Genomic DNA, 57,671 nt, shown 5'->3' on the forward strand with positions numbered 1-57,671 from the left:
GCAATTATTACTTGAATCTGGGAGGTTATTTAAATCGAAAATAAAACTAATACTTATGAAAAACACGCTACCCAAATTTCTGAGGAGATTTACATTGCTGATTGGGTTGCTTGGTGTCATGTTCTATTCTGAGGATGCTTTTGCTCAGAAAAAGAAAAAGAAAGATTCCAAAAACACCCCAGCAGCCACTACTCCGCCAGCTAGACCCCAAAATGGCGGAAATAACAAAGGTCCAAAACCCTACAAGGATGTCATCACTAAAGATGCAAAATCCAAAACCGGATTATTCAAAGTTCATGAAATAGACGATAAATATTTCTATGAAATTCCTGATTCCTTGTTTGGCAGAGATATGTTGATGGTGACCACCATTGCAAAAACTGCTGACGGAATTGGATATGGAGGAGAAAGAACCAACACCTTGATGCTTCGATGGGAGAAAGAAAAGGATGCAGTCCTTTTGAAAGTAGTTTCGGTAGATAATTATGCTGCTGATTCTTTGCCTATCGCAAAGGCTGTTCAAAACTCCAACTTGGAGCCTATACTTCAAAGATTTGATGTCAAATCCAAAGCAACAGATTCTACAGGAACTGTGATTGAGGCTACTGATTTGTTTGCAAAAGATGTGCAGGCACTTGGTCTTCAGAGAAACAGAAGAACACAGTACAGAGTGCAGCGACTGGATGGAGATCGTTCATACATCGTTCATATCAATACCTACCCTATCAATATTGAAGCCCGCTATGTTTTGACTTACGCGGCTGCTGAGCCACCATCAAACAGCTCAACAGGATTGATCACTTTGGAAATGAACTCCTCTATGGTTTTACTTCCAAAGGAGCCAATGATGCAGCGTCTTGCTGACCAGAGAGTGGGTTGGTTCGGTAGGTCCTATGTGGATTATGGTGCAGATGCACAAAAAGCCGAATCACGTAGATTCCTAGATCGTTGGAGACTGGAAGTGAAAGAGGAAGACATGGAGAAATTCAAGCGTGGAGAATTGGTAGAGCCTAAAAAACCTATCGTTTATTATATCGATCCTGCTACTCCTACCAAATGGGTTCCTTATCTAAAGCAAGGTGTGGAAGATTGGCAAAAAGCTTTTGAAGCGGCAGGTTTCAAAAATGCCATTATAGCAAAAGAAGCTCCTTCTCCTGAGGAAGATCCTACCTGGAGCCCGGAAGATGCTCGTTACTCGGTAATCCGCTACTTTGCATCTGACATTCAAAATGCCTACGGACCTCACGTATCTGACCCAAGATCCGGAGAAATCATCGAATCAGATATCGGCTGGTATCACAATGTGATGAACCTTTTGAGAAACTGGTACTTCATCCAAACAGCTGCTATCAATCCAGAAGCTAGAAGTGTGAAGTTCAAAGATGAAGTAATGGGACGATTGATCCGATTTGTATCAGCGCACGAAGTGGGTCACACCCTTGGTTTGCCACACAACTTCGCCTCTTCTCATGCTTATCCTGTGGAAAAACTACGTGATCCAAAGTTCACTGCAGAAATGGGAACAGCTCCATCTATTATGGACTATGCGAGATTTAATTATATCGCTCAGCCTGAAGACGAGGGCGTAAGTTTAATGCCAGATGTAGGACCTTATGATAAATATGCTATCGCTTGGGGCTATAGACCTATTCCAGATGCAAAAACTCCAGAAGAGGAGCTGCCAACTCTAGATCAGTGGATTCTGGCGAAAAAAGGTGATCCTGTATACAGATATGGACGTCAGGGAAATTCTTATGATCCGACCACCCAAAGTGAAGACTTGGGAGACAATTCCATGAAAGCTTCTGAGTATGGAATTAAGAACCTAAAGAGAATTATGCCTAATCTAATGGAGTGGACCGCTGAAGAGGACAAGCCTTACAAAAACTTCTCAGATTTGGAAGAAATGTACGGACAGGTTTTAGGTCAGTTCAATAGATATATGGGACACGTAAGAACCCATGTGGGCGGAGTAATGGAAGTTTATAAAGCGACCGGACAAGGCGAGCCAGTGTATTCACACAACCCTAAAAACCTTCAGAAATCAGCTGTAGCCTTCTTGAATGAGAATTTATTCCAAACTCCAACTTGGATGATGGAAGAAGAAATCATCGCGAGAACAGGCGACTTTGGAGCTTTGGAAAGAATCAGAGGCTTACAAGTAGGTACTCTAAACGGAATCCTGGATTGGGGCCGATTGGGTAGAGTCATCGAAAACGAAGCTCTAAACGGAAACGATGCTTATAAAATCACGGAATTATTCGATGATTTAAGAAAAGGCATTTGGACCGAACTGCCAGCAGGAAGAAGCATAGATGTGCACAGAAGAGCGCTTCAGAGAGCGCATATCGAAAGATTGGAGCTCTTATTGACAGGTGATGAGCCCAATGTGCCTGCAGCATTCAGAAGATTTGTAGGGCCTCAAATCAACGCTTCTCAGTCTGATATCAGACCGATGGCGAGAGGAGAGCTGAAAACCCTTCAAAGACAAATCAGATCAGCTATTCCGCGAACTTCTGATACCATGTCTAAGTTACACTTGGAGGATTTGGCAGAAAGAATAGCTCAAATTTTGGATCCAAAATAATTGGATTCCAGTTATATCAAGAAAGGCGTCCAATTCTGGGCGCCTTTTTTTGTAAAAGTTCAAATTCCTTAATTTGCAGAATAATTGAACGCATGTTGACACCGCTTTCCATATTAAAAAGACATAAGCTACGCATCACTGACTGCCGCTTGGATATTATTCAGGAGTTTTTGGATAGACAGGTAGCCTTGGCGCATAGTGACCTGGAAAATAAACTGGAGAATCAATTTGACCGGGTAACTATTTACAGAAGCCTCAACACTTTTTTGGAAAAGGATATCATTCATAAAGTCTTGGATGATAGCGGAGCCACTAAATATGCATTATGCTCTCATGAAGATGAGCATGAGCACGATCATGAGCATGTGCATTTCAAATGCGAAATCTGTGGTGAAACAACCTGCTTGGACAGCATCAGTCTACCTGACATCAAACTTCCTAAAGGCTTTAAGAAAAAAGAAATGAGCTTATTGGTACAGGGGGTTTGTGAAAAATGCCATTAAACATCTACTGGTTCAGGAGACTTTTTCGGGCTTTTTGGGCTAGTGGGCCAAATGACTCCAGGAGGCAAATCAATTTTAGGCGGGCTTTGATTTTCAATCCCACCATCTCCATCATCACCATTACTTTTTCCCTTTTTCAGCGAATTTTTTGTCATGGTGGCTACAAAGTAAATCACAATGACATAGGCAAAACCCGCTAAGAATAGGTTGATAACCAAACTGCTCATAAAGAAAAATTTTACTTAAGATAAATCAATACACTTTTTAAATCAATGACTTAGGCGAATTGTTTCTTAATTTCTAAAGTATCTATCATTTTATTCGGCTTGTTTTATCCCTAGGATACTTGGATATTTGCGGTCTGAAAATCGAAAAGTGATGATTGTTAAAACTAAAAAATACCAATTACCAACCGGAACATATATTAAGATGGGCCTTACCAGTGTTTTGAAAGAGCAATGGTGGGTGATTTTGATAGCCTTGGCAATTTGTTGCGGATATTTCTGGATTGCATCTATCTGGTGGATTATAGGAGCCTTGATAGCTTATGGATTATATGTGCTGTTTTGGGCGATTCAGTTTACCGGAGTAACTCAAATGGAACAAAACAAAGTGATCTTTGAAAAGATGGCTTATGAAATTGACTCCAGACAAATTCTGATGAAAATCAATGCCCGCCAGGGAATGCCTGTACAGTGGAATATGATCAAAAGGGCTGAGATGGGAAAGGACGCGTTTATCCTTTACATGTCCAAAGCCCAGTTTATTCACCTTCCATATAAAATTTTCAATTCGGAGAATGAGAAAAAATTCATGGAGACTATTCTGAAGAGAAAAGAACTGATAAAATAAATCTGATTTTCCGCAATCATACCAGTTGCCTTATTTTCCTTGCTTGACAGGCTGGATGACCGAAGACGGTAGCTTCCGGATTCTGATCCTTTCAGCAGACAACAAGCCATATTTTTGTAAATACTGGTAAGAAAGCGGATATCCAAAAAATAAAAATTTGATTCTCTTCAATTTCACAAGTTGCCATACTTTTCTGGCTTGACTGATTGGAAGATCGAAGAGTAAAGCTTACAAATTTTGATCTTATCCCCCAAGCTAATGGTAATCTGAACATACCAGCTGGCTTAAAAAAGGATCTTTAAAAATAAAAAAATGCCTGTCTTTCGACAGGCATTCGTTTTTCTTCGAGCTTAGATCTTACATCGGAGGCAAGATCACTTTATCGATCACGTGCACCACACCATTATCTGCTTCGATATCAGCAGCGGTAACAGTTGCATCATTGATCATAGCTTTTCCGTCTTTCAAAGTTACAGTCACAGCACTACCCTGCACCGTAGTAGCCTTCTGACCATTTTTCAAGTCTGACGACATGATTTTACCTGGTACGACATGGTAGGTCAATACTGCTACCAGTTTGTCTTTGTTTTCAGGCTTCAATAAATTCTCTACAGTACCAGCTGGCAATGCAGCAAAAGCATCATTGGTTGGTGCGAATACAGTAAAAGGTCCGTCACCTTTCAATACATCTACTAGGTCACCCGCTTTCACAGCTGCAACAAGCGTAGAAAGAAAATCTGTACTTACCGCCAAGTCAACAATATCTGCCTCTACCTCATGCACATTTTGAGTTCTTGGGGCAAAAGCTGAGGCAACAAAAAACATGGCCAGAATTAAAATACTTCCAATTTTTTTCATGATAGTTAAAGTTTTGGTTTAGGAATAGAAAACCTCCCCGCTAAAGGATTGTTTGTGAGGACTTTGTTAAGAAATTTTAAATGGCCCTGAGGAGTTTAGGACGGTAACAAAGTCCAATGAGTGGTAAAAAATTAGTCGAAAATCTAAAAAGTAAAACCTGAAGAAATTTGCATCTTTGACTATGCTGATCAAAATTATTGCCATAGGAAAGACAGATCATCCTGCTATTCAGGAATTAACAGAAATCTATTCCCAGCGAATAGGACATTATCTCAGGTTTGAATGGGAGATTATTCCTGATCTCAAAAACACCAAGTCTCTGTCCCAATCTGCCCAAAAAGAAAAAGAGGGAGAGTTAATTCTAAAGAAAATCAATTTATCCGATGAGTTAATATTATTGGATGAAAATGGAAAAAGCTTCGATTCTATTGGATTTTCAGACTTTTTGCAGAAAAAAATGAATGCTGGAATCAAGCAGTTGATTTTTGTAATCGGCGGCCCCTATGGCTTTTCGGATGTGGTATATCAAAGGGCCAATGGAAAAATATCTCTTTCCAAAATGACCTTTTCCCATCAGATGATCCGGCCATTCATTGCGGAGCAAATTTACCGAGCCATGACTATTTTAAGAGGAGAACCTTATCACCATCAATGATTTATCTAAAAAAAAGTATGTTAAGTTTTTCCAAATATTTTTTCCAATGTTACCAAATTGTTAACTTTATGATATATTTGGTAACATTGACATTACAAAATGAAGATCAAATCATTCCTAACCAGTCTCTTTTTCTTGCTGAGCATGCTTACTGCGTGGTCCCAGGAGAGCTCTGTGTTACCGAATGACCTTCCTTTTGAAACTGAAATCGAGAAATCTCTTTGGGAAAAAAGTCTAAGCGAATCAGATTATTTGGCACTTTTTAGAGCGGTACATGCCGAAAATGAAATGCATGCTCAGAAATGGGAAGAGCATATTTCAACATTAGACAAGAAATTTGAGAAAAAGGGAAAGAGCCTTAAGTTCATCCGCACCCTATTTGAAAAGAGTCATCAGAATTTATTCAAAACTTACGAGCAGCACGCTACTTTCAATCAAATGCTATCCGAAGGCAAGTTCGACTGCGTGAGTGGTACTGCGACACTTGGAATGATTTTGAATAAATATGGATTTGACTTCGAAATCGTAGAGACCGATTACCATGTATTTTTAATTGTCAATGTGGATCAGAATCCAATCATTTTGGAAAGCACTTTGAGAATTGGCGGCATGATAACTAATCCAGGAGAAGTAAAGAATTATCTAAAAGCCTATGCTCCGGAAGAGGCATCCAGCTATTTGGATCTGAGACAAAGAATCGGTAGTCCCAATCAATCTGAAAGTGAAAAAACCATTTTTAGAAAAATCAACTTGACCCAATTGGCAGGTTTGCAATATTACAATGATGCTATTTTGCATTTCAATGAGCAATCCTATCGAGTGGCGGCAGTTCAATTGGAAAAGGCTTATAAACTTTACGAGTCAGAAAGAATTGAAGGATTAAAAAATCTTGCCATTGATCAGGCCTACAAAAATCTGGGCATAGACTTAAGAAAATAAAAAATGGCCTCTTTCCCCCCGAAAAGAGACCTTGTTGACTGTTACCGATCACCCCGAATCATTCCAGTCTTCTAAAAATCACATCAAAAACATCAAAATAAACAAGATTAAGGCTATTCTTGCTACCCAAACTTTGACTGTATCCATTTCGATTGTGGGTTATAAAATCAAATTTATAGAGCAAATTAAATCTATACAATACGACAAATGCCCTATCTTGAGACAGGGCATTGATCATTTAATCGTGATGATGGCCTCCTGGGCCATGAACATGGCCATGTTCTATTTCTTCTTTTTCAGCCTCACGAATTGCAACAATCTTTCCTTCAAAGTATAAATCATATCCTGCCAGAGGTGGATTAAAATCCATATGAACTCCTCTATAGTCGACCTTGATGATTTCTCCGCGCATTTGATTTCCCTTATCATCTTGCATGGGAATTACTCTACCGACTTTCAGAATATCCTTATTCTTTTTTCCGTCTTCTTTGAAATTCGCCTTCGGGATAATGACTTTTTTATTTTCATCATAATCTCCATAGCCATTTTCAAAGTCAATGAAAACTGAGAAGGTATCCCCTGCTTTTTTCCCTGAAAGCACTTCCTCCAATTTGGGAAGTACATTTTGATGTCCAAACAAAAACGGAAATGCTTGAGCTTCTCCTACCTCTTCAAATAACTCCTGACCGGACTCTCCGTCGTCTACCTTTAAGGTGTAAGCGATCGAAACCACTTTATCTTTTTCAGCTATCATTATTAATTTGATTATTTGAATAAATAGGCAACTCCCAAATGTGCTACGGAATTCTTTCTGTCAAAACCAGGGACAAAATATTGATCCGGCTGGTTTTCGAGGAACCATTTGTAATTGAGGGTATTTACATATTGAAATTTCCCACTGACCAGAATATTTCCAAATCTCCAGTCTGCCACTAAGGAAGGCACTAAATCCACATATTTATTTCTAAAATCCTTAGAAGCTTCGTATCGGTAATAGTAGAAATCATTATTGTAGACAATTCGCTCCATCTGAAATCCGATTCGGTTCATTTGATCCACCCATGCGAATTCCACAAAAATCTGATTACTTCCCGGACCATTTCCTACTCCTAAAACCTGCCCCTGATGAGTATATCCATGTCGCACGTAATCATGGATGTACCAAGTGCGAAGTTGTCTGATTTCTTCCCGAATAGTCTGACCGGTTTGAGTCATTTCAGAACTAATCTGGAAATACCTTCCTTGCTTTTTCAAAGGCATCAAGTGGGAAAACCCAAAAGTAAATGCCCTGCCTTTTTCAGGTGTGATCATAAAATCCCCCGTTCGAAAGCTATTCCCTCGAGTCCCGTATTCTCCATAAAATTCAAAATGACCTTCGGCACTCAACCATCTGAAAAATCCTGAGCTAAATTGTTGCCTCTTGTCGCGGATAGGATCTTCTACATTTTCAGGCCCCTTTCGACCATTGAAAACAGGCAAGCCATCTGCAAAGCTTGTCATATCTTCTCTGTACATATGGTTCACAGAGCCATATCCTAAGAATAAACCAGGAACCCATTTAGGCTGATAAGTCAAAACTAAGCCTCCCAGGTAGCGGTCTCCATTTTCTCTTTTTGGAATGAGAACTGGATTTTGTTGGATAGAATAATCAGGATGAGGAGGTGAGAAATCCGTGGATTTCAAAAACCCGGAAATCAGTTGCCCTTCAAAAGAACCGATTTTGGATTGAACAGGCTTTCTGGTATTAAGAGTAAAATGGAGAAAACCCGGAGCATTATTTCCCAAAAGAAGGGAGTTTCTTCGACCGGGACCCCACCATAAATTTTCTGTAGAAACCCCAATAGAATATTCTTTGTAATTATACCTCAAGCTGGACTGTCCCAAAAAGAATTTATTGTAAGAACCAGTCCCAAATCGCTCAGGCATATCTATCCTATTCATGTATTCATAATAAAATAGGATGGTGGCTTGATGCTCGATCGGGAAACCTATGTAATCTTTGTTTTGCGCGAGCAAAAGCTCGGGTTGAAACTGCAAAGAAAGTCCCTCATATTCTAAATAGGTTCCAATGCTGAGTAAATGCTGTAAGCCTCTATTTGGTATAAAAGCTCCATCATTGGTTCCAAATGCATAAGTAGAGTTATACTGCATTCGGTAAGAAGCAGGAAGCAGTAAAAACTTACCTTTTTCTTCCGGACCAAATCTTTTATGAGTTCGACTTTGATCAAAATCTACTATCGAACTGTCCAAATCAAATCCGTCCTTAACTCCGAAAGCTTCAGTAGGATATAATGGACGTATCATCCAACTGGAGGTAGAATCAACTTTTCCCAGCAATTGAGCTCTTCTCAAATACTCATCTAATAAGGGAGTACCAAGTGGGATGGTTTGCGAAAAAGCTGGATAAAAGCTAATCGCAAAAAATACCAAAATCAATGACTGTTTGAATGTGTTTTTGTACCCCATATTAATTAACGATCAATGCTTCAACGGTAATTTTTGCCAAGGACCAAGACTCATCACATTTAGGGTCCGGACTATTCTCTTGGCGTAATTCAGAATTCCAAAAAATCTTCACATCTGAACTTTGATGTCTGATGATTTTGGAAACAGTATATCTACTGGTGTAATTAGGGAAAGCACCAAATATGCATAATCCAGGCATATTGGTTCTAGTACTACCAGATTTGGGTACATTCTGCCGAAAATATGAATTCGGAAATGACTGGTAAAGACAAAACGTAGATTCACAGGGTGAATTAGAAAATGTCGTTCTGAATATTTCCTCATCATCTATCCCGAAGAACCAGTAATCTGGCCCGGACAAACCATCATCCGCATTGCCATCCCAGCTGTCATGAATCAAGACTTCTGTGGTAATTTTCAACATATTGTGTGATGGAAGATTGTCCAATTTTACAGATACTTCCTCATTGTGGTAATGCCCTGCAATCGTATCATTTTGGAAAATAAACAGCCTTCCGTTTTCAAAGCCTTTTAAATCCAGCGTGGAAAAATCATTATCATAAACCACTACCGATGATTCCAAGGTATCTGTGCAGGCGCTGATGGCAAAAGTTAGTATTAAAAAAGAAAGCAAATTTCTACCCCGCTTCCAGGTCCAAATATTCATATGTCCGAATCTGATAAAACTCTAGCTACAAAGAAACAAAAAAGCAGCCAATTAGAAGACTGGAAAAGTGCCTAAATATCATAGAACTGAGTCATCATTTCTTATTTTTGCCCCAAACCAAAGTTATACTATGCCAACTTTTACTATTGTCGCAGGTGCACGGCCTAATTTTATGAAAATTGCTCCCATCATTCATGCTATCCTGAAACAGCAAGAGAATGGGAAAAACATCAATTTTCGATTGGTTCACACAGGACAACACTATGATAAAAAAATGTCCGGAGACTTTTTTGAGCAATTAAACATTCCTGAGCCCCATGCGAATCTGGGAGGCGGAGGCGGAACTCAGGCAGAGCAAACAGCCTCTATCATGGTGGCTTTTGAAAAAGAATTGATGGAAAACCCCACTGATTTGGTAATTGTCGTGGGAGATGTCACCAGCACCTTGGCCTGCTCTATTGCAGCTAAAAAACTTTGTATTGATGTAGCTCATGTAGAGGGCGGAATTCGCTCAGGCGATTTAAGTATGCCCGAAGAAATCAATAGGATGGTCACAGATTCTATCACTGACCACTTTTTTACCACCTCAGAAATAGCTAATGAGAATCTTAGGAAAAGCGGCTTCCCTGAAAGTAAAATTCACTTTGTGGGAAATACCATGATAGATACGCTAATGGCCCAGATGCCTAGATTCCAAAAGCCCGAAGGAGCTATTTTTGATGGGCTGGAAAAGGGAAAATACTTCGTAATGACCATGCACAGACCTGCCAATGTGGATCAGGAGCAAAAGCTAAAGGCGATGATTGATGCTATTTTGGAAGGAACTCAAGGCTTACCAATCATATTCCCTGTTCACCCAAGAACAGCCAAAAACCTTCAAGCCATAGGCATTGACGCTCCTAATCTTCACATGTGTGAGCCTTTGGGTTATTTGGAATTCAATTATTTGGTAAAAAATGCAAAAGGTGTCATTACCGATTCAGGAGGTATTACCGAGGAGGCATCTATCATGAATGTGCCTTGTGTAACCTTAAGAGATAATACTGAAAGACCAGAAACCATTTATTTGGGCACCAACGAATTGGTAGGTACAGACCCTGCCAAACTTCGACCATACCTGGAAAAAATCATGAATGGGGATTGGAAGCAATACCAGGGAATTCCAATGTGGGACGGAAAAACAGCGGATAGAATTGTCTCAATTTTGATGGAAACCTATCAATAAATGAATACTCAGGAAAGAGTAGAATTCTTAGTGAAAAGTCTTCAGATGCAAACGCACCCTGAAGGTGGTTTTTACAGGGAAATTTATAGATCTCCTGAAATCATAGAAACCCAACAGGGAAAAAGGAATTTAAGTACAGCTATTTATTTTCTATTGACCTCAGAAAATATCTCACGCTTCCATCGAATTCAAAGTGATGAGATATGGTTTTGGCATGAGGGCAGCCCACTTTCTGTTCATACACTTTCGGAAGAAGGACATCAAATCATGTCATTAGGTCCAGCGAATGAAGAAAGTTGTCAACCACAGCGGTTGGTTCAGGCTAAAACAATCTTTGGAAGCAGTGTTGATTCGCTGGGTTCTTATGCGCTGGTATCCTGCGTAGTATCACCGGGTTTTGATTTTGAAGACTTTGAGCTGTTTTCCACAGAAAGCCTTTTGGCACTTTATCCGGAAGAAAAAGAAATAATACATCGATTAACTTAGCTACGATGCAAAAAACAAAGGCTTCCAAATCTCTTCGGAAGCCTTTTTCATTGTGGTAATTAATCCTTAGAAAGAAAATGCTACTTTAAAGTTCATTCTCAAGCCTGGAGCAAGGCTAGTAAAGATCTGATCTTGCGCTGCGAAAGATCTAAACACCATTTCTCTTTTATCATTTAGGATATTCTGAACTCCAAATCCAGCCTGGATTCTCTCATCAGCTCCAAATGACTTATTGATATTCAAGTTTAAGCTATGGAAAGGTACTGTGTAAGTGTCTGTTCTGTTTCCAAAACCCACATAGTTCAAAGTAGAACCCTGCACATTGTAGAATACACCAGCTTCCCAGCCTTTGTTATAATCTTGGTATGCCAAACCTGTATTGATAATGTAAGGAGCCTGTCCAGCCATATCTCTTGTGTCTTCCACTACTTCTCCTTCTCTGGCAGTCAATGATCTGGATCTGAATTCAGATTCTGACATTTTGATCCGGGACTCGGTTACAGTTACGTTTGTATTCCAGTTGAATTTCTCCAAAGCAGGTGTGATAAAAGCCAAAGACTTTCTGAATTCAAATTCCAATCCTGCTACTGTACCGTTTCCTACGTTTCTTGGTTGGAAAGTACCCGGGTCAGCAAGAAACTGCACCATTTCGATAGGTCTGTCGAAAGTTTTGTAGAAGGCACTGACAGAAAGCATTTGACCTCTTTCTTGGAATGCTTCCCATCTGATATCAAAGTTGTTGATTCTTGTTGAAACCAAGTTTCCATCCCAAAGCACCTCTGTACCACCATTGGTAGTCTCAGGGTACAAGCCACCGATGAAAGTTCTACCGGTAATCGGATCTAGAATCTCAGCATAAGACAATTCTTTGAAAGATGGTCTTGCGATAGTTCTGGAAGCAGAAAGTCTTAGATTCTGATTGTCTTTCAAGTTGTAGATCAAGTTCACTGTCGGGAAGAAATCAATATCATCCAACATAGTCACCAAATCAAAGTTGATGGTTCCGGTTTGGTTAGTACCTGTATAGTACTGATTGAATTTCTCTACTCTCAAGCCAACAATTGCCTTTAATTTATCTGCTGGTTTCGCTTCAACAGAAGCATAACCCGCTACATTGGTAGCGATAGATTGATACTCATTAGGGTTGATTGGAATAAAATCCGCATTGTATCTTACTCCATTTCTGTTTGTCCCAGAGAATAAGTTCTCATCTCTTAGAATTTCGTTTGGATCTCCTACGAATTCAGTGTCACCAGTTGCAAATTGGAAGCTTTGGATATTGAAGTCACGGTATTTGAACACATAATTAGATCCAAACTTTACTTTTGATTCTCTTTGGAATAAAGAAAGGGATTTAGCTATATCTACTTTACCCACTACACTGTATTCTTCCAAATTTCTCCAGATTCTTGCAGGTAAACCTACTTCAGTAGAAATGGTATTGGTAGGAACTCTGAATCTTGTAAATCTGATGTCCGGATCTTCAATAGTAGATCTGGTCGGTGCCAATTTCCAGTTTACTTCCCAATCTCTGGCATTAAAGAAATGTGTACCTCCCAATAAAACACTGGTAAGTCCTCTTTGGCTATACTCCAAGTTATACTGCTTCGCTTCAAAGTTTGCTCCAAGGTTAGTATTGACGAAATCAAATTCACCAGCTTTGGATTCACCATTTTGAAGGTGCATGATATTCAATTTGTACTTGGAATTATCAGTTTTCAAAGCAATCCCTGCAAGTCCTCCCAACAAAACATTGTTTACACCGTAGTCACCTCTTTGTCTTTCCAGAGGTTCTAGCTCAGTGTCATTAGCCTGTCTTGGTTTTGCAAAAAGGTTGAATTCGGCATCCTGGTAAAACTCTGTTTCATTTTTGTAAGTCAGAGCAAAGTTATAACCCCAAGTTGCTTTGGTTCTTGCAACTTGATTTCCTAGAGAAAAGCTAACACCCAAATCCATCAAGCTGTTAGTTCTATATCCTCCTAACGTTCTGTTGAAGCTTCCCAAAATCTCCTGATATTCCATCCCTCTTGCTCCGTTAGGGTTACCTACCGCCTGTCCATATTGTGGAATGTTAGTTCTACCATCTGTAGGGATAGCTCTTGTACCATCGTCGAAACCTAGCCAATCTGTCTGACCACCGTCATACTTCAGGTAACTGGAATTAAAGTGCATGGAAGGAGTCAAGCCACCACTTAGGCTCAATCGCATATTTTTCTCCTCAGGAAAATCCTTGGTCTCAATATCTACCACTCCACCGGTAAAATCAGCTGGAAGTTCTGCTGTGAATGACTTTGAAACAATGATATTGTCAATCACATTCGTTGGGAAGATATCCATTTGGATAGAGTTTCTATCCGGATCCAAACCAGGAATATCAACACCATTCAATACAGTCTTGGTATATCTGTCTCCTAGGCCTCTTACGTAAATGTATTTTCCTCCTTCGATAGAAACACCGGTAACTCGTTTTACTGCAGAAGCTGCATCACCATCACCGATTTGACGGAAAGAGCTTGCAGAAATACCATCCATTAGATTGGCTGCATTTCTTTTCACAGACATCAAAGCAGATTCTGTAGTTCTGATTGCAGAAGCTGCAATTGTCACAGTTTCCAATTCAGAAGCTTCATCTGCCATCAAGATATCATTCAATACATTGACAGCTCCGGTCTTTACTTCTACTTCAGTCAACTGAATAGTAGCGTAAGAAATGTAGGAAATCTGTAGAGAGTAAGATCCTGGTTCAACCTGAATTTCAAATTTTCCATCAAAATCAGTTACCGCTCCAGTTCCTGTTTCTTTCACAAGCACTGAAACCCCGAAGAGAGGTTCACCGGTAGCCTGCTCATAAATAGCCCCCCGGATGGTACCCTTTTGCGCAAAGGCAAAACCGGCAATAACCTGGGTCAAAACCAGGATAATCAAGATCACCGTTTTTTTGGCGAAGAGATTTTTAGATTTATTTTTCATACAGCAATTTGTAATTGAATACTTTTTAGAAAAGGAAGAAAGGACCTTGCAAACCCTTTCTTCCTTTTATTTTTTGAGTTTAGAAATCAGCCAATTGACCAGAAACAGCGGCCCATGACCAAGTATTGAATGCGGCTTTGTTGGCTCCAACTGTGTTAGCTCCTGCAGCAACTGCAGTTGCATGAGTAGCAGTGCCAGCTCTGAATACAGTAGCTAAGGCCACGTTATTAGCTAGAGTGATTTGAAGATTAGCAAATTTTAGAGAGCCATCTGCAAAAGTGGCTAGGGTTTTATCTCCACTCAAAGAGAAATCGCCTCTTCCGTCTGTGGATGCCGGATCAGCAAACCCGAAGAAGTAAATGTTTTCGAAAGTACCTCTTGCTCCATCTCTGAAGTCAGCCAGCTCTGCTACATTGTTTCCTTTTACAGATCCGTTTTTAACTGTATGAGCTGCTAGGTAAGAACCTTCTGGTCCGTCAATTTCCAAACAGTGGTCAGTTTCGCTACCTGCGATGACAATGAAGTTATCTAAAGTACCAGCCCAAGCTTGGTCAGTATCCAAGGCATCATCACCTGCATTCCATACCAAAGCATTAGTCACGTTTACTGTTCCACCAAACCACTCGATTCCATCATCCTGATTAGCAACAACTTCTACATTTTCGATAACAGTGCCGGAACCTACACCACCAAGAGTCAAACCGTTGATTTCGTTTCCTTCACCAATGTTGGCGCCACCATGTCTAATGGATACATATTTTAAAACTCCTGAATTGTCAGCGTCATTAGTTCCTCCATAAAGTCCATTTGAATCTGAAGGTGGAATACCTTCTATTTGGATCTCCGCAACATCACCTGGGAAAGATCCTCTCGCATTACCAAGGATAATCAGACCACCCCACAAACCATTTAAATTTGGCTCAAGGTTAGGAGATTCGATTTGTCCAGGCTGAATTTCATCTGCAATAGTTGTAAAAATGATAGGCGAGCTAGCTGTACCTGCAGCATTGATTTTTGCACCTCTTGCAATGATCAAAGCAGTTGCATTTGAACCTGTACCAACTTCACCTTTGATGATTGTTCCTGGCTGAATAGTCAATGTATTCCCGGAAGTCACAGTAATTCTTCCTCCCAAAACATAAGTTTTGCCTGTTTCCCAGGTAGTATTTGAAGTGATATTAGAGGAAACTAGTACCTCATCATCCTGACCGTTATCATCGCCAAGATCTGGCCTTTCATTACCTTCAATACAGCTCGAGAACCCAATAAGGGCAGCTGCTAAAATCATTAAGAAAGAGTTGAATTTTTTCATTGGGTATAAATTGAATGTGGTTTTGTTCGTTTTCACGTTACAAAAGTGTATCAATTTTTACCTGCAAGAGAATTATTCGAATTATGCTTTTTTTAAAAATGAATACAGAATTTAATATTGTATTAACAAAAAATGCATAAAAAAAGGCTTTCCTCTCAGAAAGCCCTTTTAAAAGCTAAATTGTATTATTTCAATGTTACCGTCTTGTTAATCGGTACCTTTTCCAACAATATTTTAACTAGGTCACGAGTGTTGATATTATCAGCTTCTGCTTCGTAATTCAGTATAATTCTGTGATTTAGCACATCTTCTGCGATTTCTTTGATATCCTCAGGAAGCACATAATCACGGCCATCCATATAGGCAACAGCTTTCGAAGCGAGATTCAAATTGATACTTGCACGGGGAGAAACCCCAAATTGAATGTACTTCGCTTCGTTTTTTAAACCGTATTGTTCCGGGAATCTGGTTGCAAAAACCAACTCAATAATATATTGCTCCAACGGCTCGGCAATATTGATTGCATTGATCTCATTTCGGATGTCAAAAATATCTTGTTTGGACAAAACCGCATTTACCTCAGAAGAAAAAGACATATTGGCCATTCTTCTCATAACTTCCATTTCATCCGCCTTACTTGGATACTCGATATGAACCTTCATCATAAATCGATCGACCTGAGCTTCAGGAAGAGGGTAAGTACCTTCTTGATCCACCGGGTTTTGGGTAGCCAATACCAAAAATGGCCTATCTAATGGAAAAGTAGTCTCGCCGATGGTTACTTGCTTTTCCTGCATCGCCTCTAGCAAAGCCGACTGAACCTTGGCGGGAGATCGGTTTACCTCATCAGCCAAAATCAAATTGGCGAAAATTGGTCCTTTCTTTACTTCAAAATTAGCCGTTTGCTGATTGTAGATCATTGTACCAATCAAATCTGAAGGCAAGAGATCCGGAGTGAACTGAATTCGGTTAAAATCCAAGTGCAATACTTTGGCAAGAGTATTTACTGTCAGGGTCTTCGCAAGACCGGGAACACCTTCCAATAGAATATGGCCATTGGTAAAGAGCCCTATCAATAAGCGGTTGACCATTTTATCCTGACCGACAACTACTTTTCTTACTTCCTGTATGACTGCTGCTATTTTATCCTGATGCATGGATTTGGTTTTTTACTCAGATAACCTCAAAAATAGGACATTTTATCCCAGACGCAATCTTAATTCTTAGAAGTGGTAAAGTCAGAGTGCTAAGCGGGATTTTAGGATTTTTTAAGAAGTAAGGTTTTATCGTCACTGCGAGCGGAGCTTGCGGAGCGTGGCAGTCTTTGGGTAGTTTGGAAGTAGTTATTGGTTATTAGTTATTGGGTTCTCGTTCAGACAAAGGCTCTACTTTTACCTAAACTTCTGTGGCTATGTGGTGAAAAAAAATCTCGCGGTGGCGCAGCGACGCGGCGATGTTGTTTCCCGCAAAGAAGGGAAGTGGCAAAGTTATTTCCTTCACTGCGAGCGGAGCTTTCAGAGCGTGGCAGTCTTAGGGTACTTTGGAAGTAGTTATCGGTTATTAGTTATTGGGCATTGATGGTCTATACCGAAAAACCCCCTGTGAATCTCTTTGCGTACTTAGCGTCTTAGCGGTAAAAAATTCCATTATATCTTCTCCTATTTAGGAGAGTATTAATCATTTTCTACGGAAACCACTCAATCCCAAGGCACGATATACTTCATCTTGCCCCATTTCTCTTACCTCTCCCACTTGGAAGCCTTCAATGCTCAGCTTCTCCATAGACCATCTCACCAATCTCAAGGTGGGAAATCCAACCGCCGCAGTCATTTTTCTTACTTGTCTATTTTTACCTTCAATTAATGTTAAAGCAATCCAGGTATCCGGCACATTTTTGCGGTAACGAATCGGCGGATCTCTATCAGGCAAAGCTGGAATCTCATAGGGAATTTTAGCCAAAGCAGGTTTGGTATGGTACATCTTCCCATCCAAATTGATTTCTACTCCCTTTTCCAGTTGACGCAAAGATTCTGCATCTGGTATACCCTCCACCTGAGCCAGATAGGTTCGTTGATGAGCAAATCGGGGATTTAGCAATTGATGGTTAAGCTGCTTATCATCAGTAATCAGCAACAAACCCTCGCTATCCTTATCCAATCGACCTACAGGATAGACTGTTTTGGGAAAATGAAAAAGAGAGGCAAGTGTCTGCCCCTCTCCGCTAAATTGGCTCAAAACCCCAAAGGGCTTATAAATAATAAAGTATCGATTCAAAACTGATTAACTTCCGCAACCTACACAATCAATGTATTGACCACCCGGCTTGGTACCATTCAATACCATTTCCAGATTATGAATTTTGTCTCGAATCTCCATGTCTGCAAACATGTCACCAGTAAGCTTAGCTCTTAGAGCAGTGATTTGCTCTTCGATTTGTTTTTTTTCTATCTCGCTCATAAAAGTGTTTGGTTAAAGGTTGAAGTGATTGGATGAAAATAACAAGAAAGGAAGGTAAGTTCCCAACCGTTACTGAAAAAATTGAGACAAAAATGATTCCAATTGAAAACCAGGGAGATAAAAAATTAGAAGCTAGGTCTGTTGGGTTTCTGGAGGAGACGCAAGGAGAGGTCCTGAGTAACTGTGTAATTGATGCTCCAAGCTTTTGGATATCAATGATGATTTTTAAAGTTCAAATGTTCATAGTTCAGAGTTCAACTAGTTCTAGGACATAATCTTTCCCATTATGAATGAAAGGCGCGAAGAGATATTTGAGAGTAATGTAAATCCCGTAGGGATTTGAGCTAGGTAGTAATGATATATGCAGACATCATCACTATGCTGTAGGCATGGAAGAATTTGGAGTTTTTGACTCAGGAATAAAGTAATATAATTGAAATACGCTCCCAGAGGCGCGGGGAAGAGTTATTGGTTATTGAGTTATTAGTTATTTAGGTCTCAACTCAATTCCAAACGCAAAATATTTTTCCTGTCTCATGGACTGACTTTATTAGCGTCAAAAGAAAATAGTACAAAAGATTACTTTGCGATATTCTTTGCGACCTCCGCGGCTCTGCGTTGAAAAAGTATCTCGCAGAGACAAAAATTTATAAAACTATGTTTTCTATCCTCTCTATGTGGTTTTTAAAAAGCTCGCGGCGACGCAGCGGCGAATGATTTTATTCTCCCGCAAAGAAATGAAGAGGCAAAGAGATAATCTCATTGATAAGTAATTGTGTAATTGATTAATCGAGTAATTAAAGGGGATCGCTGTAGGGTGTTCACTACACTTCATTATTCATCATTCGATGTTCGATATTTTTTGAGCTCCCGAAAAGGATAAAAGAAGCAAAAGCTGAATGAAGCTATGTTTTCTATCCTCTCTATGTGGTTTTTAAAAAAAGCTCGCGGCGACAAAGCGAAGCAAAGGAAAACTTACTTTATTGATTTTTTATAAATCGCTTTAGCCTCATCTTCCAATGTAGGCTCTAACTTTTTCAACCGCTCCAATAAATTAATGGAAGTATGCCTTATGGTAAGAACGCAAATCGCATCATCGATGATATCACAAATTAAAAAATGCTTTTGAACTGGATACACCATAAATCTTGATGATATAATTTTATTTGATTTTAGTAGCCCTTCATTTTCCTGTAAAAGTTTTAGGCAATCTTCTATTCCCAACATATACTTTAGGGCTGTTGATTCACCCCATTCAGAAATGGAAAATTCATAGATTTCCTGAAGATCAGAAAGTGCTCTTGAAGTAAGAAGTATTCTTTTCACTTTTCAACATCCTTCTGATGTAATTTCAAATCCGCCATCAAATCTCCAGAAAACTCACGAGTTCGTCCATGCAACACGTCCTGATATCCGTCAACTATGGCTGCACGTAAAGACGCAGCTTCTATGCGATCACGCTCATGACGAATAAGGTCCCGAACATACTCACTAGGTGTAGCATATAAAGTACCCTTACCTGATTGACTAGTGATAAATTTTTTCATCTCATCAGTCAAAGCTATATTTAGTGATTCCGTTTTTGCCATGATCTATTCTAGAAATTGATAATTTAAATTTACCGAATACTTCATATAATGTCAATATTTGAAGTATTATACCAAGAGGTACTCTTGTTTTGAAAAGAAATCGAGGAAACTAGACATTAACATCATGAATTCACTAATCCAACTTCGGCATACGCTTCACAAACATCCAGAAATAGCTGGAGAAGAAAGCCAAACTGCCCAGAGAATTCTGGACTTTTTTAAGCCTTTGAATCCAGATGAGACAATTGAAGGCTTGGGAGGAACGGGCTTAGCTTTCATTTTCAAGGGTAAAAACCCAGGAAAACGCCTGCTCTTTCGTTGTGAATTGGACGCCTTGCCTATCGAGGAAAAAGGAAATCCAAGCTACCAAAGCACTGTCTCCGGAAAGGCCCACCTTTGTGGCCATGACGGACACATGGCAATTATCTGTGGATTGGGAGAAAAGTTGGCTCAAGAGAGGCCCGAAAGTGGAGAAGTGGTGCTTCTCTTTCAACCTGCCGAAGAAACAGGAGAAGGAGCTCAGGCAATTCTAAATGATTCCCGATTTGAGGAAATCAGGCCCGATTATGCCTTTGCCCTACATAACTTACCCGGATTTCCGCTTCATCAGGTGGTGCTTAGAAAAGGAACATTTGCAGCAGGAAGTACAGGAATGCGTCTACATTTCACCGGGAAAACCTCCCACTCTGCCCATCCCGACGCCGGAATCAACCCTGCACAGGCCCTAGCCCAACTGATGCATCAGCTTCCCCAATTGCCCAAGGAAATTCCAGGCTTTTCTTTACTCACGCTGATCCATGTTGAATTGGGAAGTTTGGCTTTTGGGACGAGTGCAGGCAAGGGAAGTTTAAGTATGACCCTAAGAGCTTATGACCAAAAAGATCTGGACTTGCTAATTGAAAAAGCACAAGCTTTGGCTAAAAAAATAGCAAGCGAGGAGCGCTTAAAATTGGAAGTAGAATTTGTTGAGAAATTTGCGGTATCGCACAATGATCAAGAATTGTATGAGGTCGTAAAAGTTGCTGCTGTGGAATTAGGGCTTAAAGCCGTAGAAAAAGCCGAGCCCTTCAATTGGTCGGAAGATTTTGGATTGTTTAGTCAGCACTGCCCTTCCTTTTTGTTTGGACTAGGCTCAGGTGAGAATTGCCCTCAACTCCATGAACCGACCTACGACTTCCCGGATGAGTTGATTGAGACGGGGGTGAAGGTTTTTGAGGAGATCATAAAAAAATAAACCCTCCAAATTCTCCTGAGAAAGGAAAAACTTTGGAGGGCTTAAAAATAATATTGAAAGCCTAAAGCTTACTTTTTCTTGCTCTGAGCTTTTTTCATTGGATTGTCACCTACAGAAGCTCCTCTGGCTCCACCTCGGCTTTTGTACAATTCAAATCGGGTTGGCTGATATTGTCTTGGCCAGTAATTACTAGACTCATCGATATCCGCAGTCTCACGCATAGGGTCCAATATAAACTGTACCACTTCTTTCTTCTTCGGGAAAACTTTGGTTACCTGAGTTTCATTGAGCTTCCAGATTTCAGCAGGAATCCGCTCGATCTCAGAGGTTCCGTCAGCATATTGAAATTCAATGATCAATGGCATTACCAAACCACCCACATTTTCAAAGGTGATCTCGTAGAAGTTCATATTGGAATTCAGGAGCTCTTTTTCTTTTGGAGAAAGACTGGCCATAAACTTCTTATACTCTTCCTCGTCTTCAGGGCTCACAGTAAATGGATTGTAAGAATTATAAAAATCTCTGGTGGCAGGATCTGCCTCCACTACTGTTTGGGGCACATCAGCTTTGTTATAATTCTTAGATACATAGCTTTCTTCCAGGTCAAATGCAGCTTTTTGATCAGCTTTTTTCTGAGCCGGAGTTCTGTTGTCTAGTTTAAACCACTTCACATCCTGAATAGCAATATCTACAGGTTCTGTTCCATAAAACCATCCTCTCCAGAACCAGTCCAGATCAACTGCAGATGCATCTTCCATTGTTCTGAAAAGGTCTTCAGGGGTTGGATGCTTAAACATCCATCTTCTAGCATACTCTCTGAAGGCAAAATCAAACAGCTCTCTGCCCATCACTGTCTCTCTCAAAATATTCAAAGCAGTAGCTGGCTTAGCGTATGCATTTGGACCAAACTGAATGATATTTTCTGAGTTAGTCATGATCGGCTCAAGCATGCTCTTATCACTTCTCATGTAAGGAACAATCTTATGTGCAGGGCCTCTTCTGGATGGATAATTTCTATCCCATTCCTGCTCTGCCATAAACTGCATGAAGGTATTCAAGCCTTCATCCATCCAAGTCCACTGTCTCTCGTCTGAGTTGACGATCATCGGGAAGAAATTGTGGCCTACTTCGTGAATGATTACTGAAATCATTCCATACTTCACTGCTTCTGAATAGGTGCCATCCTTGTCTGGTCTTCCGTAATTGAAACAGATCATCGGGTATTCCATACCATTACTTGCTTCCACAGAGATAGCAGTTGGATATGGGTAGTCAAATGTATGTGCTGAATAAGATTTAATAGTATGAGCTACTACTCGGGTTGAATATTGCTCCCACAGAGGATTGGCCTCCTTGGCATAGTAAGACATCGCCATGACATCTTTTCCTCCCTGCTTCACTGCCATAGCGTCCCAGATAAATTTTCTGGAGGAAGTCCAAGCAAAATCGCGGACATTCTCAGCTTTGAAAATCCAGGTTTTCTTGTCTTTGGATTTTCCTTTTTCCAATTTTTCAGCCTCTGCCTGAGTTCTGATAATTACAGGATTATCAAAGGTCTGCTTAGCTTTATTCCATCGCTGCAATTCCGTAGCAGATAATACTTCTTCAGGATTTTGTAAAACTCCGGTAGCTCCTACCATGTGATCAGCAGGCACGGTGATTCTTACTTCATAATCCCCAAAAGTCAAGGCAAATTCACCTCTTCCCAAAAACTGTTTGTTCTGCCATCCTTCGAAATCAGAGTAAACAGCCATTCTAGGAAACCACTCTGCCATGGTATAGATATAGTTCCCATCTTCTGGGAAGAATTCATAACCAGGTCTACCGGAAATGTAGGACATTCTGTCTGTGATATTAAAGGACCAGTCAACAGCAAAAGTGAAGCTCTCACCCGCCTTTAAAGGCATAGGAAGATCAATTCGCATCATGGTCTTATTGACAGCCACAGAAAGTGGATTGCCTTGAGCGTCCTTTACATTCAGTACTTTATAGCCATATTCATCATTTTCCCAGAGGATTCCCTGCAAAGTTCCTAAAGTCATTCGGGAATTGATACTGCTTTCGGCTACCAAAGGTGCTTCGGATTGAGGACCTCTTTGATTTTCTTCCAACTGAACCCAAAGATAGGTGAGTTGATCAGGAGAGTTATTGATATAAGTGATGGTTTCCTTTCCCTTGACGGATTGATTATCATCATTGAGTTCCACGTCGATCACATAATTGGCTTTTTGCTGCCAATACATATGTCCCGGAGCACCAGAGGCAGTCCTGTAGACATTGGGAGATCGTAGCATGGTACCCAGCTGCTCAAATCGTTCGCCGTGGTTTTGCTCTGAACGACGAGCCTGCCCGAAAACCTGAGCAGTCATTAGGGCCAAGAGCATCCAAACTAGTCCTGTTTTTTTCATAGTTATATTTTATTTACCAAAATTTCGTTTCAAGCATCATCATCAAGGAAATCCCGAAAACCATTGCTGCCATAACCAGGGTCCACTCCTTTCTGTTTACACCAGCTATCCCTACCAGGATAGAGGTCACCAATAGATAGGCACCAACAATGATCAATTGTCCGGCTTCCAGACCTAGATTAAAAGCAAGGAGAGGTTTCCAGATAACAGCCTCTTTTCCCAATAGCTCCCGCAGATAATTAGAAAAACCCAAACCATGGATCAAACCAAAAAACAGCGCGAGAAAATAATTCATTTGAATACCTTTGCCCGTAGAAGGTCTTGGCTTCAAGATAGTAGTAAAGGCAGTAATGGCTATGGTGACAGGAATCAGGAATTCGATTACATCGGATCGTACCTGAATAACTTTAAAAGTGGCCAAAGCAAGGGTAAGGGAGTGACCAATGGTGAAAGCTGTCACCAAAATCACGATCTTTCGCCAATCTCTGGCTATAAAAACAGCACAAAGCGCCAAGACAAATAGGATATGATCATAGCCTTGGATATCCAAAATATGCTTCAGGCCAAGACGGAAATACAGTTCAAATGAATTCATAAACTCAGAAAATACCTCGATTGAAGTAAATTGGGGCAATAATACAGGTTTATTCCCATAAAAGACAAGCAATCCCTTTCAAATGCAACAGTTTTACATCTCCTTGATTTCTCTGGGATGGATGGTACTCAGTCATCCTTATTTTATCTCTTTGACAGAAATCCGGCAAAATCCTGAAAGTCAACGATTGGAAATCGCTCAGAAGATTTTTTGGGACGATTTGGAAGAAGCTTTAGGAGATTTTCATGGAGAAAAGGTGGATTTTTTGAATCCTGAGAATCCAGAAAAATTAAATGCTCAAATTCAGGCATATCTACTCCATCACAATAAAATATGGCTGGATGGAAGCCCTGCTACTCTGAAATATTTGGGCTATGAAATCGAAGAAGATGCTGCCTGGTTTTATATGGAGTCTCTTCCTCTACCGTGGAAAGCTAAGATTCGGGTTCAAAACAGCATCTTGATTAAGAATTTTTCTTCCCAGCAAAACATCATTCATGTGTATAAAAACAGCAAAAGTCCAAAAAGCTTGCTTTTGGGCAAAGGGATGGAAAGTGGACAGATAGAATTCTGATAAAGTTTTAATTTTTAGCCCTATAAATTTTAAACAAAAAAAGTCCGACTCCTAAGAGCCGGACTTGGATGATTTAAACAAATTGCTTTCCTCTTATTAAGATGGGTTCTGCACCATTTTGTCATTTGCATTCAACTCCGCAATTGGAATTTTGAACTGCCAGTTAGGCGTACCAGCAGGTTCTTCATATTTAGAGTTGATTACTGTGGCTACATGGTTTGCGCCATTTCTATCCAATGAAAGATTCAAGCGCTTCAAGTCATAGAATCGGAATCCCTCGCCCCAAAGCTCAATTCTTCTTTGAGTCATGATCTCTTCTATCAAAGCTGCACCCGTGTTGGTTGAAAGCGTATACTCAGGATCTCTTTGAGAAGCCAATTCAAATAGAACTTGGGCAGCCTGTGCACCGTTTCCGCTTCTTGCCAAAGCCTCAGCCTCGATCAAAATCATTTCAGATGCTCTCATATAAGGAACATCACCTACAGAAGAAGCATTAGCCTGAGCTACAAACTTTCTGTTCATGAAGTTTCTTTTTGCGAAAGAACTCAAAGTAACCTCATCTATAAATGGATCTCTCAAAGCCGCTGTTCCTGCATTTGGATCCCACAAACCTTTTCTGGCATCAGTAGGAGAAATCTTAGCATACAAAGAGCTATTGATTGCCTTAGGATTACCTCTAATATTGGTAGAGCTGAAATTAACAGACATGTAAGCGAAGAAAGAAGCAAAGAAGGTCTGCTGATCGTCGATTTGCTTGCTTCCCCACATCCATTCTGGATTATCCACATTGTTGAATCCTTCATATAATTGAGAAGCAGACATCAAGTCATAGCCTTGACGAGCCTGGTTTGCCAAAGTAGCCGCTTGAGCAAAGTTCCCTTGAGTCAAAGCAACTCTAGCCTTGATTCCTCTAGCAACATTGACATTGATATGGGATTTAGCATTTCGGCCTTCACCCAATAAAGCAATCGCTGCATCCAAATCTGCATTCACTTGAGTATACACTTCTTCGACGGTATTTCTGGCTCCACCTTCAGTAATTGGCTCCAAAACCAATGGTACGCCTAATTGACCGTTGTTTCCACCTGCCTGATATCGCTCAGCAAATAGCTGTACCAAGTTGAAGTGAGCCCAAGCTCTGTATGCTAATGCCTGCCCTTTGATCTCATCCTTTTCAGTTTGAGGGCCTGCAGCATTGTCAATATTAGCGATGATCATGTTTGCGTTACCGATGATTTTGTAATAAAATCTCCACACGAACCTTACGTCACCACTGTTTTCATTGACGTGGTTTAACCATCTAGACATGGATACAAACCAACCATTAGCGATACCGGTCATTACCACATCTTCGCCCAAAACCTCGCGCATAATCATCACCCCACCTTCACCCGGCTGACCTTGGGAGTCGTAACGGATAAACATGGATCTGTGAATCCCATTAAGGGCTGTCATCGCATTTTGCGTAGTCGTAAAGACTGCATTTTCAGATACCGCATCCGTAGGTAGGGTATCCAAATAGTCCTCAGCACATCCAAAACTTAGAATGGCGCCGAGTAAGAATATTTTACTTAATAATTTCTTCATGGTCTTTTGTAAATTACAGATTCACATTAAGTCCCAGCGTGAATGTTCTCGCCGGAGTGAAAGTATTAGAAGTAGTACCACTAAAGGTTCCAGATACATACATACCGCTTCTTGAAGACAACCAGCCTAAGTTTTCACCGGCTAGGTATACGGTAGCTCCTCTCATTTTCCATCTTTCCAATAAAGTTCTAGGAAGGGTGTAAGAGAGATTGATTGCACGTAAGTTGAGATAAGAAGCATCGGTTAGCCACCTGTCTGATGCGACATTGGTTTGAGCAGCACCGGTTACATCCATCTTAGGAACTTCTGTAATATCTCCAGGCTGTCTCCATCTGTTCAAGATATCCACGTGAGCAGCTCCTCCATCAGGATCAGCACCCATCAAACCTGCATAGATTCCATCATAAATATCTCCACCTACTGCAAAGCTTACTAGGACATTCAAGGATAATCCTTTGTAAGAGAAGGTATTGGACAATCCACCAAAGAAGTCTGGGATTGCATTTCCTGCAAAATGGAATCTTGCATTTTGGAATCTGGTAGTAACTGTATCCTGCCCGATAATTCTGGTAGTTGGGTCATTTTCAGCATACTCTTCAGCTCTATAAAGACCTTCACCAGTTTCTGGATCTACACCGTACCAGTCTCTCAACCAGAAATCAAAGATTGATCTACCAACCACATACTTTTTAGTACCTACAATTTGCTCCTCGAATGGAAGCTCTTTGAATTCATTTTTGAAAGTAGAAACGTTCACATTAGCATTCCATTTGAAAGCTCCTCTTCTCATCACATCTCCACCAATATTGAATTCAATCCCTTTATTCGACATGGTACCGATATTTTGGAATCTGTTCTCTAAACCCGTAGTCAAAGACAAAGGAACTTCGAAAAGCAGGTTGCTAGACTCTCTGTTGAAGAACTCCAAAGTACCTGAGAATCTATTTCCAAATGCGAAGTCCAAACCTAGATCATAGGTATTGTTGGATTCCCACTGTAGATCCAAAGCAGAAAGTGAAGCCTGCAAAATACCTGGCTCAGAAGCATTGTTGAAACCTAGGTCATACAATGCTTGCCAAGGGTAGTAATTTTGAGCGTTATTTGAATTTTGAATACCGTTGTTTCCAACCTCACCATAAGAAGCTCTTAATTTGAATAGCTGGAAGAAGTTAGAATTGAAGAAATTTTCTTGATCAATTGACCAAGCTGCACCTACTGAGAAGAAAGTACCCCATCTTACATCTCTAAAGAATCTGGATGATCCATCTGTTCTCCAAGAAGCAGAGAAAGAGTATTTATCATCGTACACATAGTTTACTCTGGAAAGGTAAGACTCGATTCTGTCCACATCAGTTCTTCCAGAAGCAGAGTTGATAGTAACAAAATTGTCAGGCTCGATATTTCCAGCCAAGATCTGATCCTGCTTAGAGATAAACTGTCTTGTTCTTCTGAAATCATAGTTTTCATGACCTACCAAAGCTTCCACGAAATGCTTGTCGTTGAAAGTTTTTGAATAAGTCAATAACTGGTTGAAGGTTAGAGAATTGATTCTGATATTCTCTCTTCTTGTACGTCCAGCTGGAGCACCATCACCTACGATAGTATTGTCATAACCAATATTCAGCAAAGAAGTGATATCAGTGGCGATGTTGGTTCTGAAAGTAAAGTCCTTCAAGAACTTAGCTTCTACATAAGCTCTGGAAGAGATAACATCTCTGTCAAAACGATCGACGTTCAATAAAGTCTCCTGAACTACATGACGTCCTGGATAAGCACCAGCACCTCTTCTTGGAAGACCAAATTCTTCTAGATCACCTAAATCGAAAATTTTGTTGCCAAATTCATCCAAGATGAATCCACCAGTTTGCATATTTTGAGCAAAAACCGGATAAATAGGACCCATGGATCTAGCAGTAAAGAATGGGTTCACAAAGCTGGAGCTTCCTCCATCTCTTGCATTATTTCCCTCACTCATGGTTGCTGAAAGGTTGATACCAGTTTTCAACCAGTTAGTAGCTTGAGTATTTACATTCAAACGACCAGTGAAACGCTCAATATCAGAATTGATAATGAAACCTTTCTCATTCAAGTAGTTGAAAGAGGTATAAAAATCAGTTTTCTCAGAGCCACCAGAATAAGTCATATTATATTCTTTTCTGTCCCCTGTTCTCTGCAATTCATCAAACCAATTAAGCCCAACAAAATTGTTTACAGCATTCGAGTTTAGTCTACCGTCAGTTCCTACGATTTGATTGTTTGGAACATTGTAGACATTATAACCCAAAATATTGATCAAGTTATTGGATGCAAAAGTAGCTGCGGCATCAGGAGTAGCTCCATTGCCCAATTGGCTATTTCTCAATGATTCCCAAACTAAAGGGTAATACTGGTCAGCATTTACTCTGTCATATTCTGGCAAAGCTCTGCTGGATACACCTTGCTGAACTCTCACATTGAAGGTTGGCTTATTTTTCTGACCGGTTTTGGTGGTAATCATAATTACACCATTTGCCGCTCTAGAACCATACAATGCAGCTGAAGAAGCATCTTTCAAGATGGTCATGTCAGCAATATCTTCAGGGTTAAGGTTAGATAGGTCCCCATCATAAGGTACTCCATCCACAACGTAAAGAGGTGCAGAAGAAGAGTTCACAGAACCAATACCTCTGATTCTTACAGCAGGAGTAGAACCCGGCTGACCTGAAGCAGAAGTGGTGATTACACCCGGTGCCTGACCTTCAATGGCATTTACCACGTTGTTGATAGGACGATTGGCTATCTGATCTCCTTTCAAGGCTATTGCTGAACCGGTAAAGTTTCCTTTATCAGCAGTACCTCCATAAGCAGTAATAATTACCTCTTGAAGATTTTGAGCATCTTCTCTCATGGTAACATTGATTTCAGATCTATTACCGATCTGCTCTTCCACACTGATATAACCGATATAGCTAAATACCAATGTTGATGCATTTGCAGGTACCAAAATGGTGTACCTACCATCCAGGTCAGTTACGACGCCAATGGTCGTTCCTTTCACCAAGACATTCACTCCGATCAAGCCTTCTGGCTCCTCAGGTGAAGTCACCCTACCGGTGATCGTTCTGTTTTGTGCCATGACCGAAACAGCTGTTAAGAGCATGATCACAAATCCCAGTAAAACTTTCTTCATAGGTTAAATTTTAATAGATGATTTGTTTTTCGAATCGGCTAATGAAAAAGCAAATAGCTAAAGGAGCAAATTTGGTAAAACTTAAAAAAGGTTAAGTTTTCAGAATAAAATTTTATTATTTTAATTTTTTTAGAATTTTTTAAATCATATTTAGTGTCCGGACAGTGTTTTCTGATATAGAATTTCTATTTTTATAAATTTTACAATAAAAAATTTTGCTATTTTGATTTAAAATTATTTTAAATTCCGTTTCTTAGTTTTATCCAAAAAATATTAAATTAAATATTTATCATTTTTTTCAATATTTAATTCTGTTTTTGCCTATTGTGCAATCGATTTCTAAAAATAAAGTTTTGCAATGTCCGATTTTAAAATTTGAATCACAGAATTATAAAAACAAAAAATGAAATTATTCAAAATTTAATTTCTCTTTTAATTTTACTTCAATTAGCTCAAAAGGATGATAATCGGTTAGAAAAATAGTAATCCCTATTAGACAAAACTCAAAATTAAATTTTTCTTTCTTTTTTTGTTAAAAGCTAGAAAAACCAAGCTGAGTGGTGTTAAAATTAGATTTTGATTAATTTTTTAATAAAAAATTCATGTGAGGAGACCATTTGCCATTTAACCTTTTCAACAAAGTCAATTCTGAAATCTGGAATTCACTTTCAAGCTTCGCCTCCTTTACTTCCTGGAAAACTGCTTCAAAAATCTGCCTCTTTAAGTCTTTAAAGGCTACAGTCATATGGGGATGATAGTTTCTGTCACTCAATTCATCTGGAAGGTGAACTTGGGTTTTCAGAAACTTTTTTAGATCTGATTGAAAAGTATATAAGTCTTGCTCTGCTTTTATATCCAAAAAAATCACTCTTTTACCAAAAGTATCCACGCCTTTCACTCTCATTCCGAAAGTGCTTTTATTACTACAAAAATCCTGTAGCATGGAAGCTAACTTTTCCTCCTTATGCTCATCATATGAAAAAGGCATTTTCACCGTAACATGGGCAGGGGACTTTAAAGCATACTTTACATTGAATTTTTCACGCAGATGTAACTTTAGCTCCTCCACTTTTTCTAAAAACTCTTGAGGTGGGAGTATGGCTAGAAAATATTTCTGCATGTTTTTCATAGAATCATATTTTTGGAATAGATATAGTTTTAAGAAGTTTCTACAAAGTTTGAACTTCAAATCTATAGGGAATCAATTTTTATTCTTGTGTACAATTCATCTCATTCTGTTACCTTAGAGAGGATTCCTGAGGTAAAAACATAAAAACTGTTTAAATAACCCAAGCAATCTTTTAAATTAAGGCTATTAATCAATAAACGCCCTATGAAGTTTTTTTCCAAAGTGATGATTGGTCTCGATATGACCGAGATGGATGAGATTCTAATCCAAAAGACAGTCGTTTTTCTAAAGTTTTTAGGAGTAGAGAAATGCTATTTTGTTCACGTTTCAAAAAATTTGGCTATTCCGGATGAGATTCTATCCCAGTACCCAAATTTATTGGCTGCAGGAGACGAGTCAGTTGAGGCGATCATGCAAAAGAAAATTGACGCCCAAAATTTCCCAAAGGATATTGAAATAGAGGTATTTGCTGAGGAAGGAGAACATCCTCTAGAAACATTCTTAAGGTGGGCAAAAATCAAAGATGTTGATTTAATCATTATGGGTAGAAAGGAAACCTTGAAGGGTTCAGGAGCCTTGGCAAATGGCGTGGCAAAAAAAGCTCCCTGCTCGGTGATGCTTCTTCAGGAAAAGAGAGCTCCGGAACTACCTAAACAAATTATGATTCCTACCGATTTCTCAGATCACAATCACATGATCTATGATTTTGGAGAGCGGATTGCCGATCAATTAAATGCCAAATTAATACCCGTTCATATCTTTCATGTTCCACAGGGCTATTCCAAAACGGGAAAATCCTATGATGAATTTGTGGAGATCATGAAAGAAAATGCGCGTAAGGATTACAAAAACTTTGTATCCAAGCATAACCACCCAGAATTAGAATGCGATTTTATCCTTGATGAGGGCGAAGATATGGGTGAAACTTTATTGAAGGAAGCTCACAAAATGGATGTGGATATGTTTATCATGGGTTCTCGCGGCAGGACTAAGTCAGCTGCAATCCTTCTCGGTAGTACTGCTGAAAAATTAATCAAAGTTAATAATGTGCTCCCCATGATCATTTTCAAGAAAAAGGGAGAAACCATGGGCTTTTTCGAAGCATTATTCAGAATCTAATCAGCCTTCTTCAATATAAAGAGAGCTTGATCTCCACGGCCTTCCTGATTATACAGGGAGGCTTTTTTATGAAAATCACTCATCTCTTCTGAGGAAAAAAACTCATTTTCATCTACCTCTAAACTATGACCTTGCTCATACAAGGCTGTTCCCCAAAATTGAAAAGCGGTAGAATCAAACTCCATATATGATAATTTCAGCCCTTGAGTTTTAGCCAATGCTTTCAAACCGCTGATGGAAGGAATGACCAAATGTCTTGGAGCATCGAGCTGAACCCAATTAGCTCTTTTGTCTTTCCAGACTTGTCCATCTGTGATTGGAAGCCTAATCAAGAGGGTTCCTCCAGGGTTCAGCCTTTCTTTACAAGCTTTCAGCACACTTTCGGGATTTGACATATGCTCGAAAGAATGATGCATCATAATCAAATCAAAGGTCTGATCTGAATCCAAAAAGTCCATTTTTTGGAGACTCAAGCCTTTCCCAAGCACTTGATCTTTTTCTAAAAAAGGATCAAATCCCGTCAAATTCTTGAATCCCGAACAGTGTAACTCATATAATAACTGTCCATTACCACAGCCCACATCTGCTATAGACTGATTGAATCTTTGAAATACATTTTTTAACCAATACCCATAAACTTTGGGGGCAAAAAAGCTCATCCCTAATTGGAGAAAAAGTTTTGCACGAAGAGCCTTGAAAGCTTTGGATATCAAACTTGAAGGCACAAGAGGGACAAAAGAATAATAGGATCCTGAATAGTAATCGGAAAGATTTTCAGGTATTTGATCAATCTGAAGCGATAAGCAATCCAAGCATTCTAAGTAAGAGAAACTATCTCCTGCTCCAAACATTCGCTCGTAAGCTTGAAACTGGGTAAGGTGGGTACTTTTACAGAATGGACATTGCCTGTCGTTCACTAGTAGGCATTTTCACGGTTGAAAAGCAATTCATGGATTGTCTTGATCATTATGCCCATATCCAACAAAAATGACCAATTGTTGATATAAAAAGAATCCAGCTTTACTCTTGAACGAATTTGATGTGGGTTTTCGATTTCACCCCTGTATCCTCTCACCTGAGCCAAACCTGTAATTCCCGGACGGATTTTATGTCTTGAATTATAACGCTCAATTTGGGATTTGAATGTCTTATTCATCGGGATTGTATGAGGTCTTGGTCCCACAATTGACATGTCACCCAACAACACATTGATGAATTGGGGCATCTCGTCCAAAGAGGAGGTTCTCAAAAAAGATCCAATTCTGGTGACTCTTGGATCATTTTTTACAGCCTGATGGGTGTCCGCATAATCGTTGGGAGTCATGGATCGGAATTTTAAACAATTGAACTCACGGTTATTTACCCCATTTCTTTTTTGGATAAAAAAGATTGGACCTCTTGATTCCAATTTGATCAGGATTCCTACCAAAGGAATCAACCAAGAAAGGATAAAGACGATCACAAAGCTGGCGAAAATGACATCAAAAGCACGCTTCATGATGCTGTTGATCGCATGATCCAGTGGAATTTCATTGACATTGATTACAAAGAAATCCCCGTATCTGGAGAAGCTTAGATTTTTCTCCAATTGTAAGCTGCCTCCCGGAATCATTTTTACTTTAATGTAATTCTCGTCAGCGTAGCCAATAATCTTCTTGACCAATTTGGGTTCTAAATGCTCGTGGATATAAATCAGATCCAAGTCCAATCCTGGAGCTTCGCTAAAGAAATCATCTATCCCTCCACGAGTTTGGTTACAGTCTGCCTGATTGTCAAAATATCCGAGGAAGTTAATTCCAAAGTCTTTTCTAATCTTAAATACGTCTGCGAGTTTAGGGCTTGTTCCTCCCTTTCCGACTATAACTGCATTCCGATAATTATTTCCTTTTACTCTGTACTGGCGAAGCAACATATGTACTCCAACCCGGAATATCCCCATGATCACCAGCATTCCTATTCCCAAAGCAAGAATTGGAATCACCTGTATGGAAGGGGTATTAAAAGGAACCCAAAGAACCGCCGCTGCGCCTACAAACCAGAAAACAGTTCCAGTTAGATGTCGAAGTGTATGGTCATATTCATCAGTTCGGCCGATTTTATAATCTTTCCTCAAAGCAGCAATTAAAAGCCACAGGACTGAGAGTGGAAGTAATGCGTCTAGATCAGCGCCGTTAAAAAGACCAATTTGGGTAAGAAAAAAATTACAAAGAAATAGAGAAACAAGAGAGGCAATAAAGTCACTGCTCACAAAAAGCCAGGGAAAATACTTATCGAATCTACGCTTCATAAAAATCTATAGCAAACAATCATATTTTATCAAAAATCAGGCTAAGCCGATCTTTTCTCTGGTTTTTAGTATTTCAAAACCAAAATTAAGAAAAGAATCGTCAAGCATGCTTACTTTTGATGATAAATTATTATACAAAAAGCCCCAAAGGCGCTCATGAATTTTATCTCAAATCTATTCGCTTCTTCGGAAAACCCAGCTTCTCTAGGGGCAAAATTCCGTCAAAAACGTTTAGCTGTATTTGAAAATCTTTTTTTTCAACACTTCCAAAAAGACCAAGCAATCAAGGTCTTGGATGTAGGAGGAACTGCCTATTTTTGGAAAGGAAGTCGTCTATTAAACCTTCCTCAAATAGAGATTGTTCTCCTCAATTTGAGCACTGAAGATACAAAGCACCCCAAACTTCAATCCATTGCAGGAGACGCTACTTCCCTCCCTCAATATAAGGATGATTATTTTGATCTGGTCTTTTCCAACTCAGTAATAGAGCATTTATACACTTTTGAAAACCAGGAAAAAATGGCCAAGGAAATTTTAAGAGTGGGTCAAAAACATTTCGTTCAGACACCCAATAAATATTTTCCTGTAGAAGCTCATTATGCTTTGCCTTTCGCTCAATACTTTCCAAAAAATTTACTTTTATCTATTCTGACAAAAACAAAACTGAGTAGGCTCAGAAAATGGTCGGAATCAGAAGCGAAACAATACCTGGAAGAAATCAGGCTATTGGATGAAAAGGAAATGAAAAGTCTTTTTCCTAATTCTAAAATATTCAAAGAAAAAGTGGCCGGACTAACGAAGTCAATCACGGCCCATAATTTTTATTAGTATGCTAAAGCTGCTTTTCGTTTAAGCAGTTCGTGATGTATACCATCCCAAAGGATTTTTCTTGCCTCCAATGCATCTTTACCCGCTGCAGTTGCTTGGTCTAAATGCAAATCAGACTCTAATAGCATTTCTACCATTCTCCAAGCCAATGGTCCATGCTCCTCCTCGTCCAGGTGAATATGTCTATCAAAGTAATAAGCCAAAGTTTTTAATTCATCTGGCTGATTTTTGATCAACTCCTGCACAATCTGTCGGAATAAATCCGGGATCAAATCTTCTCTGCCCAAAGTAAAGGAAGCGGCGATTTCATGGGCTTCTCCAAACAAAGCAGTTTGATAATTCACCCGTAAAAACTGCTGTACAAAATCCGGAACTTTAGCCACTTTCATGGCCTCATCCAGTTTAGCTCCAGAGGAAAGAGACTCAATCAACTTCTCTATTCTTGAAGTAGAAGCTCCCGCCTCACTCATGGCTCTTAGATAAAGTTCAAAGTGACTGCAATAGCCACCTTCTCCATCCTCATCACTTTCTTCAGCTAATACGATATCATTGATCAATCGAGCAACCAATGGGTCCGATGCAGGCAACCAAGGAAGTGACATCCCGGTCAATCTATGTTGTAATGCTTTCAGCAGTGACATGAAGTCCCAAACTGCAAACACATGGTACTCCATGAAAATCCTAAAATCATCCAACCCATTCAAATGCTGGTAAATTGGATGCTTCAACAACTCTTCTCTCTCTTTGGCCACGGAGGCCACCAATATTTCCAGTGAATTATTCATAATCATTTCAATTACGGAATATAAACTATCCTTGGATGGTCAAATGTTCAGAAATTTTAATTGAAAATGCCTATGGTAGATATTTAGTTTTCGGCAAACTGAAGGCGTACTAAATTCGCATAAAAGCCGTCCTCCTGCTCTAAAAGCTGCAAATGATTTCCCTGCTCTACAATTTTCCCTTCGCTTAGCACATATATTCTATCCACTTTTCTAATGGTCGCTAATCTGTGAGCGATTATGATTGTGGTTCTACCTTTCATCAATTCATCCAAAGCCTCCTGTACCAGATGCTCAGACTCCGCATCCAAGGAAGAGGTTGCTTCATCTAAAATCAAGATAGAAGGGTCTTTCAAAATGGCTCTGGCGATTGCTACTCTTTGCCTCTGTCCACCTGAAAGCTTAACTCCCCTCTCTCCAACCAAGGTATCTAAGCCTTCCGGAAACTGAGAAATAAACTGCCAAGCATTGGCTTTTTTGGCAGCCATGATTATTTCTTCCTCGCTGGCATTAGGCTTGGCATAAGCAATATTCTCCCGAATGGACCCACCAAATAATAAAACCTCCTGAGGCACCATTCCGATATGGGAACGCAATTGTTCCAGATTCCAACGATTTAGATTCTGCCCATCAATTTTAATCTCCCCTTGGTGCACTTCATAAAACTTAAGCAAAAGTTGTATGATGGTAGACTTACCAGCTCCTGAATGTCCTGCCAAGGCAATTTTTTCACCAGGATTGACATAAAAGCTTAAATCCTTCAAAACCTGAAGCTCCGGTCTGGTAGGGTAGGAAAAAACGACCTGTTCGAATTCAATTTTTCCCTCCAGATTATCCACCCGAAACTCGCTGCTTTCCTCAACTTTTTCATCCAAAATTTCCAAGACCCGCTCAGAACTTCCTATTGCTTTTTGGATCTGACTGTAGATATCTCCCAAACCTGCGATAGAGCCTCCTATAAAAGTGGTATACAAAACAAAGGATACTAATTCACCAATACTCATTTCGCCGGAAGCCACCAAGCTTGCGCCGTACCACATGACCGCTACGATTCCTCCAAATAGTGCAAAAATGATAAATGATATGAATGCCCCTCTGAATTTGGCTGTCTTCAAGGCTACATGCACTACTCTGTTTAGACCTTTTGAATATCGGCTAGATTCATACGCTTCTCCCACAAATGATTTGACTGTACTGATAGACTGCAAAGTTTCTTCTACAATCACATTGGCAGCAGCTAATTCGTCTTGAGTCTTTTTGGAAAGTCCACGAATAAATCGACCGAAAACCATTGCAACCAATACCAAAATTGGGAAGGTCCCCAACATGAAAAAGGTCAATTTGGGGGTGGTGAAAAACAGAAAAGCAATCCCTGCAATCAGCGTAACTACCTGTCGGAATAATTCTGCTAGGGTCACTGAAAAGGTATCCTGGAGCAAACTGACATCGGAAGTGATTCTAGAGATCAATTCCCCTGTTCTTCTTTTGTCAAAAAAGGTCATCGGCAACCTCAAAAGCCTATTGTAAAGCGACTGCCGGATATCCCGCATGGACCTTTCAGAGACAAGTGCAAATAACCATACTCTGAAAAAGGAAAAAATACTTTGCACAGCTAGAATCCCTACTAACATCAAGGCTATAGTATTGATATCAGAAACTATCCAGTCTTCTCCTTGGGCGGTATCTATCAGCTTTCCTGCAACAAAAGGAAACGTCAATAAGGTTAAAGAAGACAGCAGGAGGAAAAATAAACCCGCAATAAAGGTCCATTTATAGGGTAATAAAAACCTGAAAATCCCACTTAATTTCTGAAAACTCTGCTTATTCAACTTCCGCTTTTCGTGCTCTTCCAAAGCAGTTCCTCTCTTCTTGGCCATAGTACTATTACTTCAATCTGCAAAAATAGACCTTTTACTTAGAAAAAAGGGAAAAGACTCGGATAGTCTGAGGAATTAAGCCAAGCTGGCCAAAAGCTGCTGACTCATCTTCTCTCCAATAGCAGCAGAGTGCTTAAATCCATGACCGGAACATGCGGATACCATCCAAGTCATTGGAGAATCAGGATGCTTGCCTATCACAAATTTTGAATCCTCCCTCACAGTGTAAAAACAAACCTCAGATTTGAGAAACTCTTTTTTAAGCCCTTTGATTTTGCCCTGGATTTTTTGATTCCAAAATTCCTCCTGTTCGGTTTGGCTCACTGACCTATTCAAAAAGTCCGGATGTAATGAATCTATGAAAGATTCTGTGGCCACTTTGATCGACTCTCCATCCAAACTGGGAAAGCCATAGATAAAGTCCTCAGCTTGGGGTCCAAATCCCCACATAAAAACGGGAAGATTACCAAAATCCAGAGACTGATCCTCAATTTTTATCCAATGCAAAACCTGTCTACAAATCTTGAATTTATAGGCTTGATTCTCTGGCAGAAAGTCCTTGATCCAGCCACCATTGCATAAAAGGACTCTTTGAGCCATGATCTTTTCTTCCTTGAGTTGTAGACAGACTCCTTGTTCGGTTTGTTCCAATTCAATCAAAGGCGCATGAACTCTCAGTTGCGCGCCTTGCTTCAGGGCCAAATCCAACTGGGTTTCAATTATTTTTTCGGGAAAAAGATAGCCCGCACTAGGTTCAAAATAAACAGCTCCAGTTTTAGGTAAGTCAAATACCCCATAGCGCTTTTCCAATTCTTCGGAACCCAACAATTCATGAGAGATGGAGCGCTTTTGCGCAATACTTTTGGTTCGTTCAAAAAACCCCTCTCCTCCATGCTTGGACCATGGCTGAACTCCAGAATCCAATAAAATTCCTCCACAAGGTATGAAAAGCTGGTTTCCCGAATCTTGCTCCATTTGTTTCCATATCTCCTGAGATCTTTGGGCAAAGTTCACATACTCTTCCCCTTCGCCTACTGCAAGCCGTGTAATTCTGGTTTCACCGTGAGAAGAGCCCATCGCATGAGGTGGGTCAAAGCGATCTAATCCTAGAACTGAAAAACCTGATTTTGATAAAAAGTACAAGGCAGCTGACCCAACAGCTCCCAGACCGACTACAGCTATATCGACTTGCTTCATGCTAAAAACTTTGAACCAAAATAATCATTAGAAGCAGTTGAAGCACTTATGAACTACATTAATTCCGAAATCAAGGATAATTCTACGATCAATCTTTCCCCATTTGGGCGTCGATCAGTTCCCTTTTGAGTTTCCGCTCTCGCTCTAAAGTGTTTTTTCTATGTTGATCAAATTCTTCCTGAACCTCTTCCAAGTCCTTTTGGGCTTTTCGAATCTTCTTGAAGCTCCTGAAATATTGAAAGGAGAAAAATGCTAATGCAATCCCTAATCCTCCAACAAATAGCCACATCAGAGAAGAATAAACGGCCTTATGAATAGCTATTCCAAAAATTGAAAAATTATCCTTCGCTTCTATAGCTTCCTGCTTTTCAGCTTCAGTTTGATCTAGAACCTGATTTAAACTGGAAATGCTATCATTTTTGGAAGTCAGCTGGGTTTTGAGCTCCATTACTTCCGCCCTCATGGTCCTCATTGAATCCAGCATATTGGATCTTAACTTATCCAGATTACTTTTCTTAACTACTTTATATTCCTGATAATTATTGGAAGCATCGTAGATGTATTCAAATTGGGAATCGATGGTACCGGAGTTCAATGAGTTTTGAGATTCTGAGGACTCCTGAGCCTGAATGCTGGCAGAAAAAAAAGAGAAAATGCCAACCATTAAGCTGAGGGTAATTTTTTTCATAAATTAGGTGTTTTACTATTTACTAAGGGCTGAGAAACCAAGAAACGTGCCTCATTTTCAAAATTATGGCCTTTTTTTGGAAAGGCCTGACCAAAAGTTGATTTTTGATCGTAAATCAATGGGATAAAATCTCCGGAATGATATCCCAAAAATGCTGTGGATTTTCTACATGTTTCGAAAAAAATTACCTTGAAAAAAAATCCCGATGATAAAATACGTGTTCATTTTCATTTTAATGTTTGGGTTGGGCATTAGCACCTTCGCCCAGGAAAATGATTTTGATTTAGGAATTCAGGCCTATAATGAGGGAGATTATGAGTCTGCTTTTCTCCTTTTTGACAACTGGTTGCGAGAAAATCCACGAGACCCTGAAGGTTATTGGTACTTGGGTCAAGTTTACGAGCAATTTGATGGAATGAGTGATTTTTTGGCTTTGGAAAACTACAACCAAGCCTTGGCGCTCAATCCTGAGATGACTCCCGTCTATTTGCATAGGGGGCGCTTATTTCTTCGATTAAAAAGATTTGAAGAGGCTGAGGCTGATTTTAAAACCTATAGAAGATTACCTAAAGGAGAGACTACCCGAATTATCTATAAAACCTCCGGTACAGACAGTGGAGTTTCTTCCATTTTCACCGACCAATCCGAAAACCCTTCTCAGATTTTATATCTTTTATCTTTGAGTAAAGCTGGCCAAGGGCAAGTTGAAACTGCCATTTCCCTATTGGACTCTGCTATATACTATAGTCCACTTGAGTCAGATTTCTATGCTGAAAAAGGCAAGCTACTCATGGATGAAAAGCAGGATCAGGCAGCCTTGATTGCCTTGGAAAAAGCCTTGCAAATCAATCCTGATCATTATCTGGCTAAGCAGCGAGTCTTGAGCATCCGTCAGGGAGGGGACAGGGAGAAATTGGAAGAATTGACCAAAGCAATCTCTACGGATCCTGAAAACCCTCTGCCGTGGAAGATTAGAGGCTATTATAAATTTTCCCAATCAGACTTCAAAGGGGCATTGACCGACTTTTCAGAAGCTATATCACTGCATCCAGAGGATGCGGAAAACTGGTTTTACCGAGCAAAAACATATGCCAAACTGAAAAATTGGATCAAGGCTGAACAGGATTTTACCGAAGCTATGTTTCTGACTGAGCAAGAGCCTGAATTGCTTTTGGGGAGAGGACAAGCCCGATATTATCAAAATAAGACCGAATTGGCCTTGGCTGATTTCATACAATTAATCAGTATTGATCCCAGCAATGCCAGCGGATATTATCACAGAGGGATTACTTTACACAGACTGAATCGGGCATCTGATGCCTGTAATGATCTGACCAAAGCAGTGCAACTCGGAATGGAAAATATAGGAGAGGTCAAGCAAAAAATCTGCAATTAATTTTTTAAAGCTCTTTGATAGTATCTACTCTAGAAGCTATAAAAGCTGGCCTCCAAGAAGCAAGCAATGTAATGGTGACGACTGCTAAACTGATCCAAACAAAATCTGAAAGTACAATCCGAACCGGATAAGCATCGACCACAGCAGAGGCAATTCCCAAGGATACTAAACCAAAAGATTGCTGGGCGAGGCAAATCAAATAGCCCATGACCAAACCAATCAAAGCACCTGTAAAGGCTATTAAAGCTCCCTGCTTCAAAAATATTTTTTGAATCAATCGATCTGGAGCTCCCATGGCTTTGAGAACAGCAATGTCCTTTTTCTTCTCAATAGCCAGCATACTCAGAGAAAAGAAAATATTAAATGAGGCTATCGCCAGAATAAACGTGAGCGTCAGGAAGACAAAAAGTTTTTCCAATTTCACTGTTCTTAATAATCCCGCATGCTGTTCATCCGTATTTTTCACAGTGAAATCACTTCCTAAATGGGCTTTTAGTCTTTTTTGAACTTCCGCAACAGTATTTCCTTTTGCTACTTTGATTTCTAGGGAAGTTCTTCGATTTCCGTAATTCAAAAGGTCGCGGGTAAAGTTTAAGGGTGCAATGACATATTCATCATCGAATTGTCTTTCAACAGAGAAGAAAGCTACCGGGTCCAAAACTGCCGAAGCATATAACTGGCTTGGATCTAAGGTGGCAGCACTGCGGGGTGCTTTGGGATAAAAAACTTTTAAAGGAACATTCTGATCATCCAGATTGACTGAAAGAAAAAATCCAACACCTCTCCCCAGAATAGCTCCGGGTCTCAGGTCAGTCCCCAGTGTGGTGTCTCCCCAAAAATATCCACGGGTAAATCGGTCTTGTTCCAGAAAATTATCCGATACACCCTTGATCGTTCCTACCAACTGATTGCCTTTATAGTCTAATAAGGCATTGTCCTCGATCACTTCTGTTAATACCGCGACGCCCTCAATGGCCCTAATTCCTCCAAGCCATTCTTCATCCACCTCAAAACTTTTACCCAGGCTCGCTTCTACTTTTAATTCGGCATCAAAGCTGGCAAAAAGCCCACGGATCAAGTCCTCCAAACCATTGAAAACAGACATGACAATGACCAAAGCCATAGTACCCACTGCAACTCCCACCATAGATATGGTAGAAAGCACAGTGATGAAATTCCGCTTTTTTTTACTTCGGAAATACCGGGCCGCTATAAAATAACTGAGATTCAATCGCTGAAATTAATCTTCGTCTTCCTCTTCTTCTTCCTCAGGTGCAGGTGGAATATCCAGACCGGAAATGACTTTGTCCATATGCTGAGCATAAGAGGCTGATTCATCAGGAAAAAAGGCGAGCTCAGGGATAATTCGAACAGATTTCCCGATTCTCTTGCTCAGATAAAGTCTGATTTCCTTTTTATGATCATTGATCAACTCATAGGTAGACTGAGGATCTGCCAGCAAAAAGCTCAGATAAACCTTGGCTACACCTAGGTCGGGACTAACCAACACCCTGGTAATAGTAACCATGGCTTTACCAACAAGATGTCTAGCCTCTTTTTGAAAAATTTCTCCTAACTCCTTTTGCAGGAGTTTTGCGTGTTTTTGTTGTCTTTTACTTTCCATATAAAGTATTTGTGGTACAAATTTAGCGAAATACTTGGGCAAGCTTTAATTTCGGGGCAATCCTTAACGAATACCCAACACCTTGTATCAATTTTTCAAAGTAAACGATCCTTTCCGACTCATAGGAATATTGCTGTTCCTGGTGATTTGGAGCCTTATTTACATCCTATTTTCGGATTTTCCGATTACTGCTACACAGCTAAATTGGATGTTATTAGGAGAGCGCCTTGGCAATGGTGTTTTTCTTTACCAACACATTATTGATGATACCGGGCCATTATCAGCAGGATTATTTTCCTTGTTGGATTTTCTTTTTGGCAGGAATCCGCTCATGCTGGAAATTCTTGGAAGGATTTTAGTCTTGTTCCAAGTTGTTTTCTGGAACAACGTATTAATCAAATACCGGGTTTATGATGAAAACACCTATTTGCCAGCTATCATCATGTTGGCGCTTTTCCATATCAGCTTTGATACCTTAAGTCTTTCACCCGCATTATTGGGAAGTACATTCTTGGTTTTGGCCTTATCCAAGCTTTTCTCACAAACAGTACTCCAAAAAGACAGCACCGAATCAACCTTGTTGATCGGTATTTATGGAGGACTTGCTACAGGATTTCATCCTATCTACGTGGTTTTCCTTCCCTACATGATTTTAGTAGGCATTGCTATCAGTGGGTTTTCATTTAGACAACTGATGCTTTCTCTCATGGGATATCTCTTGCCCATATTATTGATCTCTGTTTTTTACTATTGGAATAATGGATTAGATGAAGCAATAGAAATATGGCCATTGATCTTTGTATCCGAAAAGTACCTATATCAACCTTATTTGAATTGGTTGATTTTAGGTGCGCTTCCGGTTTTACTTGCTTTGGTAGGTTTGTTTTTCAGTTCAGTCTTTAGAGCTTCCACCATCAATCAGCAAAAACAAAGACAATTGATGGTCATTTGGCTAATTTTTGCTGTACTGAGTATTTTCTTTTCAAAAAGACAGGCAGGGTTTCAATTGGTTATTTTACTTCCGGGACTTAGTTATTTGATTACACCATTTTTTCTGACTGTCAAAAAAAGCATTGCCACCATAGCTTTTTATCTTCTTATTATCGCTTTGCCTGCATTTAGCTGGTGGTGGATGTCTGAGGAAGTAAAAAAAGAATCCGACTACTTCATCAAAGAAAATTCTTCAGCCAAATATGATGGAAAAGGAATGATGATATTAGGAGACGACATCAGTCCTTACCTCATTGGAACCTTCGAAGGACCTTTTTTGAACTTCCATCTAAGCAAGCTATTCCTTGAAATGGATAGAAGCCTTCCGCAACGCGCCAAATTATTCCAGTTGATCCAAAGCCAAAGGCCTTCGCTTATTTTGGATCAGGAGGGAGTTTTTGAAAAGCTACTGAAAGATTATCCAGAACTGGCAAGAGAATATAGACTGGAAAGCAATGGAATTTATAGACTGAAATAAAGAGGCTTCAAAATCCTTTCTATCAATGCCGATTTCTTTCGAATAGAAATGCTTTCAGATTTCTTGTAATAAAAATTGATTGCTAATCTTTACTAGGTATCCGGTAAGGGAAAATTCTTAAAATAAAATCGCCTCAAAACCCTATCCAGCTAAGTCTGCATAGCAAGTAATTAAAAAAGCCACTCCCTTCAAAAAGGAGTGGCTTTACAATTATATAGGCTAGAGATTAGCTGACTTTTTTAGCTTCTTTCTCTTTTTCACTTTCAATCTCACGCTTCATCAAGTCTACTACAATAGGAGTAGCGATGTATACGGAAGAATAAGTACCTACTAGGATACCGATGAACAATGCGAAAGAGAATCCTCTTAACACTTCGCCACCAAATATCAAGAGTACAATTACCACAATCAATGTTGTGAATGAAGTAATCAAAGTACGTCCTAATGTCTGATTAATGGCATCATTAAAGATTTTCACAAGCTTACCAGTACCTCTGTTTTCGATATTCTCTCTGATTCGGTCAAATACGATCACGGTATCGTTGATGGAATAACCAATCACTGTCAACACCGCTGCAATAAATACTTGATCGATTTCGAAGGTTGCCCCAAATGCGCTTGCAATAGCAAAGGCTGCAATCACAAATAATGTATCGTGAATCAATGCGATGATGGAAGCCAAAGAGAATTGCCACTTACGGAATCTCACCAAGATATAAAGGAAGATGGCAATCAATGCAGCTAGCATCGCCTCCACAGAGGAAGCTTTGATATCATCTGCAACTGTAGCTCCTACTTTGGATGAACCTGTGATAGCAAACTGTCCTGAAGTAAGATTTTCAGCATCATCTGTGAAAGTCAATCCAGTTACTGATGCAATTCCTGATTTTACTTTTTCCTCTACTTGTTTGTTAGAAGCATCATCATCTTCATTGATCAAGTAGGAAGTAGTAACTTTCAATACATTGTTTGCACCGTATGTTTTCACCTCTACTGAACCATCAAATTCACCATCCAAACCGACTTTCAGTTCAGAAGGAACTACTGGCTCTTCAAAAGCTACGATGTAAGATCTACCTCCAGTAAAGTCAACACCGAATTTCAATCCATTGACAGCAGCAATCCCTAAACCAAGGATAATAATTCCTGAAGAGATCAAATAAGCTATTTTACGCTTTCCTAAGAAATCGAAGTTTAAGCTGCTCAATGTATTTTTTGCAATTGGAGAAGAGAAGCTGATAGAGCTCTTGTCACCTTTTTTGCTCATCCAAGACACAATTACTCTTGTGATGAATACCGCAGAGAAAAATGAAGAAGCAATACCGATCATCAATACGATTGCAAATCCTTTAACAGGACCCTGACCCAAGGCGTACAAAATAGCACCGGTCAAGAAGGTAGTGACGTTGGAGTCCAAAATAGCAGAGAATGCCTTATTGTAACCAGAGTTAATTGCCGCAATCAATCCTGCTCCATTTCTAAGTTCTTCCTTGATACGCTCGAAAATCAGAACGTTCGCATCAATGGACATACCAATGGTTAACACGATACCTGCGATACCTGGCAATGTAAGTGCAGCACCTAACTGAGCTAGAATTCCTAGGATAAAGAAGATGTTGAACACCAATGCAGCAATTGCTACAAGTCCACCTTTAGAATAGTAAGCCAACATGAATAGCACTACGATCACCAAACCGGAAATCATAGAGAACACGCCTTGACTTTGAGCTTCTTTACCCAATGTTGGACCAATGATACTTTCTTCTACGATTTGAGTAGGCGCTGGAAGAGAACCTGACTTCAAGATATTAGCCAAATCCTGAGCTTCCTGAAGGCTGAAAGAACCTGAAATTTCAGATTGTCCTGTAGGAATTTCACCGTTTACTACTGGAGCTGTATATACATAGTTGTCTAGTACAACTGCAATTCTTTTTCCAATATTGGCAGCGGTCAAGGATCTCCATTTTCTAGCTCCTTCAGCATTCATCTGCATGGAAACTGCAGGTCTGGAAGTTTGATCCAAAACCTGACGGGCATCTGTCACCACATCTCCTTCCAAAGGAGCTTCATCTGTTCCTCTTGGAGCCTTGATAGCGTAAAGTTCGAGAACCTCGTCGCTAGTTCCTTCCGGAGTGAATGGTTTTACTCCCCAAAGCAATTTGATATCTCTTGGTAAAAGAGAGTTGTAATCAGGGTTTTTCAATATTCTGTTGATCACAACGGTATCTCTCACCTGATAAGCCAAACCGTAATTTGGATACAACAAGCTGAAAACTGGAGAAACATCTGTGCTAGGATTCAACGGGTCAATCTCTGCCAACTGCTTTTCCAAAGCATTTCTTAGAGAATCTTCCTCAGACATATTTTCTGTGGAAACTGTATCAGCAGCAGCAGGAGTGTTGGAAGATTTGTTGTCAGCAACCCAAGCCGCATTTACTGCTTCCAAAGAACCGCCTAAATCATTCAATTCAGCTACTTCCCAGAACTGAAGTTTAGCTACACCTTGAAGCAAGTTTCTAACTCTTTCCTGATTATCCACACCTGGAAGCTCGATTTGGATTCTTCCAGAACCTTGGATTCTCTGAATATTTGGCTGAGAAGTACCAAAACGGTCGATACGAGTTCTCAAAATGTTGAAAGAACGATCGATCGCATTTTCAACTTCTTTGTCTATGATATCCAAAATTTCAGAATCAGAAGACTCCAAAGAGATTCTTCCTCTGTTCGCAGCTGTTGCGAAAATGCTGCTTAGCTTTTTATTTGGATTATTGGACTGCCAAGCGGAATAGAATAGGTTGACAAATTTATCTGTAGAGGTTTTTGCTGCCTGTCTGGCATCTTCTACTGCTTTGTTAAAGCCTTCATCTTTGGGATTTCCTGCCAGACCTTTGACGATTTCCACCGGGGAAACTTCCAAAGTCACGTGCATACCTCCTTGAAGATCCAGACCCAAACCAAGTTCGGTTTCTTTGATCTCCTGATAAGTAAAATCAGCACCTAGAAAATTGTAAACAGGCTCTCTCCAGATGGAATCCAGATAAGCTCTTCTTTTGGCAAAATCAACATTGCCGGAAGCATCAGTTGCATACTCGGATGCATTTTTCTGAATGCCATTAGATACAAATGTGAATGACAGATAGTACAGACAGAGGCCTGTAATAATCACTGTCAAAAACACAATGACACCTTTGTTTTGCATAGGGATTAGATATTAAATTATTATTTGTGAATACAGAATTAGGCAATGCTGCAGAGCAGCTTGCAGATTTAAATTAGAAAAAAGAGGGTTTTAGGGTCCTTTAGTGGATATAATCCGCTCAAAAAGTATTTCAACCAGCTGATTGGGCTGAATAATGGAAACAGCTTCTGCTACAAAAGATCTGGGCTCGAAGCTGACAATTTCATATATCAAATAGAATACTGTGTGGGTCACCTGAACCGCAAATGGAACTACGGCATCTACTGCAACGCTCAAAAAAGTTTGTTCTTGATCAGAATTGGTATGTTGCTCGGTTTGAACCGACTCGTCCAATGCAGTATATTCTACTGAAGAGATGAAGAAACACAAAAGCAAAGCAAGCAAAACGGTGACCCGCTGCTTCAAAAGATTGCTATTTGTCTTCTTGCTATTCATGGGATGCAAATATAGCCATATTTTGATTCCCAAGTAATTTAGCTATGTTTTTTTGCTTATTTACCAGACTTGGCTCTCAAATAAGTACGGATCACTTCCAGCGCTTTATCGAAACTATGATTGTTTGGAACGATCAAATCCGCCTCATTTTTGAAAGGCTTGATATATTTTTCATAGGTAGGCATGACGTGCATTTCGTATCGATAAAGCACATCATCCAGGTCATAGCCTCTTTCTACTTTATCTCGGATGATTCTTCTTTTGAGTTTAATATGGTCTTTGGCATCGATAAAAATTTTCAAATCTAACAACTCTGCCAATTCGGGATAATAAAGAACAAATATTCCCTCCACTACTACCACTGGAGCTGAATTGAAAGTCAGCATTTTTGGCTTTTTAGCAGCATTATTAAAAGTGTATTCTTCCCTTTGTACAGTTTCTCCAGCTTGGATTTTACGGATATCAGAAGCATAGGCTTCAAAATCAATGCTAAAAGGAGTATCGAAATTATGTATCCCTTGGGCATCTACGGGCTGCAAGTGTCTGGGTTTGTAATAATTATCCTGAGAAATAAGACAAACCTCGCCGGGTTCAAAAGTACTCAATAAACGCTCTAAGAAAAGGGTCTTTCCTGAAGCAGAACCCCCAGTGATCCCGACGATAAATGGCTTTTGCATGGGCACAAAGTTAAATCATTTTCACCCTTTTATCAGAATTTTCTTTGGCTTAGAAATTTAATCAATTGATTTACTGCCTTTCCCCGGTGGGAAATTTGGTTTTTCTCATCCATACTCAATTCTGCAAAAGTCTTCTCATATCCTTCTGGCTGAAATACCGGGTCGTATCCAAAACCTTTTTCACCAATCCGCTTATCAAGTATCTGTCCTTCCGCTATTCCTTCGAATTGATGTTCTTTTCCATCCAGAATCAATGCTATGACAGTTCTAAACCTCGCTTTACGATTTGCTTTGCCTCTCAGATTCTCCAAAAGTTTATCAATATTCCGCTCGTCTGATCGGGGTTCTCCAGAGTACCTTCCAGAGTACACACCCGGAGCTCCATCCAAAGCCTCCACTTCCAAGCCGGTATCATCCGCAAAACAATCTACTCCATAATTCTCCTTGACATATCGGGCTTTTTGAAATGCATTGTGCTCGAGCGTATTTCCAGTTTCCGGTAATTCTTCGTGGCAACCTATTTCCAGCAAAGAAACAATTTGAAATTTATCACCAAGAGCAGCTTTTACCTCTTCTATTTTCTTGGCATTATTGGTAGCAAAACAGATTTTCATAATTCAAAAATAGAAAAATATCTATGGGCTGACACGGTTGAACTTGGGTATGCAGGATCAAAGCTCTAACTTCGAAAACAGATTTTAATAGTATGAAAAAAGTCACCATTTATTGCGGATCCAAAAAAGGAAATTCTTCTGTATTTGAATCTGCTGCAAGAGCTTTAGCTCATGAAATGATCAAAAGAGACCTTTCCTTAGTGTATGGAGCAGGAAGAGTAGGATTGATGGGGGTAATAGCCGATGAGATGCTGGCAGGAAATAAAGAAGTCCTTGGGATAATTCCCCAAAAGCTAGTTGATCGGGAAGTCGCTCATACGGGCTGCACGGAGTTGATTGTGGTAGAAACGATGAGAGATAGGAAATGGCTGATGGCAGAAAGAGGAGATGGATTTATTGCCATGCCTGGCGGAATAGGAACCCTCGAAGAGCTTTTCGAAATCATGACGCTCAACCAGTTGCATTATATTCAAAAGCCCTTGGCCTTATACAATGTCAATGGTTATTATGACAAATTGATTGATTTCTTGAACCATGCGATGGATTCTGGATTCTTGTATCCAGAGCAGGAAGAGCTTCTCATAGTTTCTGATGACCCAGTGGATTTATTGGATCAAATGGCGGCATATCAAGCACGGAGACCCGCTGATTGGTAGTTTTTTCTTTTGGGGTGATTTTCAGACTAATATTTGTTTTTATACGTTAAAACTTCAAGCTTATTCCGAGACTTTCATCAGTTTTTTCTATTTTTGCTCAGTTATTCAAGGCTTTATGATCGAAAAACTCTTTCCATTAGACAAAAACTATATCCTGAGACAGGCTCAGTTTGTGCTGGAGGAGGAACTTTTGGAGCAGATGATTTATGAGCTAAAGCGCTCCTACACATACCTGTACAATCCATTGCAGCTAATGGATCAGACCTATGCTAGGATTCTTGACAGCTTTGAATTTCCAACAGACCGAATCCGTATGATTTACCGCCAGCTTTGTGGAATCTACCGATTTAAGCATGGAGATAATCAATTGGAATTACTTTTTGACGGAAAATCTCATTTCGAAAAGTTTAAAGAGGATTGGGAAAATTCATTCATCAATTACGTGAAGGAGCTGGGTAATCATGAGCAGTATGTCAAAACCATGCTTAGAATGACTGTTCTGTATGACACAGAATCCCGAGCTGAATGGGCTGAGAATAATTGCAAGGCTTTTATCAATCAGTATTTTGACCTGAAAATCGTCAAAAGGCAAGGCGAGCTACGAATGAAAGTAGGGTAAAAGAGGTGTTGAAGAAACTCTTATACTTCAATAGCTATTTTTGAGTTCTGATTTAAGATTTACGAAGGACACAGGGACTTTTGAGATTTTTTATGTCTTAAAATTGAGGTCTGAGTTAAAGGTGGATTGATTTTAACCCAAAAAGACGTGTAGGGAGCAAAGAGTTCGCTGAGAAAATCAGTGTTTTTAGTTTAGAATAGACAATTGAAAAAACACTTTGCCTCTTTGATGGAGATCAAACAAAATTAAAAACCAACTAGCTTCTTTGTAATTGTTTCAGATTTTATTTTATTGAAAGGAGAATCCTACTTTTAAATACTCCATGCGAAAAATTGTATATCTATTAATTTTTGTCCTTTCAGTTTCCGCTTGTGTGCAAGACGGTTTAAATCCAGATCTGAAGAGATTAAGCCCTGAAGTCATAGAGGCGAGAGAATGGTTACAGCAAAATCAAGAAGCCATGGACTTGAAAGCTTTACAAACTAAATCAGATAGATTAGATCCCAAATTTTTGACTCGGGAGTTCAATTGGGAAAGAGCTTTGGTTTTGATTGATTCCAAAAATCGCACAGCTATTGAGATTCCGGTTCACTATCCAAATGGGATGATGTTTGGCGTCACAGGAAATAAAAAGCCCCCTAAATCCGTACGAACCTCTCTAGTTTTGGTAAAAAAACAGGAAAAGGAATATGCACCATATTTTTTAAAAATTAATTCTGAAGACACGGAGCACATCTTTTCAGCGAATAATTTTCACCTGATAGGCTACTTGAATATCCCCAATAATTTTTCTGGAGAATTTAATTTATATAATTGGGATGAAAGCTGGATAGGAACTACTGTATATAGTAATGGACAACCAATCCGTTCTCGATTCCCAAAAGATCAATCTATCGAATGAAAAAATTGATTGCTGTTTTCTTGTTTCTTTTTGGTTTTTCGGGAATTCCAATTGGCTTTTCACAAGAATTCATACCTCGGGCTATAATTGGAAAATGGATAAGTGAGGAAGATCAAAAGCTCATTTGGGAGTTTTCTAACCCTTTCTTATTTCAAAGTGAATATGAGGGCCAAAACGAATCAAGTTCAGGGGTTTTTAACATTCTTGATTGGGAAACCACTTGTAGCGAATACAAGGAAACGGATTTGAAAGATCAGAAGTACCTTCAAATTAAAGATGAAGAGGGATTTGTTTTTTGTTATTATCTGGAAACATTAAACCATGAGCAATTAACTCTCATCTATATGCCTCGTGGAAATATTCTATCTTTTAGAAAATTGAAGCCTGATCAGAATTCTGCGATAATGTTTTAACTTAAAAATGTCAAAACACCCATCAGATTGGTGAAAATTGCGGATTTATGCGCTCAAAGAATCTGCGTTGCGTTTTACGAAATCTTTGAAAAATCTTGCTTCTTTCACTCTTTATTTTTCTAACCTGAAAGCATATTTTAATCGCTTACAAGAGATTGAAAACATAACATGCTAAACTCTTTGCCTCTTCCAGTCTTTGCGAGAGATAAAACCGTTGCGTCGCCGCGCCTCTGCAAGCCATTATTTTTAAACAGCATAGGAATGATAGAAAACATAGCATTCTAAACTCTTAGCCACTTCTTTTCTTTGCGGGATACATTATCGCTGCTCCGTTGCAACTCAGCTAGAGAAATTGAGACTGCCGCGCTCCGCAAGCTGCGCTCGCAGTGACGTCCAAACTTTAAACTTTTTCTTTGCTTCTTAAATTCTTAGCGGGAGACAATATCGCGATGCCGCTGCGCTATTTTCGAGATTAATTTGTACCGCTGAGCCGCTGAAGGCGCAAAGGAGATCGCAAAGTTTTTTTCCAACCTTTCTCCCCTGCTAAAAATGAAAGACCAGTTATTAGGAAATACATCCTTCATCATGAATAATGGACCGCCCTTAATAACTAATAACTCAATAACCGTTGCCTCTGATGCTAAAAGAGTCAGACTTAGAACTCCTGTCATCGGAATAGGGGGACGACCCTAATAACCTATTACTCAATAACCAATAACTTTTCATCTGCGTTTCCGCGAGCAATTTTAAAAACCACAGAGGATACTTAGCCTCTTCCAGTCTTTGCGGGAGAAAAAATGCTGCGCCTCTGCGTCGCCGCGAGTATTTTCTCAAGCTTTCCTAATAACTAATTACCATTAACTTACTCCCCCCACTCGGTATGGAAGATTCCCTCTCTATCGATTCTTTCGTAGGTATGCGAACCGAAATGATCTCGCTGAGCCTGGATTAGGTTCAAAGGTAATCTTCCTGAAGTGAATGCATCAAAATAGCTTAATGAAGAAAATAATCCGGGAACTGGAATTCCAAATTCAGCAGCGTATATCACTGTTTTTCTCACCGCTGGTAGACAGTCCTGCACCTGCTTGACAAAAGAAGGAGATAGCAACAAATTAGTAAGTTGAGGATCCGCCTCAAAGGCCTCAGCAATATCTGCCAACAAACCTGCACGAATAATGCACCCTGCTCTCCAAATTTTTGAAATCTGGGCCAAATTCAGTTCATACCCGTATTCTCTGGATGCCTCGGCCAACTGGTGTAAGCCTTGTGCATAAGAAACTATAAAAGAAAAATACAGTGCCTGTTCTGCTTGGTGGATCAGTTGATCCTTATCCATGGCCACCAAAGCTGGTCTATGATATAGTTTATCTGCCTGGATTCGCTGATCTTTCAAAGCTGAGATCTCACGCATACTTACCGCCATATCAATGGTCGGTATAGGTATCCCCAAGTCCATCGCATTTTGAGAGGTCCACTTTCCTGTTCCTTTTTGTTTGGCTTTATCCAAAATCTGGTCTACCAATCTTCCATCAGAAAACTCATCTTTTTGAAGGAAGATTTCTGAAGTGATCTCAACCAAAAATGATTGTAGCCTATCCTTATTCCAAGAGGCATAAACCTCATGAAGTTCGTCATTCGTAAGATTTCCAGCCTTTTTCAGCAGGTCATAAATCTCAGAGGTTAGCTGCATAAGTGCATACTCAATTCCATTATGAACCATTTTTACATAATTGCCTGCAGACTTAGGACCTAAGTAGGCAACACAAGGTTCACCTTTGTATTTGGCAGCAACCGCTTCAAAAACTGGACGCACATGCTCATAGGCTTCCTTATTCCCCCCAGGCATAATGCTTGGACCTTTTCTGGCCCCTTCAGCCCCACCGGAAACACCGGAACCAAAAAAGTGAATCCCTTTCTCTTGCAAGTAGGTATCTCTTCGATCTGTATCGGTGAAAAATGAATTTCCTCCATCAATAATAATATCTCCTTTATCCAAATGAGGAATTAAATCCTCAATCACCTGGTCAACAATTTTTCCAGCAGGAACCAAAAGCATGATTTTACGAGGTGAGGAAAGGGAAGCAATAAATGTTTTCAAGTCTGAGCTAGCATTTACTCTTTCGGGATTACCGCCTTCTTTGATCAATGCTGAAACTTTCTCGGGATCCAAATCATAGCCAAAGGCTTTGAAATCATTGTCCGCTACGTTTAAAATAAAGTTTCGGCCCATCACGCCCAGGCCAATCAGTCCAAAATCAAATTGCTTTTGCTCCATCTTTTTTATGCTTTCTCGCTTTTTCCAGCTTAATCTATTATTTGCTCGAAGTTTAAAATAAATAAGCCTTATTTTTACGATTCGAATTCAAAATTAACCTATCCTACGGAGCATGCCTGCTTTTTTCCAAAAAAGTATTGAGAAAGATTCAGATTTTTGCTTCCTAAAACACACCCTAATCCCGCTGATTTGATGAAAAAAACCCTAAACCAAATGCTAATTATTTTTGGAGCTTCGGGTGATTTGACTGCCAGAAAATTAATTCCAGCCATTTACAACCTCTACAAAGGCCAGCATTTACCGGAAAACTTTGTGGTTTTAGGAGTGAGTAGAAGTAATATGGGAAGTGAGGAGTTTCGGTCTAAGGTTGTACTTGAAAGCGAGTTTCTTCAGAAAAAAATAGCCAAGGAGGAAAAAGACTTTGTACAGAAGTTTGCCGATAAGCTTTACTATGAAGACCTAGGCACTGATTATGATGCTTCTTACGAAAAGTTAGCCAAAAGAATCAATCAGCTGGATGAGGAACATGGAACAGACGGAAATCTGATCTTTTATCTATCTACTCCTCCCAGCTTATATGAAACCATCGCCAAAAACCTTCATGATGCAGGATTGACCAAGGAAGAAAAAGGCTGGAGAAGATTGATCGTAGAAAAACCATTTGGATATAACCTGAAGTCTGCGAAAGCATTGAATGATGGGCTCCATTATTATTTCAATGAAGGACAGGTATATAGAATTGATCATTACCTGGGAAAAGAAACGGTTCAAAACTTATTGGTAACCCGCTTCTCCAACTCCATCTTCGAACCACTTTGGAACCGACGCTATATCCATCATGTGGAAATCACCAATGCTGAAACAGTAGGGGTAGAGAAAAGAGGTGGATATTATGATAAGTCCGGGGCATTGAGAGATATGTTCCAAAGCCATTTGCTTCAAATTGTTTCCTTGATCGTAATGGAGCCACCGATCAGTTCTGATGCAGAAGAAATCCGAGATGAAAAGGTAAAAGCCTTGAAATCATTGCGCATCATGAAAGATGAGGAAACTATCATTAAAAATACCTTAAGAGGCCAATATGTAGGATCCACAATTGGAGGAAAGAAAGTCAAAGGATACCGGGAAGAAGAAGGTGTAAATCCTGAATCTACCACGGAAACATTTGCTGCCCTCAAATTCTACGTTGATAATTGGAGATGGAAAGATGTTCCGTTCTACGTTCGAACAGGAAAGGCCATGCCTACCAAGGTAACAGAAGTAGTAATCCATTTTAAAACCCCACACCACGAGGTTTTCAAAAGCCAGGATGTCTACAAAAAGGATAATAAGCTTATCATAAGGATTCAACCAGATGAAGGAGTTCTTTTGAAATTTGGAGTGAAAGTTCCCGGTCTCGGATTTCATGTCGAGCAAGCCAACATGGACTTCTATTATTCAGACTTGGATTCCGCCCAAGTCATGGATGCGTATGAGCGTCTTTTATTGGATGCCATGCAGGGAGATACCACCCTCTATGCTAGAGCGGATGAAGTAGAAGCAGCTTGGAGATTTGTAGATCCTATTCTGGAGTGCTGGGAAAACAATCCATCTGTCAATACTTATGGATATGCAGCTGGAACATGGGGGCCTAAAAACTCAGATGAATTGATAGAAGACAGTTTTGGCTGGAGAAACCCCGGTGACTTACTAACTGACGAGTCAGGCTTTTGTATTCTATGCTAATTTAAACCTTACTATAGAGCTATGGAAATTAAAATTCTCGAAAATAAAACAGAAGTAGCCAAGTCTTTTTCGGCTTATTTTGCAGAATTGGTGCAATCCCAAGAGCAGCTATTTGTGGCTCTATCGGGAGGAAGTACTCCAAAAACTGTTTTCGATTATTTAGCTTCAGAATACAGAAATAAGATTGATTGGAGCAAAGTTTTTTTCTTTTGGGGAGATGAAAGATGTGTTCCGCCCACAGATTCAGAAAGCAATTATAAAATGACTGTAGATCATCTGCTTTCTAAGATATCCATTCCTGAAGCCAATGTATTTCGTGTTTTGGGAGAAAATGATCCTGAGGAAGAAGCTTTGAGATATGCGGAGCTTTTGGATAAAACGCTTCCTTTGGAAAAAGGAATACCTCAGTTTGACTTGGTGATATTAGGCATGGGTGATGATGGTCATACCGCATCCATTTTTCCCAACTCCATTTATCTCTGGGATTCATCCAGAAATTGTAAAGTAGCTACCCACCCTGATTCAGGACAAAAAAGAGTCACCATAACGGGTAGAGTAATTAATCAAGCCAAACACGTTGTTTTCTTGGTCACTGGTGCAAGCAAAAAAGAAAAAGTAAGGGAGGTCATTCGAAGAGAGGGAGAATATAATAGTTACCCTGCCAGCATGGTCAATCCCAGCAGTGACTCTTTGGTCTGGTATCTGGACCAAGAAGCTGCTCAAGAAATAAAGTAATTGGAAAGCCATCGAAACCCGATGGCTTTTTACGTTGAAAACTTATCTGTCTCACATCGTGTTCCATCTCAAACCATAAATCCTTTTTTATGAAAACTGTTAAAGCTTATGCTGCCTTTGAGGCAGAAAAACCTCTTGGACCTTACGATCTAGAAAGAAGATCTGTCGGGGCAAAGGATGTTGAAATTGAAATTTTGTATTGCGGAGTTTGCCACTCTGATATCCACACTGCAAGAAATGAATGGGGAGGCTCTACCATGTATCCGGTAGTCCCGGGCCATGAAATCGTAGGAAAAGTAACTGCCGTAGGACAGGAAGTCTCCAAATTCAAAGTTGGTGATACTGTAGGGGTTGGCTGCATGGTGGACTCTTGCCAAAAGTGCCAAAACTGTGAGGCTGATTTGGAGCAATTTTGTGAAAATGGAATGTCCGGCACCTATAATTCTTACTTACAAGACAAGAAAACCATTACCTATGGAGGCTATTCCTCTTCCATAGTTGTCACTGAAAATTTTGTATTGAGTGTTTCGGATAAACTTCCTTTGGAAGGGGTAGCTCCATTACTTTGCGCCGGGATCACCACATATTCTCCTTTACGGCATTGGAATGTTAAAAAAGGGGATAAAGTAGCAGTTGTAGGATTGGGAGGTTTGGGACATATGGCCGTGAAACTTGCCTCTGCAATGGGAGCGGAAGTTACCATGTTAAGTCGTTCGCCTGAAAAAGCTAAGGATGCCGATTCATTGGGAGCTCATCACTTTGAGTTGACTACAGATCCTAAAAATATGAAGCGCTTGAAGGGGTCTTATGATATCATTATTGATACCGTGTCCGCGTCGCATGATTACTCTGCTTACCTGAATCTTCTTCGCACTGATGGAGTGATGGTATTGCTTGGCGTTCCGCCAACTCCTGAACAGATTCACGCTACTTCCTTGATTTTTGGAAGAAAAAGTTTAGCAGGCTCCTTAATAGGGGGTATCAAGGAAACCCAGGAAATGCTCGACTTCTGTGCAGAGCATGGAATTGTATCAGATGTGGAAGTAATTCCTATTGAAAAAATCAACGAAGCTTATGAGCGCACCATCGCGGGTGATGTTCATTATCGATTTGTGATTGATATGGCTTCGCTGAAAAAGTAAAGTAAAAGGCCTAGAGAATTATTCTAGGCCTTTTTTTTTAAAGCTATCTCAGATTTTTAGCTTTCTGGGGTTTTGCCTTGGATCCCATACTCTGAGTATTTGTATTTTGTCTTCAGAATAGGAGTAAAAAATTTTGAATCCTTTCATCACTTTCACTCTCACTCCCTCATAATCTGACTCTATCCCAATAAGTGGGTTTTCAGCGATTATATTTGCTGCCTTGAGAAAAATAGCTTCTAGCTTTTCACTAAATAGTGTGGATTTATTTCGATTCTTCCAATAAGTATAGATTTCGAGCCTATCTTGAATGGACGAAAGGGTCCACTCTATTTCCCTAACCATTCCCTTAACAGCTTTTCTGCTTGCTCAGTGGAATAAACTCGATTTTCTTGGATGTCCTCTAAGCCCTTTTCAATTGATTTCTTTTCTTCTGAACTTAGTATATAACTAGAGACAAGATCTACTTCAAGATCAAGAATTCTATTAATTTCCTCTAAAAGCTTCTCATCATTTAAAGAGGAGACTTTGGAAATTATTGCAGATTTTAGGTTTGAAATACTCATAAGCAAAATTCTTTCAAGAACTTAATTTACGAAAGAAAAGTGATCTTGTTCTTTAATTAAACATCAAACAAACCTCCCATCCTTGGGCTGGCTTGATTTTTAGATGCTTGTATGCCAGTTCAGTGGCCATTCTTCCTCGGGCTGTTCGTTTCATATAGCCTTCCTGAATCAGAAAAGGCTCATACACTT

The 57,671-nt window shown here is 39.8% G+C and carries 53 protein-coding genes and 1 pseudogene (1 of these 54 running past the window's edge); 21 read left to right on the forward strand and 33 right to left on the reverse strand.

What is annotated here, in order from left to right; all coding sequences use genetic code 11:
- Positions 1–55: 55 nt before the first annotated feature.
- Both B2906_RS06360 and B2906_RS06365 read left to right on the forward strand, forming a co-directional pair.
- The gene (locus B2906_RS06360; RefSeq protein ID WP_144606724.1) at positions 56–2,587 is read left to right on the forward strand and encodes a zinc-dependent metalloprotease; all 2,532 of its coding nucleotides are present in this window, start codon (positions 56–58) and stop codon (positions 2,585–2,587) included.
- 92 nt (positions 2,588–2,679) lie between these two features.
- Complete coding sequence (locus tag B2906_RS06365; protein ID WP_091653688.1) at positions 2,680–3,090, forward strand: Fur family transcriptional regulator; 411 nt, start codon at positions 2,680–2,682, stop codon at positions 3,088–3,090.
- On the opposite strand, the gene B2906_RS06370 is transcribed toward B2906_RS06365, so the two are convergent.
- Entirely contained in the window at positions 3,087–3,317 is a 231-nt protein-coding gene (locus tag B2906_RS06370; protein ID WP_091653686.1) for a hypothetical protein, read from the reverse strand. The genes B2906_RS06365 and B2906_RS06370 overlap by 4 nt on opposite strands.
- A gap of 151 nt (positions 3,318–3,468) precedes the next feature.
- On the opposite strand from B2906_RS06370, the gene B2906_RS06375 reads away from it, so the two are divergent.
- Complete coding sequence (locus tag B2906_RS06375) at positions 3,469–3,942, forward strand: YcxB family protein (RefSeq protein WP_091653685.1); 474 nt, start codon at positions 3,469–3,471, stop codon at positions 3,940–3,942.
- 357 nt (positions 3,943–4,299) lie between these two features.
- On the opposite strand, the gene B2906_RS06380 is transcribed toward B2906_RS06375, so the two are convergent.
- A complete protein-coding gene (locus B2906_RS06380) occupies positions 4,300–4,800 on the reverse strand; it encodes a fasciclin domain-containing protein (protein ID WP_219957202.1) in 501 nt (166 codons plus the stop codon).
- 181 nt (positions 4,801–4,981) lie between these two features.
- Here B2906_RS06380 and rlmH point away from each other — a divergent pair, with 181 nt between their 5' ends.
- A complete protein-coding gene (gene rlmH / locus B2906_RS06385; RefSeq protein WP_219957203.1) occupies positions 4,982–5,455 on the forward strand; it encodes a 23S rRNA (pseudouridine(1915)-N(3))-methyltransferase RlmH in 474 nt (157 codons plus the stop codon).
- Between the two features lie 99 nt (positions 5,456–5,554).
- Positions 5,555–6,394, forward strand: a complete 840-nt coding sequence (locus B2906_RS06390; RefSeq protein WP_219957204.1) for a hypothetical protein — start codon at positions 5,555–5,557, stop codon at positions 6,392–6,394.
- A 238-nt stretch (positions 6,395–6,632) separates the two neighbouring features.
- Here the strand turns inward: B2906_RS06390 and B2906_RS06395 are convergent, their stop codons facing one another.
- From B2906_RS06395 to B2906_RS06405, 3 genes are read right to left on the reverse strand one after another with little or no spacing between them, the layout of a single operon-like run.
- Positions 6,633–7,148, reverse strand: a complete 516-nt coding sequence (locus B2906_RS06395; RefSeq protein ID WP_144606717.1) for an FKBP-type peptidyl-prolyl cis-trans isomerase — start codon at positions 7,146–7,148, stop codon at positions 6,633–6,635.
- An 11-nt stretch (positions 7,149–7,159) separates the two neighbouring features.
- A complete protein-coding gene (locus B2906_RS06400) occupies positions 7,160–8,860 on the reverse strand; it encodes a capsule assembly Wzi family protein (RefSeq protein ID WP_219957205.1) in 1,701 nt (566 codons plus the stop codon).
- Between the two features lies 1 nt (position 8,861).
- Complete coding sequence (locus B2906_RS06405; protein WP_219957206.1) at positions 8,862–9,527, reverse strand: hypothetical protein; 666 nt, start codon at positions 9,525–9,527, stop codon at positions 8,862–8,864.
- Positions 9,528–9,657: 130 nt separating this feature from the next.
- On the opposite strand from B2906_RS06405, the gene wecB reads away from it, so the two are divergent.
- Together wecB and B2906_RS06415 are read left to right on the forward strand one after the other, a co-directional pair.
- A complete protein-coding gene (wecB, locus tag B2906_RS06410; protein WP_219957207.1) occupies positions 9,658–10,752 on the forward strand; it encodes a non-hydrolyzing UDP-N-acetylglucosamine 2-epimerase in 1,095 nt (364 codons plus the stop codon).
- Positions 10,753–11,238: a cupin domain-containing protein gene (locus tag B2906_RS06415; RefSeq protein WP_219957208.1), complete on the forward strand. Its 486-nt coding sequence runs from the start codon at positions 10,753–10,755 to the stop codon at positions 11,236–11,238.
- A 66-nt stretch (positions 11,239–11,304) separates the two neighbouring features.
- On the opposite strand, the gene B2906_RS06420 is transcribed toward B2906_RS06415, so the two are convergent.
- From B2906_RS06420 to B2906_RS06440, 5 genes are all read right to left on the reverse strand, one after another.
- On the reverse strand, positions 11,305–14,208 hold the full coding sequence (locus tag B2906_RS06420; RefSeq protein WP_144606707.1) for a TonB-dependent receptor: 2,904 nt from the start codon (positions 14,206–14,208) through the stop codon (positions 11,305–11,307).
- A 79-nt stretch (positions 14,209–14,287) separates the two neighbouring features.
- Positions 14,288–15,520 carry a hypothetical protein gene (locus B2906_RS06425; RefSeq protein WP_286936096.1) on the reverse strand — a complete coding sequence of 411 codons (1,233 nt, stop codon included), beginning with the start codon at positions 15,518–15,520 and terminating at the stop codon, positions 14,288–14,290.
- A 185-nt stretch (positions 15,521–15,705) separates the two neighbouring features.
- A complete protein-coding gene (locus tag B2906_RS06430) occupies positions 15,706–16,677 on the reverse strand; it encodes an AAA family ATPase (protein ID WP_144606703.1) in 972 nt (323 codons plus the stop codon).
- Between the two features lie 520 nt (positions 16,678–17,197).
- Positions 17,198–17,794 (reverse strand): pseudouridine synthase, encoded by a 597-nt coding sequence (locus tag B2906_RS06435; protein WP_219957210.1) that lies wholly within the window; start codon positions 17,792–17,794, stop codon positions 17,198–17,200.
- Between the two features lie 6 nt (positions 17,795–17,800).
- The gene (locus tag B2906_RS06440; RefSeq protein ID WP_175557884.1) at positions 17,801–17,977 is read right to left on the reverse strand and encodes a hypothetical protein; all 177 of its coding nucleotides are present in this window, start codon (positions 17,975–17,977) and stop codon (positions 17,801–17,803) included.
- Positions 17,978–18,009: 32 nt separating this feature from the next.
- Here B2906_RS06440 and B2906_RS06445 point away from each other — a divergent pair, with 32 nt between their 5' ends.
- Positions 18,010–18,252 (forward strand): hypothetical protein, encoded by a 243-nt coding sequence (locus B2906_RS06445; RefSeq protein WP_219957211.1) that lies wholly within the window; start codon positions 18,010–18,012, stop codon positions 18,250–18,252.
- Between the two features lie 700 nt (positions 18,253–18,952).
- Here B2906_RS06445 and B2906_RS06450 read toward each other — a convergent pair.
- Together B2906_RS06450 and B2906_RS06455 are read right to left on the reverse strand one after the other, a co-directional pair.
- On the reverse strand, positions 18,953–19,303 hold the full coding sequence (locus tag B2906_RS06450; protein ID WP_219957212.1) for a type II toxin-antitoxin system RelE/ParE family toxin: 351 nt from the start codon (positions 19,301–19,303) through the stop codon (positions 18,953–18,955).
- The gene (locus B2906_RS06455) at positions 19,300–19,566 is read right to left on the reverse strand and encodes a ribbon-helix-helix domain-containing protein (protein ID WP_219957213.1); all 267 of its coding nucleotides are present in this window, start codon (positions 19,564–19,566) and stop codon (positions 19,300–19,302) included. The genes B2906_RS06450 and B2906_RS06455 overlap by 4 nt, the downstream gene beginning before the upstream one ends.
- A 124-nt stretch (positions 19,567–19,690) precedes the next feature.
- On the opposite strand from B2906_RS06455, the gene B2906_RS06460 reads away from it, so the two are divergent.
- On the forward strand, positions 19,691–20,800 hold the full coding sequence (locus B2906_RS06460; protein ID WP_219957214.1) for an amidohydrolase: 1,110 nt from the start codon (positions 19,691–19,693) through the stop codon (positions 20,798–20,800).
- A 68-nt stretch (positions 20,801–20,868) separates the two neighbouring features.
- Here the strand turns inward: B2906_RS06460 and B2906_RS06465 are convergent, their stop codons facing one another.
- Together B2906_RS06465 and B2906_RS06470 are read right to left on the reverse strand one after the other, a co-directional pair.
- Positions 20,869–23,184, reverse strand: coding sequence for a M1 family metallopeptidase (locus B2906_RS06465; protein WP_370627674.1), 2,316 nt, complete (start codon positions 23,182–23,184; stop codon positions 20,869–20,871).
- A 37-nt stretch (positions 23,185–23,221) separates the two neighbouring features.
- A complete protein-coding gene (locus tag B2906_RS06470; RefSeq protein WP_091653659.1) occupies positions 23,222–23,803 on the reverse strand; it encodes a HupE/UreJ family protein in 582 nt (193 codons plus the stop codon).
- 82 nt (positions 23,804–23,885) lie between these two features.
- Here B2906_RS06470 and B2906_RS06475 point away from each other — a divergent pair, with 82 nt between their 5' ends.
- Positions 23,886–24,377, forward strand: coding sequence for a DUF6702 family protein (locus tag B2906_RS06475; RefSeq protein ID WP_219957216.1), 492 nt, complete (start codon positions 23,886–23,888; stop codon positions 24,375–24,377).
- Positions 24,378–24,473: 96 nt separating this feature from the next.
- Here B2906_RS06475 and B2906_RS06480 read toward each other — a convergent pair whose 3' ends face one another.
- The 3 genes from B2906_RS06480 to thpR all read right to left on the reverse strand — a co-directional run bounded on the left by B2906_RS06480 (position 24,474) and on the right by thpR (position 30,262).
- Complete coding sequence (locus tag B2906_RS06480) at positions 24,474–25,964, reverse strand: RagB/SusD family nutrient uptake outer membrane protein (RefSeq protein ID WP_219957217.1); 1,491 nt, start codon at positions 25,962–25,964, stop codon at positions 24,474–24,476.
- 13 nt (positions 25,965–25,977) lie between these two features.
- A complete protein-coding gene (locus tag B2906_RS06485) occupies positions 25,978–29,133 on the reverse strand; it encodes a SusC/RagA family TonB-linked outer membrane protein (RefSeq protein WP_219957218.1) in 3,156 nt (1,051 codons plus the stop codon).
- Positions 29,134–29,713: 580 nt separating this feature from the next.
- Positions 29,714–30,262, reverse strand: coding sequence for an RNA 2',3'-cyclic phosphodiesterase (gene thpR / locus B2906_RS06490; RefSeq protein ID WP_286936110.1), 549 nt, complete (start codon positions 30,260–30,262; stop codon positions 29,714–29,716).
- 204 nt (positions 30,263–30,466) lie between these two features.
- On the opposite strand from thpR, the gene B2906_RS06495 reads away from it, so the two are divergent.
- Positions 30,467–31,381 carry a universal stress protein gene (locus tag B2906_RS06495; protein WP_219957220.1) on the forward strand — a complete coding sequence of 305 codons (915 nt, stop codon included), beginning with the start codon at positions 30,467–30,469 and terminating at the stop codon, positions 31,379–31,381.
- Here B2906_RS06495 and B2906_RS06500 read toward each other — a convergent pair.
- Together B2906_RS06500 and B2906_RS06505 are read right to left on the reverse strand one after the other, a co-directional pair.
- A complete protein-coding gene (locus tag B2906_RS06500) occupies positions 31,378–32,298 on the reverse strand; it encodes a class I SAM-dependent methyltransferase (protein WP_219957221.1) in 921 nt (306 codons plus the stop codon). The genes B2906_RS06495 and B2906_RS06500 overlap by 4 nt on opposite strands.
- Positions 32,298–33,668 carry an exopolysaccharide biosynthesis polyprenyl glycosylphosphotransferase gene (locus B2906_RS06505; protein WP_219957222.1) on the reverse strand — a complete coding sequence of 457 codons (1,371 nt, stop codon included), beginning with the start codon at positions 33,666–33,668 and terminating at the stop codon, positions 32,298–32,300. The genes B2906_RS06500 and B2906_RS06505 overlap by 1 nt, the downstream gene beginning before the upstream one ends.
- Before the next feature lie 156 nt (positions 33,669–33,824).
- On the opposite strand from B2906_RS06505, the gene B2906_RS06510 reads away from it, so the two are divergent.
- Positions 33,825–34,496, forward strand: a complete 672-nt coding sequence (locus B2906_RS06510; RefSeq protein WP_219957223.1) for a class I SAM-dependent methyltransferase — start codon at positions 33,825–33,827, stop codon at positions 34,494–34,496.
- On the opposite strand, the gene B2906_RS06515 is transcribed toward B2906_RS06510, so the two are convergent.
- From B2906_RS06515 to B2906_RS06530, 4 genes are all read right to left on the reverse strand, one after another.
- Complete coding sequence (locus B2906_RS06515; RefSeq protein WP_219957224.1) at positions 34,493–35,281, reverse strand: DUF3050 domain-containing protein; 789 nt, start codon at positions 35,279–35,281, stop codon at positions 34,493–34,495. The genes B2906_RS06510 and B2906_RS06515 overlap by 4 nt on opposite strands.
- Positions 35,282–35,364: 83 nt before the next feature.
- Positions 35,365–37,155 (reverse strand): ABC transporter ATP-binding protein, encoded by a 1,791-nt coding sequence (locus B2906_RS06520; protein WP_219957225.1) that lies wholly within the window; start codon positions 37,153–37,155, stop codon positions 35,365–35,367.
- Between the two features lie 75 nt (positions 37,156–37,230).
- Positions 37,231–38,352 carry an N-methyl-L-tryptophan oxidase gene (gene solA, locus B2906_RS06525; protein WP_219957226.1) on the reverse strand — a complete coding sequence of 374 codons (1,122 nt, stop codon included), beginning with the start codon at positions 38,350–38,352 and terminating at the stop codon, positions 37,231–37,233.
- Positions 38,353–38,440: 88 nt separating this feature from the next.
- A complete protein-coding gene (locus B2906_RS06530) occupies positions 38,441–39,040 on the reverse strand; it encodes a hypothetical protein (RefSeq protein ID WP_219957227.1) in 600 nt (199 codons plus the stop codon).
- A gap of 217 nt (positions 39,041–39,257) precedes the next feature.
- Between B2906_RS06530 and B2906_RS06535 the strand changes: the two genes are divergently transcribed.
- Positions 39,258–40,436, forward strand: coding sequence for a tetratricopeptide repeat protein (locus B2906_RS06535; RefSeq protein WP_219957228.1), 1,179 nt, complete (start codon positions 39,258–39,260; stop codon positions 40,434–40,436).
- Between the two features lie 4 nt (positions 40,437–40,440).
- Here the strand turns inward: B2906_RS06535 and B2906_RS06540 are convergent, their stop codons facing one another.
- Both B2906_RS06540 and rbfA read right to left on the reverse strand, forming a co-directional pair.
- A complete protein-coding gene (locus B2906_RS06540) occupies positions 40,441–41,667 on the reverse strand; it encodes an FtsX-like permease family protein (RefSeq protein WP_219957229.1) in 1,227 nt (408 codons plus the stop codon).
- 9 nt (positions 41,668–41,676) lie between these two features.
- A complete protein-coding gene (gene rbfA / locus B2906_RS06545; RefSeq protein ID WP_091653629.1) occupies positions 41,677–42,060 on the reverse strand; it encodes a 30S ribosome-binding factor RbfA in 384 nt (127 codons plus the stop codon).
- 82 nt (positions 42,061–42,142) lie between these two features.
- On the opposite strand from rbfA, the gene B2906_RS06550 reads away from it, so the two are divergent.
- On the forward strand, positions 42,143–43,528 hold the full coding sequence (locus tag B2906_RS06550; RefSeq protein WP_286936131.1) for a hypothetical protein: 1,386 nt from the start codon (positions 42,143–42,145) through the stop codon (positions 43,526–43,528).
- A 226-nt stretch (positions 43,529–43,754) separates the two neighbouring features.
- Here the strand turns inward: B2906_RS06550 and secDF are convergent, their stop codons facing one another.
- From secDF to B2906_RS06570, 4 genes are all read right to left on the reverse strand, one after another.
- Positions 43,755–46,727: a protein translocase subunit SecDF gene (secDF, locus tag B2906_RS06555; RefSeq protein WP_219957231.1), complete on the reverse strand. Its 2,973-nt coding sequence runs from the start codon at positions 46,725–46,727 to the stop codon at positions 43,755–43,757.
- A 90-nt stretch (positions 46,728–46,817) separates the two neighbouring features.
- On the reverse strand, positions 46,818–47,162 hold the full coding sequence (locus tag B2906_RS06560; RefSeq protein WP_219957232.1) for a hypothetical protein: 345 nt from the start codon (positions 47,160–47,162) through the stop codon (positions 46,818–46,820).
- Positions 47,163–47,218: 56 nt separating this feature from the next.
- Positions 47,219–47,839, reverse strand: coding sequence for a uridine kinase family protein (locus B2906_RS06565; RefSeq protein ID WP_219957233.1), 621 nt, complete (start codon positions 47,837–47,839; stop codon positions 47,219–47,221).
- A gap of 32 nt (positions 47,840–47,871) precedes the next feature.
- Positions 47,872–48,453, reverse strand: a complete 582-nt coding sequence (locus tag B2906_RS06570; RefSeq protein ID WP_219957234.1) for a non-canonical purine NTP diphosphatase — start codon at positions 48,451–48,453, stop codon at positions 47,872–47,874.
- Between the two features lie 92 nt (positions 48,454–48,545).
- Here B2906_RS06570 and B2906_RS06575 point away from each other — a divergent pair, with 92 nt between their 5' ends.
- From B2906_RS06575 to B2906_RS06590, 4 genes are all read left to right on the forward strand, one after another.
- Positions 48,546–49,109 (forward strand): TIGR00730 family Rossman fold protein, encoded by a 564-nt coding sequence (locus tag B2906_RS06575; protein WP_091653619.1) that lies wholly within the window; start codon positions 48,546–48,548, stop codon positions 49,107–49,109.
- Between the two features lie 115 nt (positions 49,110–49,224).
- Positions 49,225–49,728 (forward strand): hypothetical protein, encoded by a 504-nt coding sequence (locus B2906_RS06580; protein ID WP_091653617.1) that lies wholly within the window; start codon positions 49,225–49,227, stop codon positions 49,726–49,728.
- Positions 49,729–50,050: 322 nt separating this feature from the next.
- Positions 50,051–50,629 carry a hypothetical protein gene (locus tag B2906_RS06585; protein WP_219957235.1) on the forward strand — a complete coding sequence of 193 codons (579 nt, stop codon included), beginning with the start codon at positions 50,051–50,053 and terminating at the stop codon, positions 50,627–50,629.
- Positions 50,626–51,042, forward strand: coding sequence for a hypothetical protein (locus tag B2906_RS06590; RefSeq protein WP_219957236.1), 417 nt, complete (start codon positions 50,626–50,628; stop codon positions 51,040–51,042). Before B2906_RS06585 ends, B2906_RS06590 begins: the two co-directional genes overlap by 4 nt.
- Before the next feature lie 862 nt (positions 51,043–51,904).
- Here B2906_RS06590 and gndA read toward each other — a convergent pair.
- Positions 51,905–53,317 carry an NADP-dependent phosphogluconate dehydrogenase gene (gene gndA / locus B2906_RS06595; RefSeq protein ID WP_219957237.1) on the reverse strand — a complete coding sequence of 471 codons (1,413 nt, stop codon included), beginning with the start codon at positions 53,315–53,317 and terminating at the stop codon, positions 51,905–51,907.
- 192 nt (positions 53,318–53,509) lie between these two features.
- On the opposite strand from gndA, the gene zwf reads away from it, so the two are divergent.
- From zwf to B2906_RS06610, 3 genes are all read left to right on the forward strand, one after another.
- Positions 53,510–55,042 (forward strand): glucose-6-phosphate dehydrogenase, encoded by a 1,533-nt coding sequence (gene zwf / locus B2906_RS06600; RefSeq protein ID WP_091653609.1) that lies wholly within the window; start codon positions 53,510–53,512, stop codon positions 55,040–55,042.
- A gap of 21 nt (positions 55,043–55,063) precedes the next feature.
- Positions 55,064–55,777 (forward strand): 6-phosphogluconolactonase, encoded by a 714-nt coding sequence (gene pgl / locus B2906_RS06605; protein WP_219957238.1) that lies wholly within the window; start codon positions 55,064–55,066, stop codon positions 55,775–55,777.
- Positions 55,778–55,866: 89 nt separating this feature from the next.
- Entirely contained in the window at positions 55,867–56,919 is a 1,053-nt protein-coding gene (locus B2906_RS06610; RefSeq protein ID WP_219957239.1) for an NAD(P)-dependent alcohol dehydrogenase, read from the forward strand.
- Positions 56,920–56,967: 48 nt separating this feature from the next.
- Here B2906_RS06610 and B2906_RS06615 read toward each other — a convergent pair whose 3' ends face one another.
- The 3 genes and pseudogenes from B2906_RS06615 to B2906_RS06625 all read right to left on the reverse strand — a co-directional run.
- Positions 56,968–57,261: a type II toxin-antitoxin system RelE/ParE family toxin gene (locus B2906_RS06615; RefSeq protein WP_219957240.1), complete on the reverse strand. Its 294-nt coding sequence runs from the start codon at positions 57,259–57,261 to the stop codon at positions 56,968–56,970.
- A complete protein-coding gene (locus B2906_RS06620) occupies positions 57,246–57,482 on the reverse strand; it encodes a hypothetical protein (RefSeq protein WP_219957241.1) in 237 nt (78 codons plus the stop codon). The genes B2906_RS06615 and B2906_RS06620 overlap by 16 nt, the downstream gene beginning before the upstream one ends.
- Before the next feature lie 52 nt (positions 57,483–57,534).
- Positions 57,535–57,671, reverse strand: a pseudogene (locus B2906_RS06625) (Holliday junction DNA helicase RuvB C-terminal domain-containing protein); its annotated part runs 22 nt beyond the window's last position; the annotation flags it as partial.

Origin of the sequence: Algoriphagus sp. UBA3586, from assembly GCF_002376385.1 — a bacterium.
Lineage (GTDB): Bacteria > Bacteroidota > Bacteroidia > Cytophagales > Cyclobacteriaceae > Algoriphagus > Algoriphagus ornithinivorans.

Excerpts from the sequence above, each read along its gene's own strand:
- B2906_RS06610 (WP_219957239.1), top strand. The coding sequence starts at position 55,867 with ATGAAAACTGTTAAAGCTTATGCTGCCTTTGAGGCAGAAAAACCTCTT.
- B2906_RS06475 (WP_219957216.1), top strand. The coding sequence starts at position 23,886 with ATGCAACAGTTTTACATCTCCTTGATTTCTCTGGGATGGATGGTACTC.
- B2906_RS06580 (WP_091653617.1), top strand. The coding sequence starts at position 49,225 with ATGATCGAAAAACTCTTTCCATTAGACAAAAACTATATCCTGAGACAG.
- gndA (WP_219957237.1), bottom strand. The coding sequence starts at position 53,317 with ATGGAGCAAAAGCAATTTGATTTTGGACTGATTGGCCTGGGCGTGATG.
- B2906_RS06445 (WP_219957211.1), top strand. The coding sequence starts at position 18,010 with ATGAAAATAACAAGAAAGGAAGGTAAGTTCCCAACCGTTACTGAAAAA.
- rlmH (WP_219957203.1), top strand. The coding sequence starts at position 4,982 with ATGCTGATCAAAATTATTGCCATAGGAAAGACAGATCATCCTGCTATT.
- B2906_RS06430 (WP_144606703.1), bottom strand. The coding sequence starts at position 16,677 with ATGCATCAGGATAAAATAGCAGCAGTCATACAGGAAGTAAGAAAAGTA.
- B2906_RS06585 (WP_219957235.1), top strand. The coding sequence starts at position 50,051 with ATGCGAAAAATTGTATATCTATTAATTTTTGTCCTTTCAGTTTCCGCT.
- B2906_RS06425 (WP_286936096.1), bottom strand. The coding sequence starts at position 15,520 with ATGAAAAAATTCAACTCTTTCTTAATGATTTTAGCAGCTGCCCTTATT.
- B2906_RS06375 (WP_091653685.1), top strand. The coding sequence starts at position 3,469 with ATGATTGTTAAAACTAAAAAATACCAATTACCAACCGGAACATATATT.
- B2906_RS06420 (WP_144606707.1), bottom strand. The coding sequence starts at position 14,208 with ATGAAAAATAAATCTAAAAATCTCTTCGCCAAAAAAACGGTGATCTTG.
- solA (WP_219957226.1), bottom strand. The coding sequence starts at position 38,352 with ATGAAGCAAGTCGATATAGCTGTAGTCGGTCTGGGAGCTGTTGGGTCA.
- B2906_RS06615 (WP_219957240.1), bottom strand. The coding sequence starts at position 57,261 with ATGGTTAGGGAAATAGAGTGGACCCTTTCGTCCATTCAAGATAGGCTC.
- B2906_RS06455 (WP_219957213.1), bottom strand. The coding sequence starts at position 19,566 with ATGGCAAAAACGGAATCACTAAATATAGCTTTGACTGATGAGATGAAA.
- B2906_RS06400 (WP_219957205.1), bottom strand. The coding sequence starts at position 8,860 with ATGGGGTACAAAAACACATTCAAACAGTCATTGATTTTGGTATTTTTT.
- B2906_RS06620 (WP_219957241.1), bottom strand. The coding sequence starts at position 57,482 with ATGAGTATTTCAAACCTAAAATCTGCAATAATTTCCAAAGTCTCCTCT.
- wecB (WP_219957207.1), top strand. The coding sequence starts at position 9,658 with ATGCCAACTTTTACTATTGTCGCAGGTGCACGGCCTAATTTTATGAAA.
- B2906_RS06590 (WP_219957236.1), top strand. The coding sequence starts at position 50,626 with ATGAAAAAATTGATTGCTGTTTTCTTGTTTCTTTTTGGTTTTTCGGGA.
- B2906_RS06365 (WP_091653688.1), top strand. The coding sequence starts at position 2,680 with ATGTTGACACCGCTTTCCATATTAAAAAGACATAAGCTACGCATCACT.
- B2906_RS06465 (WP_370627674.1), bottom strand. The coding sequence starts at position 23,184 with ATGCTCTTGGCCCTAATGACTGCTCAGGTTTTCGGGCAGGCTCGTCGT.
- rbfA (WP_091653629.1), bottom strand. The coding sequence starts at position 42,060 with ATGGAAAGTAAAAGACAACAAAAACACGCAAAACTCCTGCAAAAGGAG.
- B2906_RS06405 (WP_219957206.1), bottom strand. The coding sequence starts at position 9,527 with ATGAATATTTGGACCTGGAAGCGGGGTAGAAATTTGCTTTCTTTTTTA.
- B2906_RS06395 (WP_144606717.1), bottom strand. The coding sequence starts at position 7,148 with ATGATAGCTGAAAAAGATAAAGTGGTTTCGATCGCTTACACCTTAAAG.
- B2906_RS06460 (WP_219957214.1), top strand. The coding sequence starts at position 19,691 with ATGAATTCACTAATCCAACTTCGGCATACGCTTCACAAACATCCAGAA.
- B2906_RS06515 (WP_219957224.1), bottom strand. The coding sequence starts at position 35,281 with ATGAATAATTCACTGGAAATATTGGTGGCCTCCGTGGCCAAAGAGAGA.
- secDF (WP_219957231.1), bottom strand. The coding sequence starts at position 46,727 with ATGCAAAACAAAGGTGTCATTGTGTTTTTGACAGTGATTATTACAGGC.
- B2906_RS06520 (WP_219957225.1), bottom strand. The coding sequence starts at position 37,155 with ATGGCCAAGAAGAGAGGAACTGCTTTGGAAGAGCACGAAAAGCGGAAG.
- thpR (WP_286936110.1), bottom strand. The coding sequence starts at position 30,262 with ATGAAAAACATGCAGAAATATTTTCTAGCCATACTCCCACCTCAAGAG.
- B2906_RS06560 (WP_219957232.1), bottom strand. The coding sequence starts at position 47,162 with ATGAATAGCAAGAAGACAAATAGCAATCTTTTGAAGCAGCGGGTCACC.
- B2906_RS06380 (WP_219957202.1), bottom strand. The coding sequence starts at position 4,800 with ATGAAAAAAATTGGAAGTATTTTAATTCTGGCCATGTTTTTTGTTGCC.
- B2906_RS06360 (WP_144606724.1), top strand. The coding sequence starts at position 56 with ATGAAAAACACGCTACCCAAATTTCTGAGGAGATTTACATTGCTGATT.
- B2906_RS06370 (WP_091653686.1), bottom strand. The coding sequence starts at position 3,317 with ATGAGCAGTTTGGTTATCAACCTATTCTTAGCGGGTTTTGCCTATGTC.
- B2906_RS06510 (WP_219957223.1), top strand. The coding sequence starts at position 33,825 with ATGAATTTTATCTCAAATCTATTCGCTTCTTCGGAAAACCCAGCTTCT.
- B2906_RS06530 (WP_219957227.1), bottom strand. The coding sequence starts at position 39,040 with ATGAAAAAAATTACCCTCAGCTTAATGGTTGGCATTTTCTCTTTTTTT.
- B2906_RS06575 (WP_091653619.1), top strand. The coding sequence starts at position 48,546 with ATGAAAAAAGTCACCATTTATTGCGGATCCAAAAAAGGAAATTCTTCT.
- B2906_RS06415 (WP_219957208.1), top strand. The coding sequence starts at position 10,753 with ATGAATACTCAGGAAAGAGTAGAATTCTTAGTGAAAAGTCTTCAGATG.
- B2906_RS06440 (WP_175557884.1), bottom strand. The coding sequence starts at position 17,977 with ATGAGCGAGATAGAAAAAAAACAAATCGAAGAGCAAATCACTGCTCTA.
- B2906_RS06390 (WP_219957204.1), top strand. The coding sequence starts at position 5,555 with ATGAAGATCAAATCATTCCTAACCAGTCTCTTTTTCTTGCTGAGCATG.
- zwf (WP_091653609.1), top strand. The coding sequence starts at position 53,510 with ATGAAAAAAACCCTAAACCAAATGCTAATTATTTTTGGAGCTTCGGGT.
- B2906_RS06505 (WP_219957222.1), bottom strand. The coding sequence starts at position 33,668 with ATGAAGCGTAGATTCGATAAGTATTTTCCCTGGCTTTTTGTGAGCAGT.
- B2906_RS06480 (WP_219957217.1), bottom strand. The coding sequence starts at position 25,964 with ATGAAGAAATTATTAAGTAAAATATTCTTACTCGGCGCCATTCTAAGT.
- B2906_RS06470 (WP_091653659.1), bottom strand. The coding sequence starts at position 23,803 with ATGAATTCATTTGAACTGTATTTCCGTCTTGGCCTGAAGCATATTTTG.
- B2906_RS06495 (WP_219957220.1), top strand. The coding sequence starts at position 30,467 with ATGAAGTTTTTTTCCAAAGTGATGATTGGTCTCGATATGACCGAGATG.
- B2906_RS06565 (WP_219957233.1), bottom strand. The coding sequence starts at position 47,839 with ATGCAAAAGCCATTTATCGTCGGGATCACTGGGGGTTCTGCTTCAGGA.
- B2906_RS06485 (WP_219957218.1), bottom strand. The coding sequence starts at position 29,133 with ATGAAGAAAGTTTTACTGGGATTTGTGATCATGCTCTTAACAGCTGTT.
- B2906_RS06570 (WP_219957234.1), bottom strand. The coding sequence starts at position 48,453 with ATGAAAATCTGTTTTGCTACCAATAATGCCAAGAAAATAGAAGAGGTA.
- pgl (WP_219957238.1), top strand. The coding sequence starts at position 55,064 with ATGGAAATTAAAATTCTCGAAAATAAAACAGAAGTAGCCAAGTCTTTT.